The organism is Micromonospora sp. CNZ296 (assembly GCF_007827635.1).
The window spans coordinates 1-56,591 of record NZ_VISW01000027.1 but is presented as its reverse complement, the minus strand read 5'-3'; the positions used below and the strand labels follow the sequence as shown (position 1 = coordinate 56,591).

Sequence of the window (56,591 nt, the reverse complement as noted above, 5' to 3'; positions counted from 1 at the left end):
CGGCTCGGTGGGGATGCGCCCGCCCACCGGCCACTCGCCGCCGAGGATCCGTTCCCGGAGCTGCTCGATCGTCTGCCGGACCCGGTGACCGCGCGGAGGCACGGCGACGGAATCCACGGCGGGTGTCACCGGTTACACCTCGTGCCGAAATTCATCCCATGATTGTAGGTTCGAGGTCATGACTCCGCCACCTGCGCCCGCCGCGACAGTGCCCGCCCCCGGCGTCACACCCGCGGCGGGCCCCGCCCCGGCGGCCGGCCCGGTCCGGGGCGGTCTGCTCGTGCTCGCCGGGATGCTGCTCGTCGCGCTGAACCTGCGGGCCGCGGTGACCAGCCTCGGCGCCCTGCTCGACGAGATCCGGGTCGGCCTGGGCCTCTCCGGCGCGATGGCCGGCCTGGTCACCACGCTGCCCACCATCGCCTTCGCCGGACTCGGCGCGCTCACCCCGTGGCTGGTCCGCCGCTGGGCCGCGCCCCGGGTGCTGGTGGTGGCCATGGTGGCGCTCACCGTCGGGCAGGTGCTGCGCGCGGTCACCGGCTCGGCGGCGGTCTTCGTGCTCACCAGCGCGCTCGCGCTGGCCGGCATCGCGGTGGCGAACATCCTGCTGCCGATGCTCGTCAAGCAGCACTTCCCGCACCGCACCGGATTGGTCACCGGGGCGTACACGATGGCCCTGACTGTGGGCACGACGGTGGCCGCCGCCTCCGCCGTGCCGGTCGCGCACGCGTTCGGCTCCTGGCGGGCCGGACTCGGCATCTGGGCCGGGCTGGCCGCGCTGGCCGTACTCCCGTGGGTGCCGCTGGCGCTGCGCGCCCGCGCCGCGCGACGGGCCGCGCCCCCGGCGGTGGCGGTCGCCGCCCCGGCCCGCGTGCAGCCGGGGCGGACCCGGCTCGGCTGGGCCATGGCGGTCTACTTCGGGGCGCAGTCGCTCAGCGGGTACGCGATCATGGGCTGGCTGGCCCAGCTCTTCCGGGACGCCGGATACCGGCCGGAGACGGCCGGGCTGCTGCTCGCCGGGGTGACCGCGCTGGGCGTGCCGGTGGCGCTGATGATGCCGGCGCTCGCCGGACGGCTGGCCACGCTCCGCCCGCTGGTGCTGTCGCTGACCGTGTTCTCCGCCGCCGCGTACGCCGGGCTGGCGCTCGCCCCGCACGGCCTGGCGCCGCTGTGGGTGCTGCTGCTGGCGCTCGGCCAGGGCGCGTTCCCGCTCATCCTGACCACGATCGGGCTGCGCGCCCGGACCGCCGAGGGCACCGTGGCGCTGTCCGCGTTCGCGCAGAGCACCGGGTACGTGATCGCGGCTCTCGGGCCGCTGCTGGTGGGCATCCTCTACGAGGCGACAGGCGGCTGGACCGCCCCGATCGGCTTCCTGCTGGTGGCGCTGGCCGTGCAGACGGCGGCGGGCATGGTGATCGCCCGTCCCCGCTACATCGAGGACGAGCGCTGAGCGGGATCGGTCAGGAGGAGGCCGGGGTGGGATCGCCCGCGACGGCCTGCTCGACCGTCGGGTACGTGTGCAGCACCTCGACCAGGCCGCTGACCTCGAGGATGCGCAGCACGCCGCGCTGCGGGGCGGCCAGCCGGACCACGCCGCCCGCCTCGTCGCAGTTGTTCTTCGCCCGGACGAACACCGACAGGCCGGTGGAGTCGCAGAACGACACCTCGGCCAGGTCGAAGACGAGGCGACTGCGCCCCTTGTCCAGCAGATCCGTGATCTGGTCCTGGAGCTGCGGTGCCGTGGCCATGTCGAGCTCGCCCGCGACCGACACGACGACCACGTCGCCGCGCTGTTCCGTGTGCACCGTCAAGGACATTCGTCGACCTCCTGTGTTCGGGGGAAACGGTATCCCACGATGGGCGCGACGCGCAGAACGGGAGCGGTCACGGGTGCGGTCGATCATTCTTTGCTCCGTGACAAGTAGCGCCCCGGCCTCCGGTGATAGAGTCCGCCCGTCCAAATCAGGGAGGTCACCATGGCGTTGAGCGCCGAACAGGGTGGTCGGCTCGCCCACCTGCTCAGTCAGCACGCGGACCGGTTGACCAACCGCTGGACGGAGATCGTCGGCAGTTCGCTGCGCGGTCGTCTGAGCCGGGCCGAGCTGGCGCGGCAGGTCCAGGAGCTGCACCGCGCGCTGGTCGACGCCGGCCGGCAGGGCGTCTCCGACCTGGCCGACGAGCACGGTGGTGAGCTGCGGGCGGTGCTGTCCGAGCTGTCCACCAACCGGGCCCGCCAGGGATTCTCCGCCACCGAGACCGCGATCAGCGTGTTCGCGCTCAAGGACACCCTGCTGGAGCTGATGGAGGAGGAGAAGGGCGACGAGACCCTGCGCGACTTCGTCTCCTTCTCCGCGCTCATCGACCAGATGGGCCTGTTCACGTTCGAGACGTTCGTCCGGGCCCGCGAGAGCCTGATCGCCGACCAGGCGGAGCAGCTCCTGGAGCTGTCCACCCCGGTGGTGAAGCTCTGGGAGGGCGTGGTCGCCGTCCCGCTGGTCGGGACGCTGGACTCGGCCCGCGCCCAGGTGGTGATGGAGCGGCTGCTCCAGACGCTCGTCGACACCGGCTCGCCGTACGCGATCATCGACATCACCGGCGTACCGGCGGTGGACACGCAGGTCGCGCAGCACATCCTCAAGACCGTGGTGGCCGCCCGGCTGATGGGCGCCGACTGCATCATCTCCGGTATCCGCCCGCAGATCGCCCAGACGATCGTGGCCCTCGGCATCGAGTTCGGTGACATCGCCACCAAGGCGAGCCTCGCCGACGCGCTGCGCCACGTGCTGCGCCTGACCGGGGTCGAGACCACCGCTCGCCGCCCGCGCCGGGAGTCCTGATGGAACGGGTGCCGATCCTCAAGATCGGCGACATCCTGCTGGTCTCCATCCAGGTCGACATGTCCGACCAGACGGCGGTCCAGTTGCAGGAGGACCTGGCCGAGCGGATCGTCGCCACCGGCTGCCACGGCGTGATCATCGACATCACGGCGCTGGACATCGTCGACTCCTTCGTCGGCCGGATGCTGTCCACCATCGCGTCCATCTCGAAAGTGCTGGACGCCGAGACGGTGGTGGTCGGCATGCGCCCGGCCGTCGCCATCACGCTCGTCGAGCTGGGGCTGTCGCTCAACGGCATCCGTACCGCGCTGAACGTCGAGCGCGGCATGGAGCTGATCGCGGCCAGCCGCGCCGACGAGTGGGACGAGGCGGCCGACGACGAGGACACCGAGACGACGGCGACGGCATGACCACGGGCGTCGACCTGGGTGTGCCGGCGACCCAGGCGATCCGCAGCGACGAGGACGTGGTGCGGGTCCGGCAGTTGGCGCGTACCACAGCCGTCGCGGTCCGCCTCTCCCTGGTGGACCAGACGAAGCTCGTCACCGCCGCCAGCGAGCTGGCCCGCAACACGCTGATCTACGGTGGCGGGGGCAGCGCCGAGGTGAGCACCGTGTCCGACGGCCGCCGGCGCGGCGTGCGGATCGTCTTCGCCGACGAGGGCCCGGGCATCCCCGACCTCGACCTGGCGCTCACCGACGGCTACACCACCGGCGGCGGGCTGGGCCTGGGACTGAGCGGCGCCCGCCGGCTCGTCGACGACTTCGACATCCGGACGGCTGTCGGCGAGGGGACGCGGATCACCGTCACCAAGTGGTCGCGATGATCGCCGACGTGGTGCCCGACCACGGCATCTGGTTCCGGGTCGACACCGGCGCGACCGCCGGCAGCGTACGCCGGGCGGCCGAGCGTCTCGGCCGGCAGCTCGAACTGAGCGCGGCGCGCGTCGCGGACCTGGCCATCGTCACCGCCGAGATCACCAGCAACCTGGTCAAGCACGCCCGCGAGGGCACGCTCCTGATGCGTCCGGCACGCCGGGGCGGGCGGGCCGGCGTGGAGCTGGTCGCGATCGACTCCGGCCCCGGCATGGCCGACCTCACGCTCTCCTCCGCCGACGGCCACTCCACCGCCGGCACGCTCGGCATCGGGCTCGGCGCGATCACCCGGCAGTCGAGCCGGTTCGACGGCTACTCGTCGCCGGGGCGGGGCACGGTCCTGGTCGTCCAGGTCTGGGACGCCGCACCGCCGGAGCCGGACTGGGCGGGCGGGCTGGCCCGGCCGATCACCGGCGAGCAGACGAGCGGCGACGGGTACGCGGTCCGCCAGGTCGGTGGCCGGCGGCAGGTGCTGGTCTCCGACGGGCTGGGCCACGGGCCGCTCGCCGCCGCCGCCACAGGTGCCGCCGTGTCCGCGTTCCGTTCGGCGCCGGACGGGCCGCCGGACGTCGTGGTGCGGCACCTGCACGCCGCCATCTCGCACACCCGGGGCGCCGCGCTCGCGGTGGCCGAACCGGATCCGGCCGCCGGCGTGCTCCGCTACGCCGGGCTGGGCAACATCGCCGCGATGATCGTCGCGCCGGGCGAGCGGCGGCGCGGGCTGGTCTCGCTGCCGGGCATCGCCGGGCACCAGCGTCCGGCGATCCGCGGGTACGACTACCCCTTCTCGCGCGACGCCACCCTGGTCATGCACAGTGACGGAGTGGTGGACCGCTGGGATCTGGACGACTATCCCGGGCTCGCCGGCCGCAACCCGCTGCTGGCCGCCGCGACCCTGCTGCGCGACGCCGGTGTCCGCCGTGACGACGCCTGCGTCCTGGTGGCCCGGGGGGCGGCATGACCGAGCCCCTCCTGCACCTCGCGCTCCGGGTGGAGCAGGACATCTTCCTGGTCCGGCAGCGTGGCCGGGAGGTGGCCGCGGCGGTCGGGCTGGAACATCAGGACCAGGTACGGATCGCCACCGCGCTCAGCGAGGTGGCCCGGGAACTGTTGCACGGGGCCGACGGCGCGGACGTGACGTTCGCCCTCGACCGGGACGCGGTCGGCCGCCGGGTCCTCCAGGTGGACCTGTCGCCGCTGCGTCCGCTCCCCGGTGGACGGTACGAGCCGCAGTCCGGCGCCGTCGCGCGTCTGGTGGACACGTTGCGGGTGGTGGCCGTCGAGGGCGATACCGTCGTGAGGATGTCCCGACGAGTGCCCGACCACGCCGAGGAGCTGACGGCCGAGCGCGCCGCCGAGCTCCGCGCCGAGCTGGCCGAGCGCGCGCCGGGTTCCGCGCTGGACGAGTTGGCCGCCCAGAACGCGCAGCTCATCGCCGCCCTCGACGAGGTACGCAGCCAGCGCGACGAGCTGGCGGTGCTGAACTCCGAACTCCAGGAGACCAACCACGGCGTGATGGCGCTCTACAACCAGCTCACCGAGGAGCTGGAGGAGACCAACCGCGGTGTGGTGGCGCTCTACGCCGAACTGGACGAGAAGTCCGCCCAGCTGCGGGCCGCGAGCGAGTCGAAGAGCCGGTTCCTGGCGAACGTCAGCCACGAGCTGCGCGCCCCGGTCACCGCGATCATCGGCCTGGCCCGGCTGCTCGCCGACTCCGCCTCCGACCCGCTCACCGGCGAGCAGGCCCGTCAGGTGGGGCTGATCCGCTCCTCGGCGGGCGACCTGCTGGGGCTGGTCAACGAGCTGCTCGACCTGGCCAAGGCGGAGTCGGGCCGGATCGAGCCGGACTGGTCCGACGTCGATCTGCGCGCCGTGTTCGGGCAGTTGCGCGGCACGCTGCGGGCGCTCGCCGCGCGCCCCGAGGTGGAGCTGGTGGTCGAGGAACCGCCGGCCCCGGCCACTGTGCGCTCGGACGAGGTGCTGCTCGCCCAGGTGCTGCGCAACCTGCTGCACAACGGACTGAAGTTCACCGAACGCGGCGAGGTACGCCTGCGCGCCGAGCGCCGCGGCGGCCAGTGGACGCTGTCGGTCACCGACACCGGCGTGGGCATCCCGCCGGAGCTGCACGAACGGGTCTTCGAGGAGTTCTACCAGGTGCCCGGCACGACCCGGGTCGGTGGCACCGGGCTCGGCCTGCCGTACGCGCGCCGGCTGATCACGCTGCTCGGCGGGACGCTGGAGCTGACCAGCGAACCCGGCCGGGGCAGCACGTTCACAGTGGTCCTCCCCGCGGGCGGAGCGTGACGGTGGACGGCGGGCCGGTGACCGTGCTTGTGGTCGACGACAGCGGCCCCAAGCGATACCTGCTGGTCAACTGGCTGACCCGGGCCGGCTTCGTCACCGTCGAGGCCGAGAACGGCACGGCGGCGCTGGAGCGGGTGGACCGGGAACACATCGACCTCGTGGTGCTCGACGTCCGTCTGCCGGACATGAGCGGCTTCGAGGTGTGCGAGCGGATCAAGGAGGCGCACCCGTCGATCCCGGTCATCCACGTCTCCGCGCACGCGGTCGACGTGGTCGACCGGGCGCAGGGTCTCACCCGGGGCGCGGACGCCTACCTGGCCGAGCCGATCGAGCCGGAGGAACTGGTCGCCACCGCCCACGCGGTGCTGCGCTACTACCAGGCCCGGCGGCGGGCCGAGCAGCTCGCCGAACGGCTCGCCGCGCTCGCCGACGCCACTGTGGAGATGCACGCGACGCCGAACTTCGTCCGGCTGCTGGAGGCCGCCGCGAGCGGCGCGGCGCGGATCTTCAATGCCCCGGCGGCGGTGGTCGCCGAGACGTTCGACGGGGACTGCCTGGCGGGCGTGGCGGCCGACCCGCACACACCGGCCACCATCGTGCCGTGGGTGGTGGACGACACCGGAGTGCCGATCGGCACCCGGGTACGCGTCGACGAGCCGGCCAACTGGGCGCTGGCCGGCTGGCCGGACGGCGACACCGTGACCGTCGCCGCCTCCCGGCTGCGCGAGGACCGGGCCCCGCTCTACGTGGTGGTGCCGACCGCCACCCAGACCGTACGCACGCCGGTGCTGGTGCAGCTCGCCCAGGCGGTCGCCTCGGCGGTCGAGGCGCAGCGGTCCTTCGACGAGGAGCACCGGATCGCTGTGACGTTGCAGCGCAGCCTGCTGCCGCAGCGGCTGCCCGACGTCGTCGGCCTGGACCTGGCCGTCCGGTACGAGCCGGCGAGCGCGCAGACCGAGGTGGGCGGCGACTTCTACGAGCTGGTGATGCTCGACGGCCACCTGCTGGTGGCGATCGGTGACGTGGCCGGGCACTCGCTGCACGCCGCCACGGTGATGGCCGAGCTGCGGCACGCGGTACGGGCGTACGCGGTCGAGGGGCACCAGCCGGGCGTGATCCTGGACCGGGTCAACGAGCTGATGCGCAACCTGCTGCCGACCGAGCTGGCCACCATCTGCGTGCTGCTGCTCCACCCGCCGACCGGGCTGGTCCGGCTGGCCAGCGCCGGGCACCTGCCGGCGTTGCTCAGCCGGGACGGGAGGGTCGAGTTCGTGACGCAGTCCGCGCCCCTGCTCGGCGTACGCGCGCCGCGCCCGCCGGACCTGGAGTTCGTGCTGCCCGCCGGGGCCACGCTCGTGCTCTACACCGACGGGCTGATCGAACGGCGGGACGCCACGATCGACGACGGCATGGCGGCGCTCGGCGTGGCCGCCACCCGGGTGGACGACGACCTGGACGATTTCTGCCGGCGGCTGCTCGTCGAGCTGGCACCGCCGGAGATTCACGACGATGTCGCTGTGGTAGCGGTCCGTCGCCGCTGATCCCCTGGTCCTGAGAAGTGGGGCCGATCGACGCCGTCCTCATACGCTGGCCCGATGAATACCAAGACCAGTGAACTGCTCGCCGTCGCGGCGCCGCGTACGGCCGCTGTGGTGCGCGGCATCTCCGACGACCAGCTCGTCCTGCCCACCCCCTGCCCGGACTACACAGTGCGCGACCTGCTGGGCCACCTGTTCGACGTGGTGGTCAACTTCCAGGCGCTGGCCCGCCGGGAGGAGGTCGACTGGTCCGGCAAGACCGACCACCTGACCGACGGCTGGCGGGACCGGTTCGCGACCGAGGCGGCCCGGCTGACCGAGGCGTGGTCCGACCCGGCCACACAGGAGGGGGTCTCCCCCGGCATGGGACTGCCGCAGGAGACGGTCGGCATGATGGCCCTGATCGACCTCACCGTCCACGGATGGGACCTGGCGCGGGCCACCGGCCAGGAGCTGACCGTGGACCCGGCAGTGGTGGCCGCGGGACACGAGTTCATGGACCGGATGGGCGACACGGGGCAGAAGATGGGCGCGTTCGGCCCGCCGGTGCCCACCGGCGCGGCACCGGACAGCATGGACGCGCTGCTCGGCCGGGCCGGGCGCGACCCGGCCTGGACCCGCTGAACCGAACGGCCCGCGTGGTGCGCCGCGCGGGCCGTTCTTGACACCACTATTCGCTCAGCGAATAGTAGGGCCGTGTCCACGTCGCACGTCCTGCTCGGGCTGCTCGCCGCCGGCCCGCGCCACGGCTACGAGCTGAAGCGCGCGCACGACGAGCGGCTGCCCCGCGCCCGGCCGCTCGCCTTCGGGCAGGTCTACGCGACACTGGCCCGCCTGTGCCGCGACGGCCTCGTGGCCACGGCCGGGCAGACCCGCGAGAGCGGACCGGACCGCACCTCGTACGCGCTCACCGAGGACGGGCGGGCGGCGCTGGACCACTGGCTCGGCACCGTCGAGCCGCCGATGCCGTACGTGGCCAGCACGCTCTTCGCCAAGGTGGTGGTCGCGCTCCTGGTGGCCGACGTCGACCAGGCCCGCGTCTACCTGATCGCGCAGCGGCAGGCGCACACGCAACGCCTGCGCGAACTGACCGCGCTGAAGACGGCCCCCGGCGCCCGCCTCGACGAGGTGGTCGCCGCCGACTTCGCCATCGCCCACCTCGACGCCGATCTCCGGTGGCTGCACACCACCCTCGACCGGGTCGCCGACTGGCACCGGGAGGTGCGCACGTGACGTTCCTGCAAGCGCGCGGAGTGGTCCGCGCCTACGGTCACAACCCCGCGCTGCGCGGTGTGACGCTCGACGTGGCCGAAGGCGAGATCGTCGCGGTCACCGGCCCGAGCGGCTGCGGCAAGTCCACGCTGCTGCACTGTCTCGCCGGCATCCTGCGCCCCGACGCCGGTCAGGTCACGTGGCGCGGGGAACGGATCGACACGTGGTCGGAGGCGGCCCGCTCGCGGCTGCGCCGTACCGAATTCGGGGTGCTGTTCCAGTTCGGCCAGCTCGTCGCCGAGCTGACCGCCGCGGAGAACGTCGCGCTCCCGCTGTTGCTCGCCGGCACGGGGCGGCGAGCGGCGCGGACGGCGGCGCTCTCCTGGCTGGACCGGCTCGGCGTGGCCGACGTCGCCGACGCCCGGCCCGGTGAGATGTCCGGCGGGCAGCAGCAACGCTGCGCGCTGTCCCGGGCGCTCGTCACCGAACCACGGGTGATCTTCGCCGACGAGCCGACCGGCGCGCTCGACACGCTGGCCGGCGAGCAGGTGCTCACCCAACTGGTCCGGCTGGCCCGCGAGCAGCGCACCACAGTCGTGCTGGTGACGCACGAGCCGCGCATCGCCGCGTACGCGGACCGGGAGGTCAGCCTGCGCGACGGCATGGTCGACCACACCGGGCTCGGGCTCGACCCGGCGCTGCCGGGCGGGTCACGGTGAGGCCGGGGACGCTGCTGCGTCTCGTGCTGGCGGGCACCCGCACCGACATCGCACGGGTGGTGCTCACGGCGGTGAGCGCCGCGCTCGCGACGCTGGCCGGGCTGGCCGCGCTGACCGTGCTGTCGGTGGTGAAGCCGTCCGGCGACGACGGGCTCAACTCCGACCAGTACACCAACGCCCTGCTGCGGGAACCCGGTCTGCGCCCCGGCGTGGCGTTCGCGTTGCTGCTGCTCTGCGTACCGGTCCTGGGACTGGCCGGGCAGTGCGCCCGCCTCGGCGCGCCGGGCCGGGACCGGCGGCTGGCCGCGTTCCGGCTGGCCGGTGCCACCCCCGGGCAGGTCACCCGGGTCGCGGTCGCCGAGACCGGCGTGGCGAGCCTGCTCGGCACCCTCGTCGGCCTGGCCGTCTTCCTGGCCGGGCGCCGGCTGCTGCACCGGCCCGACGCGGACGGGCGGCTGCCGCTGCCCACCGACGTGCACCCGGCCCCGGTGGCGGTGGTAGCCGTCGTGCTCGGCCTGCCGCTGGCCGCCGCGCTGGTGAGCGCGTTGCTGCTGCGGCGGGTCGCCACCACCCCGTTCGGCGTCGTGCGCAAGGTCCGCACCCGGGCGCCCTGGCCGTGGCCGGGCGTGCTCATCCTCGCCGCGCTGGCGATGTTCGCCGCGATCCGCCCGCTCCTGCTCTGGTACGAACGGCGTGGCGCCGTGGCCCCCGACTGGCCGGTGCCGACATTGCTCGTCGTCGGCGGGCTGACCGCGATGATCGGCGTGGTGTCGGGCACCGGCTGGATCTCGTACCGGACCGGCCGGCTGCTGCACCGGCACGGACGCGGCCCGGCCGCCCTGCTCGCCGCCCGCCGGCTGGCCGCCGACCCGTGGGCGGGCAGCCGCACCTTCGCCGCGTTGCTGGCCGCGCTGATCTTCGGCGCCGGTGCCGCAGGGCTGCGTGCCGACTTCCAGGCCGAGGCCGAGGTGACCCGCCGCACCGGCTCCGGATTGGCCGACCCGGGCTTCTACCTCGGCGCGATGAACCTGGTCGACCTCGCGGTCCTGGTGGCGATGGCGATCGCCGGCGGTGGGCTGCTCGTGGCGGTGGTCGAGGGGATCACCAGCCGGCGACGGGCGTACGCGGCGCAGGTGGCGACGGGCGTGCCACGGGCCACCATCGGCCGGTCGCTGCTCTGGGCCGCGCTCGCCCCCGCCGTACCCGCGATCGGGCTCGCGTTGACGGTCGGCTACCTGCTGGTCCGGGGCGTCATGCCGGCACCGAGCAACGGCGGCTTCACGCGGACGATCTGCGACGCCGGCTCGGAACTGTGCGGCGATCCGGCCACCGCGGCGCGGTACACCCGTACCGAATGGGTGCCGAAGACGACAGTTCCGCCGGACGTACCGTGGGATCAGCTGGCCTGGCTCGCGGCGGGCGGGCTGGCGGCGGTGCTGTGCACGGTCGTGGCCGGCCTGCTGTTCCTGCGCACCGCGACGTCGGTGGAGGAACTGCGCGCGGGCTGAGCGGTCAGCGGCCGAGCAGGCCCCCGTGTAAGGAAGGGCCCCTTATTAACAGACGTCTGTTAATAAGGGGCCCTTCCTTACACCTCAGGCGCGGCCGACGCGGTCGAGGATCCAGGCGTTGACGAACGCCTCCTCGCGCCAGGAGTCGTACCGGCCGCTCGGGCCGCCGTGGCCCGCGCCCATCTCGGTCTTGAGCAGGTAGTCGCCGGCCGGCGCGAGCGACCGCAGCCGGGCGATCCACTTGGCCGGCTCGTGATAGAGCACGCGCGTGTCGTTGAGGCTGGTCACCGCCAAGATCGCCGGGTATTCGACGGTGGCCACGTTCTCGTACGGCGTGTACGACTTCATGTACGCGTAGACCTCGGGGTCGTCGAGCGGGTTGCCCCACTCCTCCCACTCGGTGACAGTCAGCGGCAGCGACGGGTCGAGGATCGAGGTGAGCGCGTCCACGAACGGCACCTGCGCGACGATGCCGGTGAACGCGTCCGGGGCGAGGTTCGCCACCGCGCCCATCAGCAGGCCGCCGGCCGAGGCGCCCCGGGCGACCAGCCGGTCGCTCGCCGTCCAGCCCGCCTTCACGAGGTGCCGGGCGCAGGCCACGAAGTCGGTGAACGTGTTCTTCTTGGCCAGCAGCTTGCCCTCGTCGTACCAGCGCCGGCCCAGCTCACCGCCGCCCCGGATGTGCGCCACCGCGAAGATCACGCCGCGGTCGAGCAGGCTCAGCCGGGCGATCGAGAACCACGGGTCCATGCTCGCCTCGTACGACCCGTAGCCGTAGATGACGGCGGGCGCCGAGCCGTCGCGCGGGGTGTCGCGGCGGCAGACGAGCGAGATCGGTACGCGGGTGCCGTCGTCGGCGAGCGCCCAGTCCCGGTGCTGCTCGTAGTCGGCCGGGTCGTACGCCCGCCCGTCCGGCCCGGGGCGGACCGGCTTCTGCCGGCGCAGCGTCAGCTCCCGGGTGACCAGGTCGTAGTCGTAGACCGAGTCGGGGGTGACGAGCGAGGTGTAGCGCAGCCGCACCTCGCTCGTGCGGTACTCGGGGTTGGCGTCCAGCCCGACGCTGTAGATCGGCTCCGGGAAGTCGATGTCCCAGCTGTCGTCGCTGCCCACCGGCAGCACCCGCAGGCCGGTCAGGCCGTTGGTGCGCAGCGACACCACGAGGTGGTTCTCGAACGCGTCGACCGCCTCCAGCCGAGTGCCAGGGGTGTGCGGGATCAGCGGCTCCCACTCGCCCGGCGAGTCCGCCGAGGTGTACGCCAGCGCGAAGTCCTCCGCGCCGTCGTTGTGCAGGATCAGGAAGCGGTGGCCGTGGTGCTCCACCGCGTACTCGATGCCCTGACGCCGCGGGGCCACGACGGCGGGCTCGCCGGTCGGGTTGGACGCCGGGATCACCCACACCTCGCTGGTGATCTTGCTGTGGATGTCGATGACCACGAAACGCTCCGAGCGGGTCAGCTCGACGCCGACCCAGAACCGCTCGTCGTCCTCCTGGTAGACCACCACGTCCTCGGTGGACGCCGTGCCGACTGTGTGCCGCCAGACCCGGTTCGGCCGCCACGCCTCGTCCACAGTCACGTAGAACAGCGTGGACGCGTCGCTGGACCAGGCCGTGCCGTAGAACGTGTCCGGTACCTCGTCCGGCAGCGACTCGCCGGTGGTCAGATCCTTGATCCGCAGCGTGAAGCGCTCGTCGCCGGAGAAGTCGGTGGAGTAGGCCAGCCAGCGCCCGTCCGGGCTGACGTCGAACGCGCCGAGCGAGAAGAAGTCGTGCCCCTCGGCGAGCTGGTTGCCGTCGAGCAGCACCTCCTCGCCGTCGAGCGGGGCGCCGTCCGCGCTGACCGGGGGCGCCGTCTCGCCCGGCAGGACCGCGCGCCGGCAGTGCACGCCGTACTGCTGGCCCTCCACCGTGCGGGTGTAGTACCAGTAGCCGTCCTTGCGGGTCGGCACCGACAGGTCGGTCTCCTGCGTGCGCCGGCGCGTCTCCTCGAACAGCTCCGCGCGCAGGCCGGCCAGGTGGGCGGTGCGCGCCTCGGTGTACGCGTTCTCGGCGTCCAGATACGCGATCGTGTCCGGGTCGTCCTTGGCGGCGAGCCAGGCGTACTCGTCGAGGACTGTGTCACCGTGATGAAGGCGCTCGGTCGGGACGCGCTTGGCGACGGGCGGTGGGGTTTCGGTCACGGCGCCACGTTACCGGTCGGCGGGCCGCCGCCGGGCTCGCCCGCCGACCGAATCCGGCGACTCGCCGCCAGGTCTTTCGAACATGTGTACGATAACCGCCATGGCGGATGCGGCACGTTCCACCGACCGACTCGAAGCCCTCGACATCACCCGGAAGCTGGCCGCGATCTGCGGCACCCCGTTCGCCCGCTTCGCCGGCCCGGCCGACGAGGTGGCCGGCCGTATCGCCCGATGGGTGGCCGTGCCGGGCGGCCCGCACGCCGCGGCGGAGGTGTTGCGGCTGGCCGCGGCGCACGACCTGACAGTGGTGCCGCGCGGCGCCGGGACGAAGATCGACTGGGGGGCCGCGCCGGCGCAGGTGGACATCATGCTCGACACCGGCCGCCTCGCCGGGGTCTGGCACGAGCCGCGCGGCGCGGCGGTGGCCGAGATCGGCGCCGGTACGCCGCTGCGCGCCGTCCAGGCCACGCTTGCGCGCACCAACCGGCGGCTGCCTGTCGACGCGCCCTCGCCGGGCGCGACGCTCGGCGGGGTGCTCGCCGCCGACGAGTCCGGTCCGCTGCGCCATCGGCACGGCAGCCCGTGCGCCCAGCTCGTCGGGGTGCGCTACCTCGACGCCGACGGTGAGCTGGTGAGCGTCGGCGAGTCCGGCACGGAGGCGCTCGGCCGGGCCGCCCCGGGCAGCGGGGGTGGTCGTGCGAGTGAACGGGGTCCGGCGGGCGATGGCGGTTCCGCGGGCTGGGGCGCCGGTGGTGCGTTCGGCGACGGTCCGGGTGGCGGGGATGCGATCCTCGGTCGGGGCGAGGTGCCCGGGCTCGACGTGGCCCGGCTGCTCTGCGGCTCGCAGGGCGGGCTCGGCGTGCTGGTCTCGGCCACCATGCGGGTGCACGCCGTGCCGGCCGGCCGGCTCTGGGTGTCCCGTCCGGTCTGGACACCGCTGGAGGTGCACGACCTGGTCCGTGCCGTACTGGCCGCGGGCGTCGATCCGGCCGCCGTCGAACTGGACCTGCCGGTGCCGGTGCCGCTGCCCCGGCGTCGCATTCCGCCGACGCACCCGTCGGTGGTCAACCGCCCCGACCATCCCGCCGTGACCGGACGACCCGCGGCGGGCAGCCTGGTGGTGCTGCTGGAAGGCGGCCCGGCCGACGTGACCGAGCGGGCCGAACGGCTCACCGCCGTCCTCGGCGCCGAGTCGATGATCAGCCACCACGCGCCGGAATGGTGGGGGCGTTACCCGTTCGCGCCCGGCGACACCGCGCTGCGCATCGAGGTGCCGATCAACGACCTGCACGCGGCCGTCTACGCGCTGCGCGACGCCACCGGCGGCCCGGTGCCGGTACGCGGCTCGGCCGGCGCGGGCACCGTCCACGCCGCCCTGTCCGGCGCGCTGCCGCCCGAGCGGGTCGCCTCGATCCTCACCGCGGTCCGCAGTGTGCTGATCGCCCGGCGGGGCCGGTGTGTCGTGGTGGCCGCGCCCGCGGCGGTACGCCGTGCCGTGGACCTCTGGGGCGAGCTGCCCACTTTGCCGCGCCTGCGCAGCGCCAAGGCCCACCTGGACCCGCACCACCGCCTGGCCCCCGGCCGCCTCCCCGGAGGCCTCTGACCAGCCCTCGCAGCCCGGGCACCAGCCTGCCGACATCCGGCTCACCCGTGCCGGTGCCCTGCCCGACGGGAGCGCCCGCCGGACGCCCTCGCCTGCCCGGCGCCCCGGCCCCCGCACAGCCTCGGTGCCACCCGCGTCCCCGCCTCCGTCCCCGCCCTGCCTCGCCCCGGTGATCAAGGACTTTGCGTCAGATTTCGCGCCCCCGGAGAACACAAACTCCTTGATCACCGCCGAAGGGCGACCTGAAGCGCGACGGGGCGACCTGAAGCGCGACGACGGGCACCCGAGGCGCCCCCTGGCGTGCCGGAGTGGGTTGACCATGAAGTTGACGGGGAGGAAACGGGCGAATTGAGCGGCCAACTTCATGATCGACGGGATGCCCGCCTGGGCGCGGGGTGCCTCGCCCAGGTGCGGGGTGCCCCGCCCGGGCGGGGAAGGCGGCGGGGGTTAGGGGGTGTCGTTTCGGAGGACCAGGATGGCTATGTCGTCGCGTGGGGGCTCGACCGAGAAGGCGATGGTGGCGGCGCGCAGCCGGGCGGCCACCACGTCGGCCGAGTACCCGGCCAGCGGCGCCGCCGACTCGCGCAGCCGGTCGGTGCCGAACAGCTCCCGTCCGCGCCGCCGCTCGGTGACCCCGTCGGTGTAGAAGATCAGCGCGTCGCCGGGCTTGAGTGTCAGCTCGGCGGTCGGCGTGGTGATCGTGTCGAGCAGGCCCAGCGCCGTACCGCCGGCGCCGACGAACGTCGCGCCGCCACCGCCGTGCAGCAGCACCGGGCGGTCGTGGCCGGCCAGGTGCAGCGAGACGTCGAGCTGGTCGCCGTCGCCGGGTGCGACAGCCGCCAGCGCCAGCGTGCAGTAACGTCCGCCGCCGCGCTCCACGAGCGTCTCGTTGAGCCGGCCGAGCACCTCGGGCAGCGGTTTGCCGTCGCCGACGAGCACCCGGATCACGTCGCGGACCAGGCCGGTCACGGCGGCGGCCTGCACGCCCTTGCCTGACACGTCGCCGACCACCACGAGCCAGCGGCCGTCCGGCAGCGGGAGCACGTCGTAGAAGTCGCCGCCGACCTCCGCGTCGTCGCCGGTCGGGACGTACTCGGCGGCGAAGCCGATGCCCTCGACCACCGGGAGCACCGGCGGCAGCAGCGACTGCTGGAGCGTCTGGGCGACCCGGCGGCGCTCGGCGTGGATGCGGGCGTTCTCGATGGCGAGGGCGGCGCGGCGGGCCACGTCCTCCAGCACCGAGACCTCGTCCGGGTCGTGCCGGTGCCGCTGGTGCCGGCCCACGGCGAGGGTGCCGAGCCGCTGGCCGCGGGCGATGAGCGGTACGGCGAAGCCCTCCATCGGCCCGCCGAGCGGCACCTGGGCGGCGTTGCGGGACGCCTCGCGCAGCCGGGACTGGATCGAGTCCTGGCCGGTCTCCTGGAGGATCCGGTGCAGCTGCGGCAGCATCGCCTCGTCGGCGTGGCTCGACGCGGCGAGCCGCAGGCGGCCCCACTCGTCGGTGGTGTGCACGGCGCACCACTGGCCGAGCCGGGGCACCACGAGCTGCGGGATAAGCGCCATGGTCAGCTCGACGTCGAGCGACTGGGCGAGCAGTTCACTGGCCTCGGCCAGGAACGTCAGCCAGGTGGAGCGGCGTACGTCGGCGCGGCGCAGCCGGTCGTTCTCCAGGTGCAGCGACAGCCGTTCGGCGGCCAGTACGGCGAGCGGCCGGGCGTACGCCGAGGGCGCCGCGTCCAGCTCCAGCTCACCGGAGTACGGCCGGTGCACGGCGAGCGGGACGCGCAGCAGCTCGTTGCCCTCGCGCGCCGGCCGGCCGTACCGGGCGAAGACCTGGGTGCCGAGTCCGTCGCCCCGGTCCAGCCGGACCGTGCCACCGGCGGCGCCCACCATCTCGGCGACCCGGGTCAGCAGTCCGGTGGCGAACTCGGGCAGCGGCTCGTCGGCGTACGAGTCGGGGGTGAGCTGCATCAACTCACTCATCGCCGCGGCGCTCGGCGTACCGTCGCCGTTTCCTTCCGGTTCGGCGACGCGCAGTGGGCCGGCCGACGGCCGGGCGGACCCGCCGGGGCCGGGCCGGTCCAGGCGGAACCAGACGCCCTTGCCGGTGGGCAGGTACGTGGTGCCCCACCGGCTGGAGAAGTGGTCGACGAGCAGCAGGCCGCGCCCTCGGGCGGCGACCTCGGTGATGTCGGACGTGGTGTTGCGCACGCCCACGATCAGCTCGTCGACCGGCCCGGAGGCGAAGTCGGTGACTGTCACGGTGAGGCCGTTGTGGTCGGTGTCGACCTCGATGTCCAGTTCGGTACGCGCGTGTTCGACGGCGTTGGTGGTCAGCTCGGTGGTGAGCAGCAGCGCCTCGTTCAGCAGCTCGGGCAGCCGCGCTTCGAGCAGCATGGTGCGGACCAGCGCGCGGGCCGCCGCCGGGGTGCGGCGGTCGGCGGGGAGGCGGACCCGGCGGACGCGCTCGTCCGCGCCGCCGCTAGCAGGCCCTGCCTCCGCTGACACCTTCGTATCCTCCACCGCGCCCACCCCGGGTGCCAAGCATCAGGCCGAACCCGCCACCCGGGTCGATACCGCACGTGACGCGCGATCACACGCGGTGACCTCGACGGATCGCGCGGCACAATGATGGGATGGCCCGTGTGACGGCACGAGCCCGAGCGGAGCGAGGATCGATGGCCACGGTGAATCAGTCGGTGACCGCTGACCCGTCCGCGTCCGACCACGAGGTGCTCCTCGGCGAACTGGTCGAGGCGTTGCGCAGGGTGGGACGCGGCGATCTCCGGGTGCGCCTGCCCCGGCGGGCGGGGCTGCCCGGTGAGGTCGCCGACGCCTTCAACGACGTGGTGTCGTTGCAGGAGCGGCAGCATCTGGACCTGCGGCGGATCAGCCGGATCGTCGGCCGCGACGGCCGGCTGACCGAGCGCCTGGACGACGAGGGCCTGGACGGCTCCTGGGCGGAGGGGCAGCGCGCGGTCAACTCGCTCATCGACGACCTGGGCCGGCCGACCACCGAGATCGCCCGGGTCATCGTGGCGGTGGCCGACGGCGACCTGTCCCAGCACATGGCGCTGGAGATCGACGGTCGCCCGCTGCGCGGTGAGTACCTGCGCATCGGCCGGACCGTGAACACGATGGTGGACCAGCTCTCGTCGTTCGCCGACGAGGTGACGCGCGTGGCGCGTGAGGTGGGCACCGAGGGCAAGCTGGGCGGCCAGGCCGACGTGCGCGGGGTGGCGGGCACCTGGAAGGACCTCACCGACTCGGTGAACACCATGGCGTCGAACCTCACCGGGCAGGTGCGGTCGATCTCCCAGGTGGCGACGGCTGTGGCGAAGGGCGACCTGTCGCAGAAGATCACGGTCGGGGCGCGCGGCGAGGTGGCCGAGCTGGCCGACACCATGAACTCGCTCACCGACACGCTGCGGCTGTTCGCCGAGCAGGTGACCCGGGTGGCCCGCGAGGTGGGTACCGAGGGCAAGCTGGGCGGCCAGGCCGAGGTGCCGGGCGTGGCCGGCACATGGAAGGACCTGACCGACAACGTCAACTCGATGGCGTCGAACCTGACCGCGCAGGTGCGCAACATCGCCCAGGTGTCCACAGCGGTGGCGAAGGGTGACCTGTCGCAGAAGATCACGGTGGCCGCCCAGGGCGAGATCCTGGAGCTGAAGGACACCGTGAACACGATGGTGGACCAGCTCTCGTCGTTCGCCGACGAGGTGACGCGCGTGGCGCGTGAGGTGGGCATCGAGGGCAAGCTGGGCGGCCAGGCGCAGGTGCGCGGCGTCTCCGGCACGTGGCGTGACCTCACCGAGAACGTCAACCAGCTCGCCGGCAACCTGACCAGCCAGGTCCGCAACATCTCCCAGGTCTCCACCGCGGTGGCCAAGGGCGACCTGGGTCAGAAGATCACAGTGGACGCGCAGGGCGAGATCCTGGAGCTGAAGAACACCGTCAACACGATGGTGGACCAGCTCTCCTCGTTCGCCGACGAGGTGACCCGGGTGGCCCGTGAGGTGGGTACCGAGGGCAAGCTGGGTGGTCAGGCCCAGGTCAAGGGCGTCTCGGGTACGTGGCGGGACCTGACCGACAACGTGAACTCGATGGCGTCGAACCTGACCAGCCAGGTGCGGAACATCGCCTCGGTCACCACCGCCGTGGCGAAGGGTGACCTGTCGCAGAAGATCACTGTGGACGCCCGGGGCGAGATCCTGGAGCTGAAGTCGACTGTCAACACGATGGTGGACCAGCTGTCGTCGTTCGCCGACGAGGTCACGCGGGTGGCCCGCGAGGTGGGCACCGAGGGCAAGCTCGGCGGCCAGGCCCAGGTACGCGGCGTCGCCGGCACCTGGCGCGACCTGACCGACAACGTGAACTCGATGGCGTCGAACCTGACCGCGCAGGTGCGCAACATCGCCCAGGTGTCGACAGCCGTGGCGAAGGGTGACCTGTCGCAGAAGATCACAGTGGACGCGCAGGGCGAGATCCTGGAGCTGAAGTCGACTGTCAACACGATGGTGGATCAGCTCTCGTCGTTCGCCGACGAGGTCACGCGGGTGGCGCGCGAGGTGGGTACCGAGGGCAAGCTGGGTGGTCAGGCCCAGGTCAAGGGCGTCTCGGGTACGTGGCGGGACCTGACCGACAACGTGAACTCGATGGCGTCGAACCTGACCAGCCAGGTGCGGAACATCGCCTCGGTCACCACCGCCGTGGCGAACGGCGACCTGGGTCAGAAGATCACAGTCGACGCGCAGGGCGAGATCCTGGAACTGAAGAACACCGTCAACACGATGGTCGACCAGCTCTCCTCGTTCGCCGACGAGGTCACGCGGGTGGCCCGTGAGGTGGGTACCGAGGGCAAGCTGGGTGGTCAGGCCCAGGTCAAGGGCGTCTCCGGTACGTGGCGCGACCTCACCGAGAACGTCAACCAGCTCGCCTCGACCCTGACCACGCAGTTGCGCGCGATCGCGCAGGTCTCCACGTCGGTGACCCGTGGTGACCTGACCCAGCGGATCAACGTGAAGGCGCAGGGCGAGGTCGCCGAGCTGAAGGACAACATCAACCAGATGATCGTCACCCTCCGGGAGACGACCAAGAAGAACGCCGAGCAGGGCTGGCTGGACTCGAACCTGGCCCGGATCGGTGGTCTGCTCCAGGGCCAGCGCGACCTGGGCGAGGTCTGCCGGATGATCATGCAGGAGGTGACCCCGCTGGTGGACGCGCAGCTCGGCGCGTTCTTCCTGGCGGACAGCTCCGAGGGCAGCATGCGGCTGCGGCTCACCGCCTCCTACGGGTACGTGGCACGCGGCCACGACGTCACGTTCGGCCCGGGTGAGGGGCTGGTCGGGCAGGCCGCCCTGTCGCGCCGGACGATCCGGGTCAAGGCGCAGCCGGACGGGCGCCTCGTCGTACGGTCCGGGCTGGCCGACACGCCCCCGGCCGACCTGGTGGTGCTGCCGGTCCAGTTCGAGGGCGAACTGCTCGGCGTGATCGAGTTCGCCGGTGTGGCCACGTTCTCCGAGCTGCACCTGGCGTTCCTGGAGCGGCTGGTGCTCACCATCGGCGTCGCCGTCAACACCATCCAGGCCAACCGGCGTACGGAGGAACTGCTGGCGCAGTCGCAGCGGCTGGCGCACGAGATGCAGGACCAGTCGGCCGAGTTGCAGCGCACCAACGCCGAGCTGGAGGACAAGGCGAAGCTGCTGTCCGAGCAGAAGGCCAACATCGAGACGCAGAACCGGGAGATCGAGCTGGCCCGGCTCGGCCTGGAGGAGAAGGCACAGCAGCTCACCCGCGCGTCGGCGTACAAGTCGGAGTTCCTGGCCAACATGAGCCACGAGCTGCGTACGCCGCTGAACTCGCTGCTCCTGCTGGCCCGGCTGCTGGCCGAGAACCCGGAGCGCAACCTCAGCGCGAAGCAGATCGAGTTCGCCCGCACCATCCACGGCGCCGGGTCGGACCTGCTGTCGCTGATCGACGACATCCTCGACCTGTCCAAGATCGAGGCGGGCCGGATGGACGTGGAGCCCACCGAGATCCAGTTCGCCGAGATCCGCGGCTACGTCGAGCAGGCGTTCGCGCCGCAGGCCGAGGAGAAGGGCCTGGACTTCCAGGTGCGGGTCAGCCGTGACCTGCCGCCCGCGCTGGTCACCGACGCCCAGCGGTTGCAGCAGATCCTGCGCAACCTGCTGTCCAACGCGGTGAAGTTCACCGACAACGGCGCGGTGACGCTGCGGATCGGCCCGGCGGCCGACAACGCCGTCTTCGACGTGCCCGCGCTGACGAACGCGCAGCGGGTGATCGCGTTCACCGTGATCGACACCGGCATCGGGATCTCCGACGACAAGCTGTCGCTGATCTTCGAGGCGTTCCAGCAGGCGGACGGCACCACCAGCCGGCGCTACGGCGGCACCGGCCTCGGGCTGTCCATCAGCCGTGACCTGGCCCGCCTGCTCGGCGGCACGATCACCGTCTCGTCCGCGCCCGGTCAGGGTTCGACGTTCACTCTCTTCGTACCCGATGTGCTGGCGCCGGACGCGGTGGTGGCGCCGGCGCCACCGTCGCCGAGCCGCGCGGGCCTGCCGTCGTCGCTGCTCATGCCCATGGAGCTGCCGCAGCCGCAGGAGACGCCCGCCACCCGGCGCCTGGACGGCGTGACCGTGCTGATCATCGACGACGACGTGCGGAACGTGTTCGCGCTGACGTCCGCGTTGGAACTGCACGGGATGACCGTGTTGTACTCGGACAACGGGGCGGACGGCGTCCGCCAGCTCGCCGAGCACCCGGAGGTGGACATCGTCCTGATGGACGCCATGATGCCGGACCAGGACGGGTACGAGACGACAGCGCAGATCCGCCGCAACCACCGGTTCGCGGACCTGCCGATCGTCTTCCTGACCGCGAAGGCGATGCCCGGCGACCGGGAGTCGGCGCTCGGCGCCGGCGGCAGCGACTACATCACCAAGCCGGTGGACCTGGACGAGCTGATCGAACTGATGGCGTCCTGGATCAGCCGGAGCCGAGGCGAGGAGAACGCGTGACGCAGACGGCCAAGGCCCTGCTGGTGGACGACCGGCGGGAGAACCTGATGGCGCTGGAGGCGATCCTCCAGGGTCTCCCGGTGCAGTCGGTCGCGGTGGAGAGCGGCGAGGCGGCGCTCAAGCAGCTTCTGGTGGACGACTTCGCGGTGATCCTGCTGGACGCCCAGATGCCGGACATGGACGGGTTCGAGACCGCCACCCACATCAAGCGGCGCGAGCGCACCCGGCACGTACCGATCATCTTCCTGACCGCCGCGGACAAGGACGCCCAGCTCGCGCTGCGCGGCTACGCGGCCGGTGCGGTCGACTACCTGACCAAGCCGTTCGACCCGTGGGTGCTGCGCGCAAAGGTGACGGTCTTCGTCGACCTGTGGGTGAAGACGCGGCAGCTCGCCGCCCAGTCGGACCTGGTGCGGGAACGGGATCTGCAGTGGCGGCACCTGACCGACGCGGTCGACGAGGCGACGGCGCTGCTGCGCGCCGACGACGACCCGTCCACCCGGGAACGCGCGGTGGAGCTGCTGGAGCAGGCGCGCTGGGGCAACACCCGCTGACGGTTCAGCCGCCGGCCGGGCCGCCGTGCCCGGTCGCGGCCCGCCGGGCCCGCCAGCGGTCGCCGAGCGATTCCAGCTCCTCCTGTACGAAGAGGAAGAAGTCGCGCATCTCGGCGACCCGCTCACCGGCCGGTGTGCTCCGGCCGTGCAGTGCGTCGACCCCGCCGGCGGCGATGTCGATGAAGTTCTTGTAGAGCGTGGTCTTGGTGATGGTCGCCTCGTACCACGGGTTGTCGGGCATCCGGTAGCGGTCGCGCCGGGAGCCCTTGACCGGCTCGCGGACCAGCATGGCGAACTGGGTCAGGTAGCGCACCGCGCCGCTCACCGCCGCCGCGCTGACGCCGAGCCGCTCGGCGATCTCGCCCGCGGTGAGCGGGTCGTCGGCGCTCATCACTGTGAACAGGACCCGGGCGGCCATCCGGGGGAAGCCCACGTCGGCGAAGGCCATCGCCATCCGCTCGACGAAGAGGTGGACCTCTTCCTCGTCGTGCTGGGGCGGCACGTTCATGGTCGGCTCCTCGACACTCACCCCGTGACCCTACAATCTTCACAACTTTGTGAAACGAGCGTAGCTTCTGAAGTATGGAAACGGCAATCGATGTGTCCGGCCTGGTGAAGACCTTCGGCCGCACCCGGGCCCTCGACGGGCTCGACCTGACCGTTCGCACCGGAGAGGTGCACGGCTTCCTGGGCCCGAACGGCTCCGGCAAGTCGACCACCATCCGGGTGCTGCTCGGCCTGCTGCGGGCGGACGCGGGGGCCGTCCGACTGCTGGGCGGCGACCCGTGGCGGGACGCGGTGGCGCTGCACCGGCGCCTCGCGTACGTACCCGGCGACGTCACGCTCTGGCCCGGCCTCAGCGGCGGCGAGGTGATCGACCTGCTCGGCCGGCTGCGCGGCGGGCTCGACCCGGAACGCCGCGCCGAGCTGCTGGAGTCGTTCGAGCTGGACCCGCGCAAGAAGGGCCGCACCTACTCCAAGGGCAACCGGCAGAAGGTCGGTCTGGTCGCCGCGCTCGCCTCCGACGTCGAACTGCTCATCCTCGACGAGCCGACCTCCGGGCTCGACCCGCTGATGGAGGAGGTCTTCCAGCACTGGGTCCGCCGCGCCCGGCAGGACGGGCGCACCGTGTTGTTGTCCAGCCACATCCTGGCCGAGGTGGAGGCGCTCTGCGACCGGGTGACGATCATCCGGGCCGGCCGGGCGGTGGAGTCAGGCACGCTCGGGGACCTGCGCCACCTGCACCGCACCGCGATCGACGCCGAGGTCACCGCGCCGCTGGACGGCCTGGCCGACCTGCCGGGCGTGCACGACCTGCGGGTGGACGGGCAGCGGGTCCGCTTCGACGTGGACACCGCGTCGCTCGACGCCGCGCTGCGCCGGCTCACCGAGCTGGGGGTACGCAGCCTGGTCAGCACGCCGCCCACCCTTGAGGAACTGTTCCTGCGGCACTACGAGACGACGCCGTCCGAGGCGGCGCCCGCCTCCGACGCGGCGCCCTCTTCCGACGCGGCGCCCTCCGAGACGGCGGACCGGTCATGAGCGCGCTCACCGGCACGCGTCACCTGGTCCGGCTGATCCTGCGCCGGGACCGTCTCCTGCTGCCGCTGTGGGTACTCGTGCTCGCGGTACTGCCGATCACGTACGCGGCCAGCTTCTTCGAACTGTTCCCCACCGCCGCCGAGCGGACCGCGTACCTGGAGGGCACCGCCCGCAACCCGTCGATCGTCGCGCTGCTCGGCCCGGCGTACGGCGACAGCGTCGGCGCGCTCACCGCCCAGCGCAGCGGCTTCCTGCTGCTCATCGTCGCGCTGGCGAGCCTGCTCACGGTCATCCGGCACACCCGCACCGAGGAGGAAGCCGGGCGACGGGAACTGCTCGGCGGCAGCGTGCTCGGGCGGCACGCCGGGCTGACCGCCGCGCTGCTCGTCACGTACGGCGCCGACCTGGTGCTCGGGCTGCTCACCGCCGCCGGGCTCGTCTCGACCGGGCTGCCGGTCGGCGGCTCGGTCGCATACGGACTGGTCACCGTGCTGACCGGCGCCGTCTTCGCCACGCTCGGCGGGCTGGCCGCCCAGCTCACCGAGACCGCGGGCGGGGCGCGGGGCATCGGCCTCGCCGGTCTCGGCGCCGCGTTCGGGCTGCGCCTGGCCGGGGACACCGCCGGCAACGACTGGCCGAGCTGGCTGTCCCCGCTGGGCTGGGCCGCCCGCGTCCGCCCGTACGAGGGGGAGCGGTGGTGGGTGCTGCTGCTGCCACTGGCCGCCACTGTGCTGCTCGCCGCGCTCGCGTACCCGATCTCGGTCCGCCGCGACCTGGGCGCGGGCGTGCTGCCGCCCCGGCTCGGCCCGGCCGGCGCGGGCGGCGCGCTGTCCGGTCCGTTCGGGCTGGCCTGGCGGCTGCACCGGGGGCAGATCCTCTGGTGGTCGGTCGGGTTCGGCCTGCTCGGGCTGATCCTCGGTGGCGCGGCCGAGGCGGCCGGCCGGTCGGTCGAGGGGAGTCCGCGGATGGAGGAGATCGTGGCCCGGCTCGGCGGGGCGTCCGGGATGGCCGACGCGTACCTGGGGGTCACGCTGAGCCTGGCCGGGCTCGCAGCAGCCGGGTACGGCATCCAGGCCGCGCTGCGGATGCGCGCCGAGGAGGCCGCCGGGCACGCCGAGCCGGTGCTCGCCACCGGGACGCGGCGCTCGACCTGGCTGCTCTCGCACGTGGCGTTCGCGCTGCTCGGCCCGGTCGTGGTGCTCGGAGTGACCGGGCTGGCCACCGGCCTGACGTACGGGCTGAGCACCGGTGACGTGCCCCGCCAGCTGGGCCGGATGCTCGCCGCGGGCCTGGCCCAGGTGCCCGCGGCGTGGGTGCTGGCCGGGCTCGCCGTGCTGCTCTACGGCCTGCTGCCCCGGCTCGCGTCCGCCGCGTGGGTGGTGCTGGCGGTCTGCGTGCTGCTCGGGCAGCTCGGCGCCGTGCTGGAGCTGGACCAGTGGCTGCTGGACGTGTCCCCGTTCACGCACACCCCGCAGGTGCTGCGCGACGCGTGGACCCCCACCCCGCTCTACGTGCTGACGGCCCTGGCGGTGACCCTGGCCACAGCCGGCCTGCTGACGTTCCGCCGCCGCGATCTCCCCGTCCTCTGACCCGCGTTGATCTTGCACTTGTGGCCCCGACAAAGCGGGCGAATCACCCGCACGGAGGGCCGCAAGTGCAAGATCGCGGGGGAGGGCGGAGGTGAGGGCTACGGGGTGGCTTCGTTGCGGATCATCAGGGCGCTGCGGAGGCCGGTGATGTCCAGGACGCGGATCAGGAAGTCGCCGACGTTGGTGAGCATCAGCAGGCACTGGGTGTGGCTGGCCTTGCGGCTGAGCACCACGAGCGTGCCGAGGCCCTGCGAGTCGCAGAACGTGACCCCGGCCAGGTCGAGCACGATGCGCGGGGGCGGATCCGCCAGCACCTCGTTCACCACTGTCGAGAGCTGGGCGGCCGTGAGCATGTCGATCTCACCGGCCAGGCGAAGCACGGCTTCGTCACCCGTCCGGTGTACGGTGATGGACAGTTCGGCACGATCCACCCGGTCAGCCTATCGCGATCTCGACCGACGGGCCTGTCGAGCGGATCGCCGTCGGTCCGCCGCGCCGCTCAGGCGGGTGAGCGGCGGGTGAGCCTGGTAACCCCCGTTGCGGGGTGCCTGCCAGGCAGCGCTCCGGCGCTGACACAATGGCCCCATCGTGACCGAGACCTTTTCCGCCGGATCCGGCCGTTACCCGGCCGACGCCCCGGCCTCCGAGGCCCTGTTCGACCGCGCCAAGGCCGTCGTGCCCGGCGGGGTCAACTCTCCCGTGCGCGCGTTCCGTGCCGTCGGCGGCACCCCGCGCTTCATGGTCCGGGGGGAGGGTCCGTGGCTCTTCGACGCCGACGGTCGGCGCTACGTCGACCTGGTCTGCTCCTGGGGTCCGCTGATCCTCGGTCACGCGCACCCGGCAGTGGTGGAGGCGCTGCGCGAGGCGGCGCCGCTCGGCACCAGCTTCGGCACGCCGACGCCGGGTGAGGTCGACCTGGCCGAGGAGATCATCGCGCGGACGCCGGTGGAGCAGGTGCGCCTGGTCAACTCCGGCACCGAGGCGACCATGTCGGCGATCCGGCTGGCCCGCGGCTTCACCGGCCGCGCCAAGATCATCAAGTTCTCCGGCTGCTACCACGGCCACTCCGATTCGCTGCTCGCCGCCGCCGGCTCCGGCGTGGCCACCTTCGGCCTGCCCGACTCGCCCGGCGTGACCGGCGCGGCGGCCGGCGACACCATCGTGCTGCCGTACAACGACCTGCGCGCGGTCGAGGAGGCGTTCGCCGCCGAGGGGCAGCACATCGCCGCGATCATCACCGAGGCCGCCGCCGGCAACATGGGCGTGATCGCGCCCCGCGATGGCTTCAACTCCGAGCTGGCCCGGATCGCCCACGCCAACGGCGCGCTGCTCATCGTCGACGAGGTGATGACCGGGTTCCGGGTGTCCCGCGCCGGATGGCACGGCCTCGACCCGTCGGACGCGGACCTGTGGACGTACGGGAAGGTCATGGGTGGCGGCCTGCCCGCCGCGGCGTTCGGCGGGCGCGCGGAGATCATGGCGAAGCTCGCCCCGGCCGGCCCGGTCTATCAGGCCGGCACGCTCTCCGGCAACCCGCTGGCCTGCGCGGCCGGTCTGGCCACGCTGCGGCTGGCCGACGACGCGCTCTACCGGCGGCTCGACGAGAACGCCGCCGCGCTGGGCAAGCTGACCACCGAGGCGCTGTCCGCGGCGGGCGTGCCGCACCGCCTCTCCACCGCGGGCAACATGTTCTCGGTCTTCTTCACCGACGCGGACGTGCACGACTACGACAGCGCCCGCACCCAAGTGGTGCCGGCGTTCAAGGCGTTCTTCCACGCGATGCTCGCCGGTGGCGTCTACCTGCCGCCGAGCGCGTTCGAGTCGTGGTTCGTCTCGACCGCGATCGACGACGCCGCGTGGGAGCAGATCGCCGCCGCCCTGCCGGTGGCGGCGCGGGCGGCGGCAGCGGCGGGACACGGGGGGTAACCAGTGGCGGAGACTGTGGTGCACGTGCTGCGGCACGGCGAGGTGCACAACCCGGACGGCATCCTCTACGGCCGCCTGCCCGGGTTCCGCCTCTCCGAGCTGGGCGTGCAGATGGCCAAGGCGGCGGCGCAGGCGCTCGCCGACCGGACCGTGGTGCACGTGGTGGCCAGCCCGCTGGAGCGCGCCCAGCAGACCGCCGAGCCGATCGCGGCACAGTTCGGTCTCTCCGTCGGCGTCGACGAGCGCCTGATCGAGAGCGCGAACTGGTTCGAGGGCAAGAAGGTCTCGCCGGGTGACGGCTCGTTCCGCGACCCGCGCAACTGGTGGGTGCTGCGCGACCCGGTGACCCCGTCCTGGGGCGAGGCGTACCGGGCCATCGCCGAGCGCATGTTCGCCGCGCTGCACGCCGCCCGGGTCGCCGCCGAGGGGCGGGAGGCGGTGCTCGTGTCGCACCAGCTCCCGATCTGGACGCTGCGCCGGCACGTCGAGCGCAAGCGCCTCTGGCACGACCCGCGCCGTCGCCAGTGCGGCCTGGCCAGCCTCACCTCGTTCCACTTCGACGGCGCCAAGATCGTCGGTATCGGGTACTCCGAGCCGGCGGCCCACCTCGTCTCGATCTCGCCGACCGCCCGGACGGCCAAGGGGGCCTGATGCTCACCCGGAGGCTCGCCGCCGCCCTGCTCGCCGCCGTCACCGCCGGTACGGCGCTGGTCGGCTGTTCCTCCGGCAGCCAGGAGAGCCGGTGCGCGGCCGACGGTTCCACAGTCACCTGCGCCCCGGACCAGCGCTCCAAGACGCCGAAGGTGAGCGGTGAACTGCTCACCGGCGGCAGCTACGACATCTCCCGCGACCGCGGGCAGGTCGTCGTGGTCAACTTCTGGGGCTCCTGGTGTGCGCCCTGCCGCGCCGAGGCGGACGACCTGGAGGCCACCTACCAGGCCACCAAGGGCTCCGGCGTGACGTTCCTCGGCATCAACGTGCAGGACAGCAAGGACAAGGCGATCGCCTTCGAAGAGGGCCGGGTCACGTACCCGAGCATCTTCGACCCGGCCAGCCGCCAGGCGCTGAACTTCGACATCCCGCCGAACACCACCCCGGCCACGGTCGTGCTCGACCGCGAGGGCCGGATCGCCGTGGTGATCCGCCGGGCCGTCACCCGCGACGAACTGCGGCCGATCGTCGAGGACATCGCCGCCGAGGCGCCGCCGCCGAACGGTGCCCGCTGATGGGCGAGACGTTCCGCCAGCTCGCCGAGTCCGGCCCGCTGCTGCTCGCGGTCGGCGCGGCGGCGCTGGCCGGACTGGTCAGCTTCCTGTCCCCGTGCGTGCTCCCGCTCATGCCCGGCTACCTGTCGTACGTGACCGGCTTGGCCGGCTCCGACCTGGAGGGTGCAAGGAAGGGCCCCCTTTTAACGCCTCCGGTAGAGGAAGGGCCCCTTCTTAACACCGGCGCCGCCGCCGGCAGCAGCGCGGGCGGCGGCGGCTCGGGCGGCTCGGGTGGCTCGGGTGGCGTGAGCGTCGCCGAGCGGGCGGCGCCGCAACGGACCACCGCCGCCGTCAAGGGCCGGGTGCTCGCCGGCACGCTGCTGTTCATCGCGGGCTTCACCGTCGTGTTCGTCGCCACCGCGATCCTCTTCTCCGGCGTCGGCAAACTCTTCTTCCGGTACGAGCGCACGCTGGAGATCGTCATCGGCGCGCTCGTGGTGGTGCTCGGCCTCGGCTACCTCGGGGTGATCCCCGGCATGCAGCGGGAGTTCCGCATCCGCTGGCTGCCCTCCGCCGGGCTGCTCGGCGCGCCGGTGCTCGGCGCGGTCTTCGCGCTCAGCTGGCTGCCCTGCACCGGCCCGACGCTCGGCGCGGTGCTCGGCATGGCGGCCACCGAGGGCGGGACCGACCGGGCCGTGGTGCTCGCCGTGGCGTACTGCCTCGGGTTGGGGATACCGTTCGTCGTCTTCGGGCTGGGCTTCCAGCGCCTGCTCGGGGTGTTCCGCGCCGTCCGGCGCAACAGCCGGTGGGTCACCCGGATCGGCGGCGCGCTGCTGATCGCGATCGGCCTGGCGCTGATCACCGGCGGCTGGGTGAACGTGGTGATCTGGTTGCAGACGAACGTGGGCGTGGGCGAGGTGAGCATCTGATGACGACCGTTGACGACAGGCCGTCGACCCCACCCGCGCAGGCGCCCCGGCGGCGGGTGAACCCGGTGCTGGCCCTGCTGCGCAACTCGTGGCGGCAGCTCACCAGCATGCGTACGGCGCTGATCCTGCTGTTCCTGCTCGCCGTCGCGGCCATCCCCGGCTCGGTGCTGCCCCAGCGCGGCGTCAACCCGGAACGCGTCAACCAGTGGTTCGTCGATCACCCCGACCTCGCGCCCCGGCTGAACCAGATCGGCGCGTTCGAGGTCTTCGGCTCGGTCTGGTTCTCCGCGATCTACCTGCTGCTGTTCACCTCGCTGATCGGCTGCATCCTGCCCCGCGCCCGCGACCACGTCCGCGCGCTGCGGATGAAGCCGCCGGCCGCGCCGAAGCGGTTCGACCGGCTGCCCCAGCACGCGGTGCTGGAGGCCCCGGCCGCCGCCGACCCCGAGGCGATCGCGGCGGTGCTGCGCCGCCGCCGGTGGCGGGTCACCGTGCGCGGCGACGAGGTCTCCGCCGAGAAGGGCTACCTCAAGGAGACCGGCAACCTGCTCTTCCACGTGTCGCTGGTCGCCGTCCTGCTCGGGGTGGCGCTCGGTTCCTGGTACGGATGGCACGGCAACCGCATCCTGGTGGCGGGCGAGGACAACGCCTTCTGCAACACCCGCCAGCAGTACGCCGAGGCGTCGCTCGGCCCGCGCGTGGACAGCTCCGACCTGCCGCCGTTCTGCCTGACGCTGGAGAAGTTCGAGGCCGACTACCTGCCGTCCGGGCTGGCGTCCCGCTACTGGGCCACGGTGACCGTGGACGAGCCGGGCGGCACGGAACGGACCGCCGGGTTCTCGGTCAACTCGCCGCTGCGGCTCGGCTCGGCGAACGTCTACCTGCTCGGCAACGGCTACGCGCCGCTGCTGAAGTACACCGACAAGTACGGCCGCAGCCAGACCAGCGAGGCGCCGTTCCTGCGTACCGGTGACTCCAACGCGACCGAGGAGGGCGTGGCGATCTTCCCGGACGCCAACGTCGACCCGAAGACCGGCGCGCGTGCCCCGGACCAGCAGATCGCCTTCGACGGGCTCTACCTGCCGACCGCGCCGGAGAGCGCGCCGTACGTCTCGTCGCAGTACCCGGCCGAGCGGAACCCGGCAGTGAACCTGACCGCGTACCGGGGCAACCTCGGGCTGGACGCGGGCATCCCCGGCTCGGTCTACGCGCTGGACCGGCGGCAGATCGACGACGGCAAGCTCAAGGAGATCGGCACCAAGCTGCTGCGGCCGGGGGAGAAGTGGACCCTCGACGACGGCAGCACGCTGGAGTTCGTCGGCACCAAGCCGTACATCACGCTCGCGGTCCGGCACGCGCCCGGGCAGACGTTGCTGCTGGTGGCGAGCGGCACGCTGCTGCTGGGCCTGATGGGCTCGCTGTTCGCCCGGCGGCGCCGGGTCTGGTTCCGGGTTTCGCCCCCCGAGGGCGGATCTCCGACGAGCGGTAGTAGTTTGGTGGAGGCCGGTGGGCTGCCGCGCACCGAGCACCCTGGGTTCGCCGACGAGTTCGCGCAGCTCGTCGCCGCGGTGAGCGGTGACGCGCCGGACGCGCGGCGGGCGCGAGAAGGAGACGACTGATGTCCGCACTCTCCGACCAGCTGGTCGCGTTCGCGATCCTGGCGTACCTGATCGCGATGATCAGCCACGCCGTGGAGTTCGCGCTGGGCAACGCGCGGAAGGTGCCCGCGGCCGCGCCGGCGCGGGAGCTGGTCGGCGCGGGCGTCGGCGGAGCCGGCGGCACGATCGACGAGCCGGCCGTCGCGGCCACGCCGCCGCGCCCGGACCGTACCGGCGCGCGGGCCGTGCTGGCCGGCCGGGTCGCCGCCTGGCTCACAGTGCTCGCCGCCGCCGTGCACCTGGGCGCCGTGGTCACCCGGGGCCTCGCCGCCGACCGGATGCCCTGGGGCAACATGTACGAGTTCGTGCTGACCGGCACCTGGATCGGTGTGGCGGCCTGGCTCGTGGTGCTCTGGAAGCAGCCGTGGCTGCGCCGGCTCGGGCTGTTCCTGACGCTGGTCATGGTGCTGCTGCTGGCGTTCGCCGAGCTGAAGCTCTACGTGCCGATCGAGCCGCTGATGCCGGCGCTGCAGTCGTGGTGGTTCATCATCCACGTCTCGACGATCATCTTCGCCTCGGGCATCTTCCTGCTGGGCGTGGTGCCCGCCGCCGCGTACCTGATGCGGTCCGGCTGGGAGCAGGGGCGGCGCAGCTTCCCGTACACCCTGGCCCGCCGCCTCCCGGAGGCGGCCGGGCTGGAGCGGCTGACCTTCATGCTGCACGCCTTCTCGTTCCCGATCTTCACCTTCGCGGTGATCGCGGGGGCGATCTGGGCCGAGGCGGCCTGGGGTCGCGCCTGGGGCTGGGATCCCAAGGAGACCTGGGCGTTCATCTCCTGGGTGGTGTACGCGGGCTACCTGCACGCACGGGCCACGCCGAGCGTGAAGCGCAACGTGGCCACCTGGATCTCCATCGTGGGCTTCCTGACCGTGATGATGAACCTGTTCGGCGTGAACTTCTTCTTCACCGGTCTGCACTCGTACGCCGGGGTGTAGTGACCGGGCGCGCGCTCAGCACCTCGTCCACCCGGCGCGTGACCTGGTAGGCCACCTCCGGCAGGTCAGCCAGTTCGAGGCGGTCCGCCCGCAGCGCGAACTGGGCGTGCAGCTCGCGGGCCACGGCGTCGCGGATCTCGGCCTGAAGCGGGCTGAGGCCGTCGGGGTCACCCACCACGTATGCGTCGTCCATCCGCCGATGATGAACCTCGTCGGACGACGCTGTCAGTGACGAAGTCATCCGCCGAACCAGCCGGGGATGTCGAGGCGGAACACGTCGGCGGGGACCATCCGGCGCAGGTCGTCCTCGATGGCGGCGACCCGGTCCGCGCCGAGCGTGGCCGCCCAGCGGTCGCGTAACTCGTCGAAGACCACAGCCGAGCGGTGCAGCCCGTCGCGCCCCTTCGCTGTCATCCGGACCAGCTTGCGGCGGGCGTCGGCGGGGTCGTCCACGCGTTCCAGGTAGCCGAGCGCGACCAGCCGGTCCACAGTCTTGCCCGCTGCCTGCTTGGAGACGCCGAGGCGTTGACCGAGGTCGGAGGCGGTGGTGCCGGCCGGGCCGACGGCCTGGAGGACGACGCCGTGTGCCGGGCGCAGCTCGGGGTGCCCCTGGCGGGCCAGCTCGGCGTGCAGGTCGTCGACGAGCGTACGGAAACCGGCGAGCAGGAGCAGCGGCAGCGCGAAGCCGGGGCGGTCAGGCGTTGCCATGTTCGACAACCACGTTTACTATTCCGTCAACCACGTTGACCATCTTACGAGAGGGGCCCTGTCATGTCCCGCTTCACCGCGTACGAGCCGGACACCGCGCCCGCCGCCGCCCGCCCGGTCATGGCCGGAGTACGTCGCTCGCTGGGTCACCTGCCCGCCGCCGTGAGCCTGATGGCCGGCTCGCCCGAACTGCTCAAGGGCTTCCTCGCCGCCAACGCCGCGTTCGAGGCCACCGACCTGGACCCGGTCGCACGGGAGGTGGTCGTGCTGACGGTCGCCACCCGCAACGGTTGCCACCTCTGCGTGGCCATGCACACCGCGACGCTGGTCCGGCACGGCGCCGCGCCCGAGCTGATCGAGGCGCTGCGGGCCGGTACGACGCTGCCCGACCCCCGGCTGGAGGCGCTGCGCCGCTTCACAGTCGCCGTGCTCGACCACCGGGGCGCGGTCCCCGACGCCGACCTGGACGCGCTGCTCGCCGCCGGATGGCAGCCCCGGCACGCGCTGGACGTGGTGCTCGGCGTCGGCACGTACACGATCTCCACGTTCGCCAACCGGCTCACCGATGCGCCGCTCGACGAGCCGCTGGCCGCGTACGCCTGGCAGCCCGCCGCCTGAGCTGCGGGTGTTAAGAAGGGGCCCCTCCTCTACCGGAGGCGTTAAAAGGGGGCCCGTCCTTACCTCCGCAGGAGGGTACGGGAGGATGGGCGGTATGGCGGCTCGCTTCCCGTACACCGATCTGAAGGATTTCCTCGCGGCGCTGGAGCGTGCGGGCGAGCTGCGGCGGGTGAGCGCGCCGGTCGACCCCACGCTGGAGATCAGCGAGATCGTCACCCGCACCGTCCGGGCCGGCGGGCCCGCGCTGCTGTTCGAGCGCCCCACCCGGGGTGAGATGCCGGTGGCGATCAACCTGTTCGGCACCGAGAAGCGGATGGCGATGGCGCTCGGGGTGGAACACCTCGACGAGATCGGCGAGCGCATCGGCGACATGCTCAAGCCGGAGCTGCCGCAGGGCTTCTCCGGGATGATGGGCGGCCTGGGCAAGGTCATGCAGCTCAAGTCGATGCCGCCGAAGAAGGTCAAGACCGCGCCCTGCCAGCAGGTGGTCTACCGCGGCGACGACGTCGACCTGAACCGGCTGCCCGGGTTGCAGGTGTGGCCCGGTGACGGCGGGATCTTCCACAACTTCGGGCTGACCCACACCAAGCACCCGGAGACCGGCAAGCGCAACCTCGGGCTCTACCGGCTCCAGCAGCACTCGCACAACACCATCGGCATGCACTGGCAGATCCACAAGAACTCCACCGCGCACCACGCGGTCGCCGAGCGGCTCGGCCAGCGGCTGCCGGTGGCGATCGCGATCGGCGCGGACCCGGTGGTGGCGTACTCGGCCAGCGCGCCGCTGCCGGCCGACATCGACGAGTACCTGTTCGCCGGGTTCCTCGCCGGTGAGCGGGTCGAGATGGTCGACTGCCTGACCGTCCCGTTGCAGGTGCCGGCGCACGCGCAGATCGTGCTGGAGGGCTACATCGAGCCGGGCGAGCGCCTGCCCGAGGGGCCGTTCGGCGACCACACCGGCTTCTACACGCCGGTCGAGCCGTTCCCGGTGATGCACATCGAGTGCATGACCATGCAGCGCGACCCGGTCTACCACTCGATCGTCACGTCCCAGCCGCCGCAGGAGGACCACGGCCTCGGCAAGGCCACCGAGCGGATCTTCGCGCCGCTGCTGCGCTTCCTGATCCCGGACATCGTCGACTACGACCTGCCCGCCGCCGGGGTCTTCCACAACTGCGCGATCGTGTCGATCCGCAAGCGCTACCCGAAGCACGCGCAGAAGGTCATGAACGCGATCTGGGGCGCGCACATGATGTCGCTGACCAAGCTGATCGTGATCGTCGACGAGGACTGCGACGTGCACGACTACAACGAGGTCGCGTTCCGCGCCTTCGGCAACGTCGACTACGCCCGCGACCTGATGGTCACCGAGGGACCGGTGGACCACCTGGACCACGCCTCGTACCAGCAGTTCTGGGGTGGCAAGGCGGGCATCGACGCGACCCGCAAGCTGCCCGAGGAGGGCTACAGCCGGGGCTGGCCGGAGGAGATGCGCATGTCGCCCGAGGTGGTCTCGCTCGTCGACAAGCGCTGGAAGGAATACGGGATCTGATGACGGCGGCAGTACAGGAGCGACCCGGCCGGGTCTCGTCCTTCCTCAAGCTCGTCGCCATCGAGCACTCGGTCTTCGCGCTGCCGTTCGCGTACCTGTCGGCGCTGACCGCCATGCAGCTCAACGGCGGCCGGGTGCGCTGGGGAGACCTGCTGCTGATCACCGTGGCGATGGTCGGCGCGCGGACGTTCGCGATGGCCGCGAACCGGATCCTCGACCGGCGGATCGACGCGCGGAACCCGCGTACGGCGAACCGGGAACTGGTCACCGGCGCGGTGAGCGTGCGGACGGCCTGGACCGGCGCGGCCGTCGCGCTCGTGGTGTTCCTGGCCGCCGCCGCCCTGCTCAACCCGCTCTGCCTGGTGCTCGCGCCGCTCGCCGTGGTGCCGCTCGTGGTCTACCCGTACGCCAAGCGGTTCACGAACTGGCCGCACGCCATCCTCGGGGTGGCCCAGGCGGTCGGGCCGGTCGGCGCCTGGCTGGCGGTCACCGGCACGCTCGACGGCTCCGGCCCGGCCTGGCTGCTCGGCGCCGCCGTCGGCCTGTGGATCGGCGGCTTCGACCTGATCTACGCCTGCCAGGACTCGGAGATCGACCGGGAGATCGGCGTGCACAGCGTCCCCGCCCGGTACGGCCGGCGCTTCGCGCTGCACGCCTCCACGGTCGCGCACGTGGTGACGTTCGCGCTGTTCATCTGGTTCGGCGCCTGGGTCGGCTTCGGCTGGCTGTGGTGGATCGGGCTGGCGCTCACCGCTGTCGCCTTCGCCTACCAGCACATGGTGGTCAGCCCCACCGACCTGAGCAAGGTCAACCGGGCGTTCTTCACCGCGAACGGCTTCGTCGGCATCGCGTTGTTCGTCCTCGCGCTGCTCGACCTGGTGATCCGGCTCGGCCTGCGGCCGTAGACGGCAACGCCGGGCACCGGTCAGGACGCCGCGGCGACCGGGTAGCGGGCGCTCTCCAGCGTCCAGTCGACCGTGCCGCGCACGGCGGCGGCCAGCCCGTCGAGATGGCTGGCGACGGCGTCGTCGAGCGTCGGGCCGAACGACGGCGCCGCCGCCAGGAGCGCCGCGAACCGGTCCATCTCGGCCCGCCAGTGCCCCGCGACCAGGTCGACCGCCGCCGGCACCGGCACGCCCCGCTCGGCCGCCGTCGCCAGCACCAGGTTGTGCCCGCCGCCGGTGGCCCGGTCGCGCTCAAGCGAGGCGATGTCGTTGAACCAGGACAGCAGGTCGTTGGCGAGGCCGGCGAGCCGCCGCAGTGCCGGATGGTGGTAGACCGCGTCGGGCAGCGGACGCCCGGACGCGAACTCGATCAGCGGGTACGACACGTACGCCGCCGACGTGGCCCGGCGCAGCCGTACGTACTCGGCGACGCCCGGTGGGCGGCCGGACGTGGTGGCGGTGGCCTCCCGGTGGACCCCGTCGAGGTGGTCGGCGACCGCGTCGGCGAAGCGCAGCCGCCACCTGGCCGGCATCCGGCGGCGGGGCTCGCGCCACGCCTGCACCAGCAGCCGGCGCAGCGGGCCGGAGAAGCCCGGGTGGCGGGCACGCGGGCCCTCGCGCAGCAGGGCGAGCGCGCCGTCACGCAACGCGCGGATCTGCGCCGGGGTGAGGCCGTCCCGCCCGTCGCAGGCGTCGTCGACGAGGAAGAACCAGGTGAACAGTGTGGTCAGCACGCGCAGGTCGGGCTCGATGGCGTCCGGATAGAGGCGCCCGGCGTACCGGGCGAAGCCGGCCCGCGCCAGCCGTTGCCGGGTGGCCGGGTCAGCCGGCAGACCGAGCCGGTCGACCTGCGCCACCAGCCAGCCCTGCACGTCGTCGGCGTACGGGGAGAGGCGGGGCGGGATGGGGCAGTCGGAGCGGAGCGCCCGCAGCACCGCCGCCGTCATCACCGGCCCCTCCGTGGAAGTGGATCGCCGATCGAAGAATTTCATGCCGCGGGACGTTCCGTGAACCCTCTGGACATCCCGGGCGGGGCGACCGAAAGGGGGTCGCCGCCCGCCGTCCGTGGCGACCAGGCACGCTTGAGGCATGCGCGAACCATGGGTGGTGGGTGTCTCCGGGGCGTCCGGGACGCCGTACGCGGCGGCTGTCGTCCGGGGCCTGCTCGACGCCGGCCAGGCGGTGGACCTGATCGTCTCCCGGGCGGCCCGGCTGACGGTGCTGGACGAGACCGGCCGGCCCTTCCGGGACGCGCACTGGACCGAGGACCTGGCCGCCTGGCTCGACCGCGACCTCACCGGCGCGGACCTGCGGCACTGGCCCGCCGGTGACCTGGCCGCCGGCCCGAGCAGCGGCTCCTACCCGGTACGCGGCATGGCGGTGGTGCCCGCCAGCACCGCCGCGTGCGCCGGCATCGCCATCGGGCTCTCCAAGGATCTGCTCCAGCGCGCCGCCGAGGTCAACCTCAAGGAGCGCCGCCCGGTGGTCGTGGTGCCCCGGGAGACGCCGGTGACCCGCAGTCACCTGGAACATCTCATCGCGCTGCACGACGCCGGCGCGGTGGTGCTGCCGGCCAGTCCGGGCTTCTACGGCGCCGGGGCGGCGGCGTCCGCCGGGCAGCTCGTGGACTTCGTGGCCGGGAAGGTGCTCGACGCGCTCGGTGTCGAGCACACGCTGTTCCGGCGGTGGTCCGGCGAGCTGGCAGCCGGCCGCCGGGAGGCGGACCCGGACTGACGGTCCCGGTTGCCGACGTACGGGGCGCGGCCCTCGGCCGGACCGCGCCCCGTACGTTCAGTACATGCCGGCGTTCGCCGGTCCGGGGCCGGTGGAAGCGGTCGGGCCCATGTTGCGGGCCTTGCCCATGTCCTCCGCCTCGTCCAGCATGCCCTCCCCCTCGAGCAGGGCCCGCACCTCGGATTCCCGAAACCGGCGGTGCCCTCCTGGAGTCCGGATACTGCCGATCCGGCCGGCCGCTGCCCATCTGGTCACGGTCTTCGGGTCCACCCGAAACAGCGCAGCGACCTCACCCGGTGTCAGCAGGCGATCTCCAGTGTCCACAGCCCCCTCCTCGCGTCGACGAAGCCCCCGGCTGAACACACTGCCCCCGGCCGGTGCGAGCCCAGAGCCGTCATGAGGGACGTATGGCAATTACAGCACCGGCTACCGGACGTGTCCGCCAAACGCGAAAAACGCACACACTGGGAAGGTTAGGAAATGGTACAGGCGGAGAACACCCGTGATCGTACGTTTGTGAAGGGTTGATCCACGGGTACCGACAGTGTTCCGTGGTCGCCAAACGGATAGGGTCACTCTCCGTGGACACGATCGACCTGAGCCTCGTGGAGTTGTTGCGAGGCAACGCCCGTCTGTCGTACGCCGAGCTGGCCCGTCAGGTCGGCCTCTCCGCCCCGGCCGTGCACGAGCGGGTCGGCAAGCTGGAGTCCAGCGGCGTGATCCGGGCGTACCGGGCCGAGGTCGAGCCGGAGTCGATCGGGCTCGGCGTCACCGCGCTCATCGGCATCATCGAGGACTCCGACGCGGACACCGACGAGGTGCTGGAGGCGTTCCGCCGCATCCCCGAGATCGAGTCCTGCTACTTCATGGCCGGCGTCGAGTCCTTCCTGCTCAAGGCGCGAGTCGGCACGATCGCCGAGCTGGAGCAGCTGATCGTCCGGCTGAACCGGACGGCGGGTGTGGCGTCCACCCGTACCAGCATCGCCCTGTCGACCAAGTGGGAGAACCGCCCGCAGCCGCTGGAACCGCCCACCGCCTGACGCCTCTGGCCCCGGGCCGGGGGTTGCGGTTACCGTGCGCCGATGACGAGCTCGGAGCGCGGCGCCGCCGTGGTCACAGGTGCGGCCGGTGGGCTGGGGCGGGCCATCGCCGCCGCGCTGCACGCCGACGGGTGGAACGTGCTGCTCACCGACACCGACGCCGGGGCCGTGGCGGCTGCCGCCGCGCCGCTGGGTGGCTGGTCCCGCGCGCTCGACGTACGCGACGAATCCGCCTGCGCGGACGTCGCCGCCGAGGCGGCTGCCGCGCCCGGCGGCCTCGGGCTCTGGGTGAACAACGCGGGCATCCTGGTCACCGGCCCGTCGTGGGCGCACGACGCCCCGACCCGGCGCGCGGTGGTCGAGGTCAACGCGCTCGGCGCGATCAACGGAACGCTCGCCGCCGTCGAGGTGATGCGCGAACAGGGCCGCGGCCACGTGCTCAACGTCGTCTCGCTGGCCGGGCTGATCGCCGCACCGGGCGAGACGGTGTACGCGGCCAGCAAGCACGCCCTGCTCGCGTTCAGCCTCGGCACTCTGAGCGACCTGCGGATGGCCGGCGTCCGGGGCGTACACGTGTCGTGCCTGTGCCCGGACGGGATCTGGACGCCGATGCTGCACGACAAGCTGGACGACCCGGGAGCGCTGGCGTCCTTCACCGGCTCGCTGCTCACGCCGGAGCGGGTGGCCGCGCGGGCCGTCCGGCTGGCCCGGCGGCCCCGGCCGGTGGTCAGCCTGCCGCGTTGGCGCGGTGCCCAGGTACGACTCCTGGACGCCTTCCCCCGGCTCGCCCTGGCCCTCACGCCGGTGATCCGGGCCACCGGGCGGGCCGGTCAGCGGCGGCAGGCCCGCCGGGTCCGGGAGAACCCGAGCCCGCCTCGCTTGTAACGTTGCCGACGTGACTCATCTCGACCGGTGCGACGAGGCCAGCCGGCGCTGGGTGACCGAGGCCATCGCCACGGTCGAGGCGGACGCCAACCGCTCCGCCGACACCCACCTGCTGCCCTTCCCGCTGCCCCGCGAGTGGGGGATCGACCTCTACCTCAAGGACGAGTCGGTGCACCCCACCGGCTCGCTGAAGCACCGGCTGGCCCGCTCGCTGTTCCTCTACGGGCTCTGCAACGGCTGGATCGGCCCGGACACCACGATCGTCGAGGCGTCATCAGGGTCGACGGCTGTCTCCGAGGCGTACTTCGCCCGGATGCTCGGGCTGCCGTTCATCGCTGTCATGCCCGCCTCCACGTCGCCGGAGAAGATCGCCCAGATCGAGTTCCAGGGCGGACGCTGCCACCTGGTGGACGACCCGTCGAAGGTCGTGGTGGAGGCGCGCTGGCTCGCCGAGGACAGCGGCGGCCGGTTCATGGACCAGTTCACGTACGCCGAGCGGGCCACCGACTGGCGGGGCAACAACAACATCGCCGAGTCGATCTACGCCCAGCTCGCGCTGGAACGGCATCCCGTGCCCGCCTGGATCGTGGTCGGCGCCGGCACCGGCGGCACCAGCGCCACCATCGGCCGGTACGCCCGCTACCGGCGGCTGCCCACCAAGCTCTGCGTGGTGGACCCGGAGAACTCCGCCTTCTACCCCGCCTGGCAGGCCGGTGACTGGTCGGTGCGCACCGACCGCGGCTCCCGGATCGAGGGCATCGGGCGGCCCACGGTCGAGGCGTCCTTCCTGCCCAGCGTGGTGGACCGGATGGTGCAGGTGCCGGACGCAGCGTCGCTGGCGGCGATGCGGGCCGGCTCGGCGGTGCTCGGCCGCCGGGTGGGCGGCTCCACCGGCACCAACCTGTGGGGCGCGTTCGGGCTGATCGCGCAGATGCGCGCGGCCGGGCGTACCGGCTCGGTGGTCACGCTGATCTGCGACCCGGGCGACCGGTACGTCGACACCTACTACTCCGACGACTGGGTGGCCGCGCAGGGCCTCGACCTCGCGCCGCACCTCGCCACCATCGACCGGTTCCTGACCGACGGCACCTGGCCGGCGGCCTCAGCCGGACCCCGGACCGTCAGCGCGGGTCGACCCGCTCGGCCAGCCCCGGGTAGCGCACCACGAAGCCGTCCGGGTCGACCTCCAGGTCGGCCGTGAACGTGTCACTGGAATACCGGACCCGGCCCGGGCCCAGCGAGGTGTAGACCTGCTCGGCGGGCACCACGGCCAGGCCGGGCAGCAGCACCCAGGCCACCGACACGGCGGTCGCCAGGTCGGCGGGCAGCCGGCCCAGCCCGACCCGGCGGATCGGCAGCGTGTTCGTCAGCGGCGAGCCGCCCAGATCCACGTCGAGCGCCTCGGCCAGCCGGCCCGGGTCGTCGGTGCCCGGCAGGCCCGCCGGTGGGTGGCCCGCCGCGCTCAGCGCCGCGTCCAGGTCACCCTCCTCGCCGGTACGCACGCGCCACCCGTCCCGGCCCCGCTCCAGGCGTACGCTCCGCGACCAGCCCGCGCCCTCGGACTCGACCTCCAGCCGGTTCGTCGACCAGTCCGGCCCGACGGCGAGGCGGTACCGGCACGTGTACGGGATCGGATCCACGGCGAGCGCCACGCCCTGCGCGGTCAGCCCCTGGCCGTCGTCGAGCACGACGTGCTCGCAGCCGGCGGTGTCGGTCCGGGCCCAGAAGAGCGACTTCGGCATGGTCCGGACGTTACGCGAACCGGCGGTCGGCGGCAGCGGATGCGCGAACGCCGCCGCCGAGCGGGATGTCCCGCTGTTCCCGGGCGTCAGGCCAGCGCTACTGGTTACCCCTGCTCGTCGCCCTCTGTGGGGCGGGGCGGCCGGTTGTGACGGGCCCACTCGTCCACCTCGTCCGCGTCCCAGACGTTCATGCCGATCAGTCGGGCGAGCGGCTCGGGAAACCCGGGGCGGCGGGTGATCTGCAGGACCCGCTGACGCGATACGCCGAACAGGGCGGCCAGCTCGCCGGGCCCGTACAGGCGTGGTCGTCTCACACGCCGAAAGGAGGCACGAGACGTACTGGTCATACCCCGTCGGGCTACTCGTCGTCGTCCGCCGGCCGGGGCGGTCGGTGTTCCCGGATGTACCGCTCGACGTCCCGCTTCAACCAGACCGCACCGACCGACAGCTCTTGATACGGCGCGGGGAATGCGGGATGCCGCCGGATCTCGCGGAATCTCGATCTGCCCACGCCGAGCATCTTCAAGATCTCACCGGCCGCGACAAGTTCGCCCGGTCCCGTCTCCTTGGTCACGACTTCGAAGGTAGGAGCGGGCCGACCCGACCATGGTTACGCGAACAAATGACCACACCTATGTGGGCCCGTCAACGTTGACAGGGGGGCAGGTGGGCGATCTGATGGATCAGGCCCCCCGCCCGGTGGCGAGTTCGCGGCGGACGGGGGTGCCACCTGGACGCCGACCATGCAGGAGGGCCCCGAGTGACCCAGCGCCACGCTCCGCTGAAACCCCTTTGGGTCTGTACGGCAGACCTGCTCAACTGGCCCTGCGAGAACGCCAAGGTCGAGTTGGTCGCTGACTACGAGCACGACCGACGCCACCTCGCCGTCGATCTGGCTGCCCTGATGCGGCAGGCAACCGATGACCTGACCAGGCTCTACTCTGGGCCGCCGGACCCCGCCGAGATGCACATCCGGTTCCTGGGCTGGCTGCGGTCGGTGCGCAATGTCTGACCCGATCGGCACCGGTCTGCTGCTGACCGCCGTCATCGCCCAGGCGTTCGGCTGTTGGGTCGCCTGGTCGTGGGGCCGGTCCGCTCGGCGCAGCCTCCGGCAGACCATCGACAAGACCATCCCCACGCCACCGCCCGGTTGGCGGCCTCGTCATCGCCTGTCGCTGTGGAATGAGCCGACCCGGCGGTATCCCGTCCTCACACCGCGCAGCTAGAACGGAGCCGACATCACCCCAGACGCACCGCCGCCGCCGAGCGGGTGCTCGGCGGCGGCGGTGGGTGCGCTCAGATCAGTGGGTACGTGCCGGCGGGCGCCCGCCGAAGCCGCGCCTGTCGTCCCGGCCCCGCCCCTCGGCCCGGAAACCGCCGGCCCGGCGCTCGGCCGGACGCGCGTCGCCCCGGTCACCGAAACGCCGCTCGGCGTGCGGGCGGTCGTCCTGGCGCCGGTCGCCGAAGCCGCGCGAGCCGCTCGGCCGGTCGTCGTACCGCCGCTCGTCGCGGTCGTACCCGCGTCCGGCCGCCGGCCGCTGCCGGTCCCCGTACGGCCGGTCGGCCCGCTCGCCGAAGCGCCGGTCGTCGCCGCGCTGGCCGCCGAAGCGCTCGCCGCGCTGGCCGCGGTCGTCGGACCGCTGCTCGCCGAAGCTCCGGCCGTCGGACCGCCGGTCGCCGAAGCTCCGGTCGTCGCGACGCTCCGGCCGCCCGAAGCGGCGCTCGCCGCCGGATCGCTCGCCCGAGTAGCGCTCACCCGCCGGCCGGTCGCCGAACCGGCGGTCACCACCGCGGTCCGCGAACCGGTCGCCGGCCCGCTCGCCCGCGGGCCGGTCGCCGAAGCGGCGCTCGCCCCGGCCGTCACGGTCGCCGAACCGGCGCTCACCACGGTCGGAGAAGCCGCCCCGGCCGCCCCGGCCGTCGCGGTCGCCGAAGCGGCGCGAGCCGCCGCCGCGTCGCGGCTCCGGCTCGTCCCGCACCGGTACGCCGCTGGGCTCGCGTGCGCCGGTCAGCTCGGCCAGCGCCTCGTCGCCCGCCCGGACCCGGGTCTCGGCCGGCTCGACGCCCGCCTTCTCCATCATGGCCAGGGTGGTGCGGCGCTGCTTGGGCAGCACCAGCGTCGCCACCGCGCCCGACTCGCCGGCCCGAGCCGTACGGCCGGCCCGGTGCAGGTAGTCCTTGGGGTCCTTCGGCGGGTCCACGTGCAGCACCAGCGAGACGCCGTCGACGTGGATGCCGCGGGCCGCCACGTCGGTCGCGACCAGCACGGGCGTGCGGCCCTCGCGGAACTCGGCGAGCGTCTTGGTACGCATGCGCTGCGTCTTGCCGCCGTGCAGCCCACCGGCCCGCACACCGACGGCCGCGAGCTGCTCGACCAGCCGGTCCACGCCGAGCTGCGTACGGGCGAACAGCATGGTGCGGCCCTCACGGGCGGCGATGGACGCGGCGACGGCGAACTTGTCGTGCGGCGGGATCAGCAGCAGGTGGTGATCCATGGTGGACACGGCGGCGGTGGCCGGCGCGGTCGAGTGGGTGACCGGGTCGGTCATGAACCGCTTGACGAGCGTGTCGACGTCGTTGTCCAGAGTGGCCGAGAACAGCAGCCGCTGCGCGTCCGCCGGAGTCTTCGCCAGCAGCTGGGTGACCTCAGGCAGGAAGCCCATGTCGGCCATCTGGTCGGCCTCGTCCAGCACGGTGATCTCGACGTCGTCGAGGCGGCACACGCCGCGCTCGATCAGGTCGCCGAGCCGTCCCGGGGTGGCCACGACGATCTCCACGCCGCGGCGCAGCGCGTCGATCTGCCGGTCGTACGGCACACCGCCGACGGCGGTCTTCAGGAACACGCCGACCGCCTTGCCGAGCGGCATGAGCGCGTCGTTGACCTGCATGGCCAGTTCACGGGTGGGGACCAGGACCAGGGCGCGCGGGTGCAGCGGCCGGGCCCGGTTGCGGTCGGCGAGCCGGGCGATCACCGGCAGGCCGAAGGCGAGCGTCTTGCCCGAGCCGGTCTGGCCCCGGCCGAGGACGTCGCGGCCCGCGAGCGAGTCGGGCAGCGTGGCCCGCTGGATCTCGAACGGGGTGGTGATGCCCTGCCGGGCGAGCACCTCGACGACCTGCCGGGGCAGGCCGAGCGAGGCGAAGTCGACGGTGTCGGGCGTCGGGTCGACGGACGGGGACGTGCTGGATTCAGCGAACGTGGTCAAGAAATACCTCTCGAGCGGGGCGCATCTTCGCGATGGCCCGCCGCGGCCTGTCACGCCGCCGAATCGCCCGCAAGATCGCCCATGGGCGCGCAGTCGGGGCGCGCCGGGTCAGTGATCGGAGACAAGTGTACGGCGCATCGCCGACTCCGCCACGGCAACGCGAAGCCGTAGTGGGCGGGCTCACCCCTGTCACTCGATGAGCATGGTCCCGGTCAGGCTGCTCAATGCGTCGTTGGCCAGGAAGACCACGAGCAGGCTGATCGCGATGAGCATGGTCAGCGCGACGGCCAGCACGATGATCACCTTGGTGTTGCCGCCCCGGGCCGCCGGGCTCTCCTCGGACCAGCCCTGGGCCAGGATGTGCCCGGTCAGCGATCCGGAGTTCTCCAGAGGGTTGCCCTGCGGGAACGACACGGTGGCGAACCCGGGCCCGTCGGTCCCGCCGTACGCGGTGCCGGCGAGATCCGGGCCGGCGGGCTGGGGGCGTACCGGACGGGTCGTGTCGGCGTCGCGGGCGGGCATGGCCGGCGGCGGCCAGGTCGGCAGCGCCGGGGCCGGCACCACTGGCGGCGGCGGTGCCGACACGGGTGCGGCGGCCCACGACGGCAGCGCACCGTCCGGCGTGCCGGGCGTGGCCGGCGGGCCCGGCACGGCGGCCCGCGCGGGCGGGAACGACGGGCCGGGCGCCGGGGCGGGGAACAGCGGCGCGGGCAGTGGGCCCGGCCCGCCGGTCATCGCCGGTGGCGGCGGGAACGGCGGCGCGGGCATCGGACCCGGCGGGGGCGGGGGCGGGGGTACGGGCGGACCCGGCGGCGGTACCGGCGGCCCGGGGATCGGTGGCACCGGTCCGGGCGTCGGCGTCGGCGGGGCGGGTGCGGGCGGCGTGGGCAGGGGTGGCGTGGGCCGGAGCGGTGGTTCCGGCTCGGGTACCGGCGGCGCGGGCGACGGTGGCGTCGGACCGGGCACCGGGGTCGGCGCCGGCTCGGGCTCGGGGCCGTTCGGCGCCGGGGGCTGCGCGGGCTCCGGCGGCTGGACCGGCTCCGGCGGTTCCGGGTTCACCGGACCGGCCCGGTAGACGGTGGCGGCGGCGGGCGGCGCGGCCACCACGGAGGCGGCGACCTCCTCGGCGGAGACACGGCTCAGGCCGGGTACCGATGCGCTGGCCCGCGCGGGTGCGGATCCGGCCTGCTCAGCGGGTGTGGAAGAGCCGGTGAGCGGGGCCGGGCGGCCGGCTGCGGAGGCCGGCGCCGCGTTCGGCGGAGACTCGGCCGAACCGGCTGCCGAGGACTGGGAGTCGTCCTGCGGCCCGACGGCGGTCCCGTCCGCCTGCTCGGCCGGTGCGGTGTCGCGGTCCGGTGCGGCGTCGGCCGGTGCTGCCGCGTCCGCGGTTGCGACGGGCGGCGTGGGCACGCGTGCGGAACCGGAGACGCGGGGTGCCGGGATGGCGGCCGGAGCACTGCCGGGCGTACCCGGGGAGGCGTCGCCGTCGGCCTCCGCGGCGGCGGGCTGGGACGTCGTCTGGCGTTCGCCCACGGCGAAGGCGGACCAACTGGACGGCGGCACGGTGGCGCCGGGGAGGCGCCGGTCCAGCGGCGGTGGGGTGTCCGCCGGGGTGGCCGCCCGGTACGTCGTGGGACCGGCCTGCGGCAGCGGCTGCTCGTCACCCGCGGGCGGCGGCACGGCCGAGCCCGCGACCGACACCCGCGCCCGCGCGACGGCTACCGGCCCGGGTGGGGCCGAACCGTGGTCGTCGTCGCCGGCCGGGTCGGCGGGGTCGGGCGTCGGTCCCGGGTGGACCTTCTCCGCCGGAACGTCCTGCTCGCCCATCTCGCCCCTCCGCACCCACGCTCGCCTCCGGCCGTGGCGCCGACCGGAAGTGCCTGGATCTCACCGTGCCACATTCCGGCCCGGGAGCACAGCCGGAGCGGCGGTTGGGTCAGTCGGTGCTGCTGCTCGGGCTGGCGGAGCCGCTGCCGGACGTGCTGCTCGACGGCGCGGCGCTGCTGCCGCTCGGCGCGGCGCTGCTGCTGCTCGGCGCGGCGCTGCTGGTCTCCGGCTCGGCGCTCGCGCTCTGGCTCGGCGTCGGGTCGGGCGAGTCGGTCGGGCTCGGCGGCGGCGTACTCGGCGCCGGGCTGGACGTCGTCGGCTTCGGCGTCGGCGTGGTGGGCTTCGGCGTGGTCGGCGTCGGCTTGGGCGTGGTCGACGGCTTGGGCGTGGTGGGCGTCGGCTTGGGCGTGGTCGACGGCTTCGGCGTGGCCGGCACGGTCGGCGGCGGGACCGGGGTGGCCGGGGCGGGTACGGCGCCGATCACCCGGGTCGCGGCGTAGAGCCGGGACCAGCGGACCACCGAGATCTTGACGACGTCCCCGGTCCGCGGCGCCTCCACCATCTTGCCGTTGCCGATGTACATGGCGACGTGGTGGACGCTGGTCCAGCTGCTGCTGGAGGCGAAGAACAGCAGGTCGCCGGGGAGCAGGGCGTTCGGCGAGACGGTGCGGGAACGGGTCGCGAAGTACTGGTCCTTGGCGACGCGGGGCAGGCCCCGGTAGCCGGCCGCCTGGTAGGAGGCGAGCATCAGGCCGGAGCAGTCGAACCGGTCCGGGCCCTCGGCGGCCCACAGGTAGGGGTCACCGAGCTGGGCGAGGGCGTAGCGCACGGCGGCGAGCGCCCGCGGGTCCGCCACCAGGCCGTCGATGCTCTGATCGACCACGTACGAGGTGCCGAGCCGCTGCTCGGCGGCGTCCGCCAGGCGCTCGATCTCCAGGAGCTTGGCCGCGTTCTCCTTGCGCAGCGCGACGAGCGCGGTTTCCTGCTTGCGCAGGTCGGCCTCGGCGCGGGTGAACGCGGTGGTCTGCTCGGTGGCCCGGCGCTGGGCCGACTCGTGTGCCTTCCGGGCGGCCTCCTCGGCGCTGGTGGCCCGGAGGAGTTCGCCGGTCACCGACGTGGTGGCGCCCTCGGCCTTGTCGCCGCGGGTGATGCGCTGGAGGTTGGCGAAGTCGCGCAGGCTGGCGCCGAACTCACCGGGCGGCAGCGCCGCGTCGGCCTTCACGGCGTCGGCGGCGGCGCTCTTGGCGTTGTCCTGGGCGCGGGTGAGCGCGTCCTGGGCCTCCTTGAGCCGGGCGGCGGACTGGGTCAGCTCGGTCTGTGCGGCGTCCCGCTCGGTCTTGATCCGGAGCAGTTCCTCGCCGAGGAGGGTGACCCGGGCGTCGAGCTGGTTGATCTGGGCGATCAGCGGGCCGTCGGCCGGGTTGGTCACGCCGGTGGTGCCCGGCAGGCCCGCAGTGCCGCCCGGGGTGGTGACGCCGGGCAGGCCCGGGACGGTGCCGGGGAGGCCGGGAACGGCACCCGGTACGCCGGGGACGGTGCCGGGTACGCCGCGGACGGCGCCGGACGAGCCGGGCAGTTGCAGGGGGCCGGTGACCTGGGGCCGGGAGCCGGTGTCGGGTACGACGTCGGGCAGCGGGTCGGCCCAGGCGGGTGTGGCGAGCGCCGCGGCCGCGACCGCCCCCAGAAGGGCGGACCAGAGCGCCGGGCGCAGGATCGGTGAGATCACCGGCTGCCGTCCTCGTCGCCGTCGGGCCTTGGTGCTGTGAGCCATACCGCTCCCCGTCCGGTCTGGGGTCCGTCACGCGTGATTGGGGCGTGTCGGGACAGGACGGCCCTGGTGTGTGTTCCGCCCCACCCTGTCTTACCTCACGGTTGCGACGATGTCGATGTGCGGAGCGTGACGGCCGGTGAACCGGCGCGACCACGTCGGCGGCCGGTCGGACCCGCGACGTACGCTCGATCGGGAACCCAGGTGGAAGGACGTGGCTTTCGGATGGACGCCGGACTCAAGCGCGAACTCGAGGCGAAGGTGTACGCGGGGGAGCGGCTGACCCGCGAGGACGGCATCGCCCTCTACGCCAGCGACGACCTGACCTGGCTGGGCCGGCTGGCCCACCACAGGCGTACGGAGCTCAACGGCGACCGGGTGATGTTCAACGTCAACCGGCACCTGAACCTGACGAACGTCTGCTCCGCGTCGTGCGCGTACTGCTCGTTCCAGCGCAAGCCGGGCGAGAAGGACGCCTACACGATGCGCATCGACGAGGCCGTCCGCAAGGCCAAGGAGATGGAGGACGAGCAGCTCACCGAGCTGCACATCGTCAACGGCCTGCACCCGACGCTGCCCTGGCGCTACTACCCGAAGGTGCTGCGCGAGCTGAAGGCCGCGCTGCCGAAGGTCAACCTCAAGGCGTTCACCGCCACCGAGGTGCAGTGGTTCGAGAAGATCAGCGGGCTCACCGCCGACGCGATCCTCGACGAGCTGATGGACGCCGGCCTGGAGTCGCTCACCGGCGGTGGCGCGGAGATCTTCGACTGGGAGGTCCGGCAGCACATCGTCGACCACAACTGCCACTGGGAGGACTGGTCGCGCATCCACCGGCTGGCCCACTCGAAGGGCATGAAGACGCCGTCGACCATGCTCTACGGCCACATCGAGGAGCCCCGGCACCGGGTCGACCACGTGCTGCGGCTGCGTGAGCTGCAGGACGAGACCGGCGGTTTCCAGGTCTTCATCCCGCTGCGCTACCAGCACGACTTCGTCGACTCGGCGGACGGCAAGATCCGTAACCGGATCCAGGCCCGGACCACGATGGCCTCGCCGGCCGAGTCGCTCAAGACGTTCGCGGTCTCCCGGCTGCTGTTCGACAACGTGCCGCACGTCAAGTGCTTCTGGGTCATGCACGGGCTGTCGGTCGCGCAGCTCTCGCTGAACTTCGGCGTCGACGACCTGGACGGCTCGGTGGTCGAATACAAGATCACCCATGACGCCGACTCGTACGGCACGCCGAACACCATGCACCGCGACGACCTGCTGCACATGATCTGGGACGCCGGCTTCCGTCCGGTCGAGCGGAACACCCGCTACGAGATCGTCCGCGAGTACGACGGGCCGCCGTCGCTGGCGGAGCGCCGGTCCGAGCCGCAGCAGGTCTGGGCCTGACCTGGCGATGAGCGACGAGGAACAGCAGCGCGGCTTCCCCCGGCGCGACGCCGAAGGCCGCATCCTCACCCTCGGTGACCTGCTCGGGGTGAGCCTGGCCGGCCTGGTCATCGGGGTGCTGGCGCTGCTGGTCTTCGAGTTCGCGTTCGCCACGGTCGGCGACAGCGGCTTCGGGGGTACGAACGGCTGGCTCGCGGTGATCCTGCCGCTCTGGTTGTTCTGGGACGAGTTCCGGGCCTGGGAGTTCGGCGCCGCCCGGGTGGTGGCCGCGCTGGCCGGTCTCGGGCTCGGCGTCCTCGCCGGTCTGCTGGCCGCGGGCCTGGCCTCGGGGCTGCCCGCGCTGTTCACCGGCGCGTTGGCTGCGGCGGTGTTCACCGTGGTCTACGCCGTCATCTGGTTTCATGGCGTGCACTGGCTGGCCCGGCGTACGGGCTGAGGCACGGAGAGAGTGGGAATGCGGGAATGAGCGCGGCGGTCAAGTACACGCTGGGCCGGGTCGGGCTGTTCGTCGCCGTGCTGGCAGCCCTCTGGTTCGTCGAGATGAACATGTTCCTGCGGCTGATGGTGGCGCTGATCTCCTCCGCCGCGCTGTCGTTCTTCCTGCTGCGCAACTGGCGGGACGAGATGGCCGGCGAGATGGCGGAGGCGTCGGAGCGGCGGCGCGCGGAGAAGGACCGGCTGCGCTCGGCGCTCGCCGGTGAGGACGAGCCGGGCGCCGAGCCGGACGCCGAACGCCGCGAGGGCTGAGCGGACGGACGAAGGGCCCGGCGCCGGACACGGCACCGGGCCCTTCCTCGTTCACCGGCCGGCCGAACCGGTCACCGGCCGGCCGGGCCGTTCACCAGTTGGTCGAGCCCGGGACGACCGGCCACGGCCGGTCGGCCGGCTTGATCAGGTACGCGATGCCGCCGGAGCCGGAGGCCACCGTGCCGTTGGCCCGGTAGCGCTTGGTACGCAGCCAGATCTGCTCGAACTGCTCCCGCTTGTAGACGTTGCGGACCGCGTCGTTCGACGAGGACGCCGGGTCGTTGACGATCACGTCGCCGTCGGCGGTGAAGCCGACGATCACGAACAGGTGCCCGGAGGTGCCGTAGTTGGCCCCGTCCAGCTCGCTGGCGAGGAACGACTGCGAGGTCACCACCGGGATGCCCGCCTTGATGAACCGTTCCGCCTCGTCGAGCGAGTGCAGCCGGGTGACCCGCGCCTCCAGGCCGGGGAAGCTCGACGCGTACGCGGTGTTGAACGGCCAGTTGCCGGCGCCCTCGTACTCGTAGTCGTAGGTCATCCGGGCGGCGTGGTCGACAGTCGGGTCGGGGTAGGAGGGGTCGACCCACGAGGTGTCCTCGGCCGAGGGCTTGCGGCCCCAGTACTCGACCACCATCTCCGTCGAGGTGGGCGAGCACCACGCCTCGCCGCCGCCGTCGTACTCGGGGTACTCGCCGATGTGGATGTTCTGCGAGTAGCGCGGCACGGCCAGCTCGGTGCCCCAGGCGATGCCGCCCCGGCTCGGGGTGACGGTGAACCGGTCCGGGACGTTCGACGCCATCGCGCCGACCATCCGGACCTGCGGCGCGGCGGCCTGGCCGGGCGCGCGGTAGAGCGTCAGCCGCAACTGGTACGAGCGCAGCAGCACCCCCGCGTCGGCGTCGTCGACCGAGAACGTGTCGGTCCAGATGCTCGACCACGGGTCGCCCTGGCCGTCCAGCGTGGAGCGCTTGATGTCCTGGTCGCCGGAGGCCCAGCGGCCCATGACGTACCACGGGGTCTGTGCCCCGGTGTTGTACGTGCCGTGCAGCTCGACCTGGATCCAGGTGCCGGCCGGGGTGGCGGCGTTCCACGACGCGACCATCTCGGTGGCGTCGAAGCCGATCCGCCGCTCGGGCGAGGTCCAGGTGGCGTACTCCCAGGTGCGGGTCGTGCCGGTGTGCTCGTCGGTGAACTCGGTGGTGCCCGCCGGGCGGCCGATGGTCAGCGCCGGGTGGCGGCCCGGTACGGCGCGGGTGCCCTGGTGGGAGCCGCTACGCCAGTCGGGGAAGCGGGAGAACTCCTGAAAGGTGATCTGTTCGTCGTGCGTGACGCCCGGTCGCGGGGCTTGTGCCTGGACCGGTGCGCTGGTGGCGAGGAGGGTGAGCGCGGTGAGGCCGGCGAGGGCGGCCGCGCGCATGGGTCGTCCGAACATGGCAGCTCCACAGGGAGACGGCATCGTTGCCGTTCACTGTCGCGCTTGGCGGGAAGTTTCGCCAGATGTTCAGCCGTAGAAAATCATTGCCGAAGTGACGATCAGGTCGGGATGACCCAAGGCAAAGACAGATATTGATATGACCATGTGTCTCCTGGTGGAGTGTGCGGACAACGGGATCTCCCGTACCCCCAGGAGGTTGTCCATGGCCTTCCGCTCCTCTCCGCTCCGCCGCCGGCTGGCGCTCGCCGCCGTCATCGGCCTGACCATCGTCACCGCGGCCGCCGCGCCCGCCGTCGCCCGGCCCGCACCGGAAGGCTCCGGTGAGCCGGCCACCGTCGCCTACCGGGTGCTCGGCCCGCGTACGGCGGCCGACCGCACCGCGGTCGCCTCCACCGGTGCCGCGATCGACTACTCCGAGCACGGCGTGCTGCACGTCACGGCGACCAAGGCCGAGGCCAACGCGATCACCCGGCTCGGATTCCGGCTCGAGAAGGACGTCGTGCCGGAGCACGACCACGCCGACGGGGGCATGACCGCCAACGCGTTCCCGCCCGCCGACTCGAACTACCACGACTACGCCGAGCTGACCGCGGTGGTGAACAAGGTGGTCGCCGACCACCCGACGATCGCCCGCAAGCTGAGCATCGGCACGTCGTACCAGGGCCGGGACCTGATGGCGGTGAAGATCTCCGACAACGTCGCCACCGACGAGGCCGAGCCGGAGATCCTGTTCAACGCCCAGCAGCACGCCCGTGAGCACCTGACCGTCGAGATGGCGATCTACCTGCTCAACCTCTTCACCGACAACTACGGCAGCGACTCCCGGATCAGCAGCATCGTCAACTCCCGGGAGATCTGGATCGTCCCCACAGTCAACCCGGACGGCAGCGAGTACGACATCGCCACCGGCTCCTACCGCTCCTGGCGCAAGAACCGGCAGCCCAACAGCGGTTCGACAGCCATCGGCACCGACCTGAACCGCAACTGGGCCTACCAGTGGGGCTGCTGCGGCGGCTCGTCCGGCACCAAGTCGTCGGACACCTACCGGGGCCCGTCCGCCTTCTCCGCCCCGGAGACCGCGGCGCTGCGCAACTTCGTCAACAGCCGGGTCGTCGGCGGGGTGCAGCAGATCAAGGCGAACATCGACTTCCACACCTACTCGCAGCTGGTGCTCTGGCCGTACGGGTACACGTACAGCAACACCGCCACCGGGATGAACACCGACCAGTACAACACCTTCGCCACCATCGGGCGGCAGATGGCGGCGACGAACAACTACACCCCGGAACAGTCGAGCGACCTCTACATCGCCGACGGCACCAGCATCGACTGGATGTGGGGCGCCCACAAGATCTGGGCGTACACCTTCGAGATGTACCCCGGCTCGGCCTCCGGCGGCGGCTTCTACCCGCCGGACGAGGTGATCCCGGCGCAGACCTCACGCAACCGGGAGGCCGTGCTGATCCTGTCCGAGTACGCCGACTGCCCGTACCGGGCGATCGGCAAGCAGAGCCAGTACTGCTGACCTCACCACCGGGCGGGAACCCCGGTTCCACCCCCGCCGGGGTTCCCGCCCACCCCGCCCGTCCGGACGATCTCCGCTGGTCGTGCGCTACCGTGGCACCGACCGTGCCACAGCGAAGCCGGTGTGAAACCGGCGCTGTCCCGCAACTGTGATGCCCCGTACGCGCGGCGCCGGCCTTCCGCCGGCGCCGACGGACGTGGGACGAGCCAGGTCGCCTGAGGCCCGGTCGCGACACGCGCTCTCGAGGAAGGGCGCCTCGCGGACGGGCCTTTCCCCCTGTCGGCGAAGCACCACACTCCTCGACCGACAGGAGGCCCCATGTCCCGACGTACCCCCCGGCTCTTCGCCACCGCGCTCGCGGCCGGCGTGCTGCTCCTCGGCGGCTGCGCCGAGAAGACCTCGTCCGACACCCCCGCCGCCGGCGGCTCCGGCGGCGCGTTCCCGGCCACAGTCGGCAAGCTGACGCTGGAGAAGCGGCCCGAGAAGATCGTCTCGCTCTCGCCGACCTCCACCGAGATGCTGTTCGCCATCGGCGCAGGCAAGCAGGTCACCGCCGTCGACGACCAGTCGAACTACCCGGCCGAGGCGCCCCGTACCGACCTGTCCGGCTACCAGCCGAACGCCGAGGCCGTCGCCTCCCGCAACCCCGACCTGGTGGTGATCTCCGACAACCTCAACAAGATCGCCGACCAGCTCGTCGCGCTGAAGATCCCGGTCCTGCAGATCCCCGCCGCGGCCACGCTCGACGACACGTACCGGCAGCTCACCGACCTGGGTACGCTCACCGGCCACCGGTCCGAGGCGGACGCCGTGGTGCAGAAGATGAAGGACGACATCACCGCGCTGACCAAGGACCTGCCGAAGCGTACGGAGAAGCCGACCTACTACCACGAGCTGGGCCCGGAGCTGTACAGCGCGACCAGCAAGACCTTCATCGGCACCATCTACGCGCTCGCCGGCCTGGAGAACATCGCCGACGCGTCCGACGCCGACGGGAAGAACGGCGGCTACCCGCAGCTCTCCCAGGAGGTCATCGTCAAGGCGAACCCCGACTTCGTCTTCCTCTCCGACACCAAGTGCTGCAAGCAGAGCGCCGACACGGTGAAGGCGCGCAGCGGTTGGTCCGGCATCACCGCCGTGAAGAACAACCAGATCGTGGAGCTGGACGACGACATCGCCTCGCGCTGGGGCCCGCGCGTGGTCGAACTGCTCAAGGTGATCGTCGACGCCACCGCCAAGGTCCCGGCCTGACCGTGGCCCTACGACAGGCGGAATCCGCCCCGAACCCGGCCGGGACGCCCGACGCGCCCCGGCCGGGTGCCCGGCTGCTGTCCCGGCCGGGGCGGCGTGGGGCGCGCGGCGCGGCCGGTGCCCCGATCCGGCCCGCCGGGCTGCGCAAGCGCTGGCTGTTCGCCGGTGTCGTGGCGGTGCTCGTCGCGCTGGTCGCGGGCGTCTCGCTCGGCCCGGTCAGCCTGCCGCCCGGCAGCGTCGCGGCCGAACTGCTCAACCTGCTGCCCGGGGTGCACCTGGACAGCGGGCTCACCGAGCGGGAAGTCGCGATCATCACCGAGCTGCGGCTGCCCCGGGTCGTGCTCGGCCTGCTCGTCGGCGCGCTCCTCGCCCTGGCCGGCGGCTGCTACCAGGGCGTCTTCCGCAACCCGCTGGCCGACCCGTACCTGCTCGGCGTGGCGGCCGGAGCCGGATTCGCGGTCACCGCGGCGATCGTGCTCGGCGCCGGTGCGGGCGGGGCGCTGACCGGGCTGCCGATCACCATTCCGCTGGCCGCGTTCGTCGGGTCGCTCGGCGCGGTCGTGCTGACGTACCTGCTCGGCGCCGCCGGTGGCCGGGACCGGTCCCCGGCCACGCTGATCCTGGCCGGGGTGGCGGTGTCGGCGTTCTTCGCCGCCGGGCAGACGTACCTGCTGCAACAGCACTCCGACAACATCCAGCAGGTCTACTCCTGGCTGCTCGGACGGCTGGCCACCGCCGGCTGGCACGACGTGTGGCTGGTCCTGCCGTACTTCGTGCTCACCTCCGTGGTGGTGCTGCTGCACCGGCGTGAACTGGACGTGCTCTCCGTCGGCGACGACGAGGCCGCCGGACTCGGCCTGCACCCGCAGCGCTCCCGCTACCTGCTGATCGCCGCCGCGTCGCTGGGCACCGCCGCCGCCGTGTCCGCGTCCGGGCTGATCGGCTTCGTCGGCATCATCGTGCCGCACACCATGCGGCTGCTCGCCGGTTCCAGCCACCGGGTGATCCTGCCGCTGTCGATGCTGTTCGGCGGCGCGTTCCTCGCCCTGACCGACGTGGTCGCCCGGACCGCCGCCGCACCCGCCGAGATCCCGATCGGCGTGGTCACCGCGCTGCTCGGCGGCCCGTTCTTCGTACTGGTCCTGCGTACCGCCCGCCGGGTGGCGATGTGAACGCCCCCGCGGTGCGCGTCCACGACCTGCGCGTCGCCCTCGGCGGCACGCCGGTCCTGGCCGGCGTCGACCTCACCGTCACGGCGGGCGAGTGGGTCACAGTGATCGGACCCAACGGCGCCGGCAAGTCGACGCTGTTGCGCGCCGTCGGCGGCCTGCTCACCGGCCCGGGCGAGGTGGCCCTCTTCGGTACGCCGATCGGCGCGCTCCGCCGCCGCGACCGTGCCCGGATCGTGGCCACGGTGGCGCAGTCCCCGGTCGTGCCGATCGGCATGTCGGTGTTCGACTACGCGCTGCTCGGGCGCACCCCGTACATCCCGCCGCTGGGCCGCGAGTCCGCCGCCGACCTGGCCGCCGTGCACGAGGTGCTGGACCGGCTCGACCTGGGTCCGTTCGCCCACCGCGAGCTGGCCACCCTCTCCGGCGGCGAGCGGCAGCGCGTCTTCCTGGCCCGGGCGCTGGCCCAGGGCGCCACCCTGCTGCTGCTCGACGAGCCGACGAGCGCGCTGGACATCGGGCACCAGCAGGAGGTGCTGGAACTCGTCGACCAGCTCCGCCGCGCACACGGGCTCACAGTGCTCGCCACCATGCACGACCTCTCCATCGCCGGCGAGTACGCCGACCGCCTGGTGCTGCTCGCCGACGGCCGGGTGGCTGCCGCCGGGCCGCCCGAGGAGGTGCTCACCGAGGAGTTGCTGGCCCGCCACTACCGTGCCCACATCCGCGTCATCCCCGGCGACCACGGCCCCTTGGTGGTCCCCGTCCGCCCCACCTGACCCCCACCCCACCCTCCCACGCCGTTGATCTGTGAGTGGGGTTGTCAAGGGGTTTGGTGGTGGGTGGTGATGGTGCGGTAGAGCTGTCGGGCGATGTAGCGCTTGAGGCAGCGGGTG

The 56,591-nt window shown here is 72.8% G+C and carries 52 protein-coding genes, 2 pseudogenes and 1 riboswitch (1 of these 55 running past the window's edge); of the genes and pseudogenes, 37 read left to right on the top strand and 17 right to left on the bottom strand.

Going from position 1 to position 56,591, the window contains the following annotated elements:
* A protein-coding gene (locus FB455_RS30930; RefSeq protein ID WP_145755639.1) for an FCD domain-containing protein crosses the window boundary here: on the bottom strand, positions 1-129 show its start. It extends 555 nt beyond the left edge of the window; only the first 129 of its 684 coding nucleotides appear in the window; it begins with the start codon at positions 127-129; its stop codon lies beyond the left edge, outside the window.
* 49 nt (positions 130-178) lie between these two features.
* On the opposite strand from FB455_RS30930, the gene FB455_RS30925 reads away from it, so the two are divergent.
* Positions 179-1,447 (top strand): MFS transporter, encoded by a 1,269-nt coding sequence (locus tag FB455_RS30925; RefSeq protein ID WP_013283520.1) that lies wholly within the window; start codon positions 179-181, stop codon positions 1,445-1,447.
* A gap of 10 nt (positions 1,448-1,457) precedes the next feature.
* Here the strand turns inward: FB455_RS30925 and FB455_RS30920 are convergent, their stop codons facing one another.
* Positions 1,458-1,814 carry an STAS domain-containing protein gene (locus tag FB455_RS30920; RefSeq protein ID WP_018789120.1) on the bottom strand — a complete coding sequence of 119 codons (357 nt, stop codon included), beginning with the start codon at positions 1,812-1,814 and terminating at the stop codon, positions 1,458-1,460.
* A gap of 159 nt (positions 1,815-1,973) precedes the next feature.
* On the opposite strand from FB455_RS30920, the gene FB455_RS30915 reads away from it, so the two are divergent.
* The 10 genes from FB455_RS30915 (at position 1,974) to FB455_RS30870 (ending at position 10,990) form a co-directional block, all read left to right on the top strand.
* Positions 1,974-2,834 carry an STAS domain-containing protein gene (locus tag FB455_RS30915; RefSeq protein ID WP_030273512.1) on the top strand — a complete coding sequence of 287 codons (861 nt, stop codon included), beginning with the start codon at positions 1,974-1,976 and terminating at the stop codon, positions 2,832-2,834.
* The gene (locus tag FB455_RS30910; protein ID WP_013283523.1) at positions 2,834-3,244 is read left to right on the top strand and encodes an STAS domain-containing protein; all 411 of its coding nucleotides are present in this window, start codon (positions 2,834-2,836) and stop codon (positions 3,242-3,244) included. The genes FB455_RS30915 and FB455_RS30910 overlap by 1 nt, the downstream gene beginning before the upstream one ends.
* Positions 3,241-3,660 (top strand): ATP-binding protein, encoded by a 420-nt coding sequence (locus FB455_RS30905; protein WP_013283524.1) that lies wholly within the window; start codon positions 3,241-3,243, stop codon positions 3,658-3,660. The genes FB455_RS30910 and FB455_RS30905 overlap by 4 nt, the downstream gene beginning before the upstream one ends.
* A complete protein-coding gene (locus tag FB455_RS30900) occupies positions 3,657-4,670 on the top strand; it encodes a SpoIIE family protein phosphatase (RefSeq protein WP_013283525.1) in 1,014 nt (337 codons plus the stop codon). Before FB455_RS30905 ends, FB455_RS30900 begins: the two co-directional genes overlap by 4 nt.
* The gene (locus FB455_RS30895; RefSeq protein WP_013283526.1) at positions 4,667-6,013 is read left to right on the top strand and encodes a sensor histidine kinase; all 1,347 of its coding nucleotides are present in this window, start codon (positions 4,667-4,669) and stop codon (positions 6,011-6,013) included. Before FB455_RS30900 ends, FB455_RS30895 begins: the two co-directional genes overlap by 4 nt.
* A 2-nt stretch (positions 6,014-6,015) precedes the next feature.
* Complete coding sequence (locus FB455_RS30890) at positions 6,016-7,554, top strand: SpoIIE family protein phosphatase (protein ID WP_013473506.1); 1,539 nt, start codon at positions 6,016-6,018, stop codon at positions 7,552-7,554.
* Between the two features lie 54 nt (positions 7,555-7,608).
* Positions 7,609-8,175 carry a TIGR03086 family metal-binding protein gene (locus tag FB455_RS30885; RefSeq protein WP_013473507.1) on the top strand — a complete coding sequence of 189 codons (567 nt, stop codon included), beginning with the start codon at positions 7,609-7,611 and terminating at the stop codon, positions 8,173-8,175.
* Between the two features lie 72 nt (positions 8,176-8,247).
* The gene (locus FB455_RS30880; protein ID WP_091330414.1) at positions 8,248-8,784 is read left to right on the top strand and encodes a PadR family transcriptional regulator; all 537 of its coding nucleotides are present in this window, start codon (positions 8,248-8,250) and stop codon (positions 8,782-8,784) included.
* A complete protein-coding gene (locus tag FB455_RS30875) occupies positions 8,781-9,482 on the top strand; it encodes an ABC transporter ATP-binding protein (RefSeq protein ID WP_013283530.1) in 702 nt (233 codons plus the stop codon). The genes FB455_RS30880 and FB455_RS30875 overlap by 4 nt, the downstream gene beginning before the upstream one ends.
* Entirely contained in the window at positions 9,479-10,990 is a 1,512-nt protein-coding gene (locus FB455_RS30870) for an FtsX-like permease family protein (protein ID WP_145755638.1), read from the top strand. The genes FB455_RS30875 and FB455_RS30870 overlap by 4 nt, the downstream gene beginning before the upstream one ends.
* Positions 10,991-11,074: 84 nt before the next feature.
* Here FB455_RS30870 and FB455_RS30865 read toward each other — a convergent pair whose 3' ends face one another.
* Entirely contained in the window at positions 11,075-13,168 is a 2,094-nt protein-coding gene (locus FB455_RS30865) for a S9 family peptidase (RefSeq protein ID WP_145755637.1), read from the bottom strand.
* A gap of 100 nt (positions 13,169-13,268) precedes the next feature.
* On the opposite strand from FB455_RS30865, the gene FB455_RS30860 reads away from it, so the two are divergent.
* Positions 13,269-14,771 (top strand): FAD-binding oxidoreductase, encoded by a 1,503-nt coding sequence (locus FB455_RS30860; RefSeq protein WP_486481620.1) that lies wholly within the window; start codon positions 13,269-13,271, stop codon positions 14,769-14,771.
* Positions 14,772-15,218: 447 nt separating this feature from the next.
* Here FB455_RS30860 and FB455_RS30855 read toward each other — a convergent pair whose 3' ends face one another.
* Positions 15,219-17,279: a SpoIIE family protein phosphatase gene (locus FB455_RS30855; RefSeq protein WP_145755635.1), complete on the bottom strand. Its 2,061-nt coding sequence runs from the start codon at positions 17,277-17,279 to the stop codon at positions 15,219-15,221.
* Between the two features lie 170 nt (positions 17,280-17,449).
* On the opposite strand from FB455_RS30855, the gene FB455_RS30850 reads away from it, so the two are divergent.
* Positions 17,450-21,814, top strand: coding sequence for a HAMP domain-containing protein (locus tag FB455_RS30850; protein ID WP_047891618.1), 4,365 nt, complete (start codon positions 17,450-17,452; stop codon positions 21,812-21,814).
* Positions 21,811-22,368 (top strand): response regulator, encoded by a 558-nt coding sequence (locus FB455_RS30845; RefSeq protein ID WP_013283536.1) that lies wholly within the window; start codon positions 21,811-21,813, stop codon positions 22,366-22,368. Before FB455_RS30850 ends, FB455_RS30845 begins: the two co-directional genes overlap by 4 nt.
* A gap of 4 nt (positions 22,369-22,372) precedes the next feature.
* Here the strand turns inward: FB455_RS30845 and FB455_RS30840 are convergent, their stop codons facing one another.
* On the bottom strand, positions 22,373-22,897 hold the full coding sequence (locus FB455_RS30840; protein ID WP_225319687.1) for a GbsR/MarR family transcriptional regulator: 525 nt from the start codon (positions 22,895-22,897) through the stop codon (positions 22,373-22,375).
* Positions 22,898-22,950: 53 nt separating this feature from the next.
* On the opposite strand from FB455_RS30840, the gene FB455_RS30835 reads away from it, so the two are divergent.
* A complete protein-coding gene (locus tag FB455_RS30835; protein ID WP_030273529.1) occupies positions 22,951-23,910 on the top strand; it encodes an ABC transporter ATP-binding protein in 960 nt (319 codons plus the stop codon).
* Positions 23,907-25,499, top strand: a complete 1,593-nt coding sequence (locus FB455_RS30830; RefSeq protein ID WP_145755634.1) for an ABC-2 transporter permease — start codon at positions 23,907-23,909, stop codon at positions 25,497-25,499. The genes FB455_RS30835 and FB455_RS30830 overlap by 4 nt, the downstream gene beginning before the upstream one ends.
* Positions 25,500-25,597: 98 nt before the next feature.
* On the opposite strand, the gene FB455_RS30825 is transcribed toward FB455_RS30830, so the two are convergent.
* Positions 25,598-25,930, bottom strand: coding sequence for an STAS domain-containing protein (locus FB455_RS30825; protein WP_013283540.1), 333 nt, complete (start codon positions 25,928-25,930; stop codon positions 25,598-25,600).
* A gap of 157 nt (positions 25,931-26,087) precedes the next feature.
* On the opposite strand from FB455_RS30825, the gene hemL reads away from it, so the two are divergent.
* The 6 genes from hemL to ccsB are packed head-to-tail and all read left to right on the top strand — an operon-like array spanning position 26,088 to position 32,152.
* Positions 26,088-27,425 (top strand): glutamate-1-semialdehyde 2,1-aminomutase, encoded by a 1,338-nt coding sequence (hemL, locus tag FB455_RS30820; RefSeq protein WP_030273532.1) that lies wholly within the window; start codon positions 26,088-26,090, stop codon positions 27,423-27,425.
* A gap of 3 nt (positions 27,426-27,428) precedes the next feature.
* The gene (locus FB455_RS30815; protein ID WP_013283542.1) at positions 27,429-28,076 is read left to right on the top strand and encodes a histidine phosphatase family protein; all 648 of its coding nucleotides are present in this window, start codon (positions 27,429-27,431) and stop codon (positions 28,074-28,076) included.
* Positions 28,076-28,651 (top strand): TlpA family protein disulfide reductase, encoded by a 576-nt coding sequence (locus FB455_RS30810; RefSeq protein ID WP_013473521.1) that lies wholly within the window; start codon positions 28,076-28,078, stop codon positions 28,649-28,651. Before FB455_RS30815 ends, FB455_RS30810 begins: the two co-directional genes overlap by 1 nt.
* On the top strand, positions 28,651-29,559 hold the full coding sequence (locus tag FB455_RS30805) for a cytochrome c biogenesis CcdA family protein (protein WP_030273534.1): 909 nt from the start codon (positions 28,651-28,653) through the stop codon (positions 29,557-29,559). Before FB455_RS30810 ends, FB455_RS30805 begins: the two co-directional genes overlap by 1 nt.
* Positions 29,559-31,178, top strand: coding sequence for a cytochrome c biogenesis protein ResB (gene resB, locus FB455_RS30800; protein WP_013283545.1), 1,620 nt, complete (start codon positions 29,559-29,561; stop codon positions 31,176-31,178). Before FB455_RS30805 ends, resB begins: the two co-directional genes overlap by 1 nt.
* Complete coding sequence (ccsB, locus tag FB455_RS30795) at positions 31,178-32,152, top strand: c-type cytochrome biogenesis protein CcsB (RefSeq protein WP_123111803.1); 975 nt, start codon at positions 31,178-31,180, stop codon at positions 32,150-32,152. The genes resB and ccsB overlap by 1 nt, the downstream gene beginning before the upstream one ends.
* Here ccsB and FB455_RS30790 read toward each other — a convergent pair.
* Both FB455_RS30790 and FB455_RS30785 read right to left on the bottom strand, forming a co-directional pair.
* Complete coding sequence (locus tag FB455_RS30790; RefSeq protein WP_013283547.1) at positions 32,121-32,345, bottom strand: hypothetical protein; 225 nt, start codon at positions 32,343-32,345, stop codon at positions 32,121-32,123. The two genes, ccsB and FB455_RS30790, sit on opposite strands and share 32 nt — an antisense overlap.
* Positions 32,346-32,389: 44 nt before the next feature.
* On the bottom strand, positions 32,390-32,860 hold the full coding sequence (locus FB455_RS30785; protein WP_047891627.1) for a MarR family winged helix-turn-helix transcriptional regulator: 471 nt from the start codon (positions 32,858-32,860) through the stop codon (positions 32,390-32,392).
* A gap of 63 nt (positions 32,861-32,923) precedes the next feature.
* Between FB455_RS30785 and FB455_RS30780 the strand changes: the two genes are divergently transcribed.
* The 3 genes from FB455_RS30780 to mqnP all read left to right on the top strand — a co-directional run bounded on the left by FB455_RS30780 (position 32,924) and on the right by mqnP (position 35,935).
* Positions 32,924-33,478, top strand: a complete 555-nt coding sequence (locus FB455_RS30780) for a carboxymuconolactone decarboxylase family protein (protein ID WP_047891628.1) — start codon at positions 32,924-32,926, stop codon at positions 33,476-33,478.
* Positions 33,479-33,572: 94 nt separating this feature from the next.
* The gene (locus FB455_RS30775; protein WP_030273542.1) at positions 33,573-35,030 is read left to right on the top strand and encodes a menaquinone biosynthesis decarboxylase; all 1,458 of its coding nucleotides are present in this window, start codon (positions 33,573-33,575) and stop codon (positions 35,028-35,030) included.
* Positions 35,030-35,935: a menaquinone biosynthesis prenyltransferase MqnP gene (mqnP, locus tag FB455_RS30770; RefSeq protein WP_013283552.1), complete on the top strand. Its 906-nt coding sequence runs from the start codon at positions 35,030-35,032 to the stop codon at positions 35,933-35,935. The genes FB455_RS30775 and mqnP overlap by 1 nt, the downstream gene beginning before the upstream one ends.
* A 20-nt stretch (positions 35,936-35,955) precedes the next feature.
* On the opposite strand, the gene FB455_RS30765 is transcribed toward mqnP, so the two are convergent.
* Positions 35,956-36,921: a terpene synthase family protein gene (locus FB455_RS30765; RefSeq protein WP_145755642.1), complete on the bottom strand. Its 966-nt coding sequence runs from the start codon at positions 36,919-36,921 to the stop codon at positions 35,956-35,958.
* Between the two features lie 142 nt (positions 36,922-37,063).
* Between FB455_RS30765 and FB455_RS30760 the strand changes: the two genes are divergently transcribed.
* Positions 37,064-37,708: a UbiX family flavin prenyltransferase gene (locus tag FB455_RS30760; RefSeq protein WP_013283554.1), complete on the top strand. Its 645-nt coding sequence runs from the start codon at positions 37,064-37,066 to the stop codon at positions 37,706-37,708.
* Positions 37,709-37,765: 57 nt separating this feature from the next.
* Here FB455_RS30760 and FB455_RS30755 read toward each other — a convergent pair whose 3' ends face one another.
* Positions 37,766-38,032 (bottom strand): BldC family transcriptional regulator, encoded by a 267-nt coding sequence (locus FB455_RS30755; RefSeq protein WP_013473529.1) that lies wholly within the window; start codon positions 38,030-38,032, stop codon positions 37,766-37,768.
* A 257-nt stretch (positions 38,033-38,289) separates the two neighbouring features.
* On the opposite strand from FB455_RS30755, the gene FB455_RS30750 reads away from it, so the two are divergent.
* From FB455_RS30750 to cds1, 3 genes and pseudogenes are all read left to right on the top strand, one after another.
* Positions 38,290-38,748 carry an Lrp/AsnC family transcriptional regulator gene (locus tag FB455_RS30750; protein WP_013283556.1) on the top strand — a complete coding sequence of 153 codons (459 nt, stop codon included), beginning with the start codon at positions 38,290-38,292 and terminating at the stop codon, positions 38,746-38,748.
* A gap of 42 nt (positions 38,749-38,790) precedes the next feature.
* The gene (locus FB455_RS30745) at positions 38,791-39,633 is read left to right on the top strand and encodes an SDR family NAD(P)-dependent oxidoreductase (RefSeq protein ID WP_145755633.1); all 843 of its coding nucleotides are present in this window, start codon (positions 38,791-38,793) and stop codon (positions 39,631-39,633) included.
* 10 nt (positions 39,634-39,643) lie between these two features.
* Positions 39,644-40,732, top strand: a pseudogene (cds1, locus tag FB455_RS30740) (L-cysteine desulfhydrase Cds1); the annotation flags it as partial.
* Positions 40,733-40,754: 22 nt separating this feature from the next.
* Here the strand turns inward: cds1 and FB455_RS30735 are convergent.
* The 3 genes from FB455_RS30735 to FB455_RS30725 all read right to left on the bottom strand — a co-directional run bounded on the left by FB455_RS30735 (position 40,755) and on the right by FB455_RS30725 (position 41,949).
* Positions 40,755-41,375 (bottom strand): putative glycolipid-binding domain-containing protein, encoded by a 621-nt coding sequence (locus FB455_RS30735; RefSeq protein ID WP_091414369.1) that lies wholly within the window; start codon positions 41,373-41,375, stop codon positions 40,755-40,757.
* A gap of 104 nt (positions 41,376-41,479) precedes the next feature.
* Positions 41,480-41,689, bottom strand: a complete 210-nt coding sequence (locus FB455_RS30730) for a helix-turn-helix transcriptional regulator (protein ID WP_041798756.1) — start codon at positions 41,687-41,689, stop codon at positions 41,480-41,482.
* A 44-nt stretch (positions 41,690-41,733) separates the two neighbouring features.
* Positions 41,734-41,949 carry a helix-turn-helix transcriptional regulator gene (locus FB455_RS30725; RefSeq protein ID WP_036311366.1) on the bottom strand — a complete coding sequence of 72 codons (216 nt, stop codon included), beginning with the start codon at positions 41,947-41,949 and terminating at the stop codon, positions 41,734-41,736.
* Between the two features lie 186 nt (positions 41,950-42,135).
* Here FB455_RS30725 and FB455_RS30720 point away from each other — a divergent pair, with 186 nt between their 5' ends.
* On the top strand, positions 42,136-42,387 hold the full coding sequence (locus tag FB455_RS30720; RefSeq protein ID WP_145755632.1) for a flavin reductase: 252 nt from the start codon (positions 42,136-42,138) through the stop codon (positions 42,385-42,387).
* A 289-nt stretch (positions 42,388-42,676) separates the two neighbouring features.
* On the opposite strand, the gene FB455_RS30715 is transcribed toward FB455_RS30720, so the two are convergent.
* The 3 genes from FB455_RS30715 to FB455_RS30705 all read right to left on the bottom strand — a co-directional run bounded on the left by FB455_RS30715 (position 42,677) and on the right by FB455_RS30705 (position 48,176).
* Complete coding sequence (locus tag FB455_RS30715; protein WP_145755631.1) at positions 42,677-44,578, bottom strand: DEAD/DEAH box helicase; 1,902 nt, start codon at positions 44,576-44,578, stop codon at positions 42,677-42,679.
* 189 nt (positions 44,579-44,767) lie between these two features.
* Positions 44,768-46,405, bottom strand: coding sequence for a hypothetical protein (locus FB455_RS30710; protein WP_145755630.1), 1,638 nt, complete (start codon positions 46,403-46,405; stop codon positions 44,768-44,770).
* A 109-nt stretch (positions 46,406-46,514) separates the two neighbouring features.
* Entirely contained in the window at positions 46,515-48,176 is a 1,662-nt protein-coding gene (locus tag FB455_RS30705; RefSeq protein WP_186466472.1) for a C40 family peptidase, read from the bottom strand.
* A gap of 222 nt (positions 48,177-48,398) precedes the next feature.
* Between FB455_RS30705 and mqnE the strand changes: the two genes are divergently transcribed.
* From mqnE to FB455_RS30690, 3 genes are read left to right on the top strand one after another with little or no spacing between them, the layout of a single operon-like run.
* Positions 48,399-49,568 carry an aminofutalosine synthase MqnE gene (gene mqnE, locus FB455_RS30700; RefSeq protein ID WP_013283566.1) on the top strand — a complete coding sequence of 390 codons (1,170 nt, stop codon included), beginning with the start codon at positions 48,399-48,401 and terminating at the stop codon, positions 49,566-49,568.
* Positions 49,569-49,575: 7 nt separating this feature from the next.
* Complete coding sequence (locus tag FB455_RS30695; RefSeq protein WP_013283567.1) at positions 49,576-50,004, top strand: hypothetical protein; 429 nt, start codon at positions 49,576-49,578, stop codon at positions 50,002-50,004.
* A gap of 26 nt (positions 50,005-50,030) precedes the next feature.
* Positions 50,031-50,315, top strand: a complete 285-nt coding sequence (locus FB455_RS30690; protein ID WP_145755628.1) for a DUF4229 domain-containing protein — start codon at positions 50,031-50,033, stop codon at positions 50,313-50,315.
* Positions 50,316-50,406: 91 nt separating this feature from the next.
* Here FB455_RS30690 and FB455_RS30685 read toward each other — a convergent pair whose 3' ends face one another.
* Positions 50,407-51,747, bottom strand: a complete 1,341-nt coding sequence (locus FB455_RS30685; RefSeq protein ID WP_013473537.1) for a C39 family peptidase — start codon at positions 51,745-51,747, stop codon at positions 50,407-50,409.
* 205 nt (positions 51,748-51,952) lie between these two features.
* Between FB455_RS30685 and FB455_RS30680 the strand changes: the two are divergent.
* The 4 genes and pseudogenes from FB455_RS30680 to FB455_RS30665 form a co-directional block, all read left to right on the top strand.
* Positions 51,953-53,272, top strand: a pseudogene (locus tag FB455_RS30680) (M14 family metallopeptidase); the annotation flags it as partial.
* 120 nt (positions 53,273-53,392) lie between these two features.
* Positions 53,393-53,486, top strand: a riboswitch (cobalamin riboswitch).
* Between the two features lie 107 nt (positions 53,487-53,593).
* The gene (locus FB455_RS30675) at positions 53,594-54,526 is read left to right on the top strand and encodes an ABC transporter substrate-binding protein (RefSeq protein WP_145755626.1); all 933 of its coding nucleotides are present in this window, start codon (positions 53,594-53,596) and stop codon (positions 54,524-54,526) included.
* A gap of 77 nt (positions 54,527-54,603) precedes the next feature.
* Positions 54,604-55,698 carry a FecCD family ABC transporter permease gene (locus FB455_RS30670; protein ID WP_369752213.1) on the top strand — a complete coding sequence of 365 codons (1,095 nt, stop codon included), beginning with the start codon at positions 54,604-54,606 and terminating at the stop codon, positions 55,696-55,698.
* Entirely contained in the window at positions 55,695-56,474 is a 780-nt protein-coding gene (locus tag FB455_RS30665) for an ABC transporter ATP-binding protein (RefSeq protein WP_013283573.1), read from the top strand. The genes FB455_RS30670 and FB455_RS30665 overlap by 4 nt, the downstream gene beginning before the upstream one ends.
* Positions 56,475-56,591: the final 117 nt, after the last annotated feature.

Bases quoted from the DNA above. Each gene is read 5' to 3' on its own strand.
- FB455_RS30810 (WP_013473521.1), top strand. From the start codon at position 28,076: ATGCTCACCCGGAGGCTCGCCGCCGCCCTGCTCGCCGCCGTCACCGCC.
- FB455_RS30830 (WP_145755634.1), top strand. From the start codon at position 23,907: ATGAGCGCGCTCACCGGCACGCGTCACCTGGTCCGGCTGATCCTGCGC.
- FB455_RS30925 (WP_013283520.1), top strand. From the start codon at position 179: ATGACTCCGCCACCTGCGCCCGCCGCGACAGTGCCCGCCCCCGGCGTC.
- FB455_RS30920 (WP_018789120.1), bottom strand. From the start codon at position 1,814: ATGTCCTTGACGGTGCACACGGAACAGCGCGGCGACGTGGTCGTCGTG.
- mqnP (WP_013283552.1), top strand. From the start codon at position 35,030: ATGACGGCGGCAGTACAGGAGCGACCCGGCCGGGTCTCGTCCTTCCTC.
- FB455_RS30785 (WP_047891627.1), bottom strand. From the start codon at position 32,860: ATGGCAACGCCTGACCGCCCCGGCTTCGCGCTGCCGCTGCTCCTGCTC.
- FB455_RS30765 (WP_145755642.1), bottom strand. From the start codon at position 36,921: ATGACGGCGGCGGTGCTGCGGGCGCTCCGCTCCGACTGCCCCATCCCG.
- FB455_RS30900 (WP_013283525.1), top strand. From the start codon at position 3,657: ATGATCGCCGACGTGGTGCCCGACCACGGCATCTGGTTCCGGGTCGAC.
- FB455_RS30790 (WP_013283547.1), bottom strand. From the start codon at position 32,345: ATGGACGACGCATACGTGGTGGGTGACCCCGACGGCCTCAGCCCGCTT.
- FB455_RS30775 (WP_030273542.1), top strand. From the start codon at position 33,573: ATGGCGGCTCGCTTCCCGTACACCGATCTGAAGGATTTCCTCGCGGCG.
- FB455_RS30675 (WP_145755626.1), top strand. From the start codon at position 53,594: ATGTCCCGACGTACCCCCCGGCTCTTCGCCACCGCGCTCGCGGCCGGC.
- mqnE (WP_013283566.1), top strand. From the start codon at position 48,399: ATGGACGCCGGACTCAAGCGCGAACTCGAGGCGAAGGTGTACGCGGGG.
- FB455_RS30705 (WP_186466472.1), bottom strand. From the start codon at position 48,176: ATGGCTCACAGCACCAAGGCCCGACGGCGACGAGGACGGCAGCCGGTG.
- FB455_RS30860 (WP_486481620.1), top strand. From the start codon at position 13,269: ATGGCGGATGCGGCACGTTCCACCGACCGACTCGAAGCCCTCGACATC.
- FB455_RS30735 (WP_091414369.1), bottom strand. From the start codon at position 41,375: ATGCCGAAGTCGCTCTTCTGGGCCCGGACCGACACCGCCGGCTGCGAG.
- FB455_RS30895 (WP_013283526.1), top strand. From the start codon at position 4,667: ATGACCGAGCCCCTCCTGCACCTCGCGCTCCGGGTGGAGCAGGACATC.
- FB455_RS30710 (WP_145755630.1), bottom strand. From the start codon at position 46,405: ATGGGCGAGCAGGACGTTCCGGCGGAGAAGGTCCACCCGGGACCGACG.
- FB455_RS30850 (WP_047891618.1), top strand. From the start codon at position 17,450: ATGGCCACGGTGAATCAGTCGGTGACCGCTGACCCGTCCGCGTCCGAC.
- FB455_RS30805 (WP_030273534.1), top strand. From the start codon at position 28,651: ATGGGCGAGACGTTCCGCCAGCTCGCCGAGTCCGGCCCGCTGCTGCTC.
- FB455_RS30745 (WP_145755633.1), top strand. From the start codon at position 38,791: ATGACGAGCTCGGAGCGCGGCGCCGCCGTGGTCACAGGTGCGGCCGGT.
- resB (WP_013283545.1), top strand. From the start codon at position 29,559: ATGACGACCGTTGACGACAGGCCGTCGACCCCACCCGCGCAGGCGCCC.
- FB455_RS30905 (WP_013283524.1), top strand. From the start codon at position 3,241: ATGACCACGGGCGTCGACCTGGGTGTGCCGGCGACCCAGGCGATCCGC.
- FB455_RS30695 (WP_013283567.1), top strand. From the start codon at position 49,576: ATGAGCGACGAGGAACAGCAGCGCGGCTTCCCCCGGCGCGACGCCGAA.
- FB455_RS30885 (WP_013473507.1), top strand. From the start codon at position 7,609: ATGAATACCAAGACCAGTGAACTGCTCGCCGTCGCGGCGCCGCGTACG.
- ccsB (WP_123111803.1), top strand. From the start codon at position 31,178: ATGTCCGCACTCTCCGACCAGCTGGTCGCGTTCGCGATCCTGGCGTAC.
- FB455_RS30835 (WP_030273529.1), top strand. From the start codon at position 22,951: ATGGAAACGGCAATCGATGTGTCCGGCCTGGTGAAGACCTTCGGCCGC.
- FB455_RS30910 (WP_013283523.1), top strand. From the start codon at position 2,834: ATGGAACGGGTGCCGATCCTCAAGATCGGCGACATCCTGCTGGTCTCC.
- FB455_RS30690 (WP_145755628.1), top strand. From the start codon at position 50,031: ATGAGCGCGGCGGTCAAGTACACGCTGGGCCGGGTCGGGCTGTTCGTC.
- FB455_RS30760 (WP_013283554.1), top strand. From the start codon at position 37,064: ATGCGCGAACCATGGGTGGTGGGTGTCTCCGGGGCGTCCGGGACGCCG.
- FB455_RS30915 (WP_030273512.1), top strand. From the start codon at position 1,974: ATGGCGTTGAGCGCCGAACAGGGTGGTCGGCTCGCCCACCTGCTCAGT.
- FB455_RS30780 (WP_047891628.1), top strand. From the start codon at position 32,924: ATGTCCCGCTTCACCGCGTACGAGCCGGACACCGCGCCCGCCGCCGCC.
- FB455_RS30685 (WP_013473537.1), bottom strand. From the start codon at position 51,747: ATGTTCGGACGACCCATGCGCGCGGCCGCCCTCGCCGGCCTCACCGCG.